Annotated in this window: 42 protein-coding genes and 5 tRNA genes (1 of these 47 running past the window's edge); 23 read left to right on the top strand and 24 right to left on the bottom strand. The window is 43.9% G+C overall.

Going from position 1 to position 57,671, the window contains the following annotated elements; genetic code table 11:
- On the bottom strand, positions 1-1,056 hold the 5' portion of the coding sequence (locus J5X92_RS14175; RefSeq protein ID WP_208806014.1) for a GntP family permease. 240 nt of this gene lie to the left of the window's left edge; only the first 1,056 of its 1,296 coding nucleotides appear in the window; its start codon is at positions 1,054-1,056; the stop codon falls past the left edge of the window.
- A 273-nt stretch (positions 1,057-1,329) separates the two neighbouring features.
- Here J5X92_RS14175 and J5X92_RS14170 point away from each other — a divergent pair, with 273 nt between their 5' ends.
- Positions 1,330-3,624 (top strand): TonB-dependent receptor, encoded by a 2,295-nt coding sequence (locus J5X92_RS14170; protein WP_208805980.1) that lies wholly within the window; start codon positions 1,330-1,332, stop codon positions 3,622-3,624.
- Between the two features lie 223 nt (positions 3,625-3,847).
- Positions 3,848-4,492, top strand: coding sequence for a response regulator transcription factor (locus J5X92_RS14165; RefSeq protein ID WP_126873922.1), 645 nt, complete (start codon positions 3,848-3,850; stop codon positions 4,490-4,492).
- Between the two features lie 151 nt (positions 4,493-4,643).
- Here J5X92_RS14165 and J5X92_RS14160 read toward each other — a convergent pair whose 3' ends face one another.
- Positions 4,644-8,123 (bottom strand): PAS-domain containing protein, encoded by a 3,480-nt coding sequence (locus J5X92_RS14160; RefSeq protein ID WP_208805979.1) that lies wholly within the window; start codon positions 8,121-8,123, stop codon positions 4,644-4,646.
- A 239-nt stretch (positions 8,124-8,362) separates the two neighbouring features.
- Between J5X92_RS14160 and grpE the strand changes: the two genes are divergently transcribed.
- From grpE to J5X92_RS14130, 6 genes are all read left to right on the top strand, one after another.
- A complete protein-coding gene (gene grpE, locus J5X92_RS14155) occupies positions 8,363-8,983 on the top strand; it encodes a nucleotide exchange factor GrpE (protein WP_061997514.1) in 621 nt (206 codons plus the stop codon).
- A gap of 117 nt (positions 8,984-9,100) precedes the next feature.
- The gene (gene dnaK, locus J5X92_RS14150; protein WP_013784755.1) at positions 9,101-11,035 is read left to right on the top strand and encodes a molecular chaperone DnaK; all 1,935 of its coding nucleotides are present in this window, start codon (positions 9,101-9,103) and stop codon (positions 11,033-11,035) included.
- A 177-nt stretch (positions 11,036-11,212) separates the two neighbouring features.
- Positions 11,213-12,349: a molecular chaperone DnaJ gene (gene dnaJ / locus J5X92_RS14145; protein WP_013784754.1), complete on the top strand. Its 1,137-nt coding sequence runs from the start codon at positions 11,213-11,215 to the stop codon at positions 12,347-12,349.
- A 154-nt stretch (positions 12,350-12,503) separates the two neighbouring features.
- Positions 12,504-13,004, top strand: coding sequence for a cytochrome c (locus J5X92_RS14140; protein WP_208805978.1), 501 nt, complete (start codon positions 12,504-12,506; stop codon positions 13,002-13,004).
- Positions 13,005-13,316: 312 nt separating this feature from the next.
- Positions 13,317-15,887: a GGDEF domain-containing phosphodiesterase gene (locus tag J5X92_RS14135; protein ID WP_208805977.1), complete on the top strand. Its 2,571-nt coding sequence runs from the start codon at positions 13,317-13,319 to the stop codon at positions 15,885-15,887.
- Positions 15,888-16,070: 183 nt separating this feature from the next.
- Positions 16,071-17,963 (top strand): propionyl-CoA synthetase, encoded by a 1,893-nt coding sequence (locus J5X92_RS14130; protein ID WP_208805976.1) that lies wholly within the window; start codon positions 16,071-16,073, stop codon positions 17,961-17,963.
- 27 nt (positions 17,964-17,990) lie between these two features.
- On the opposite strand, the gene J5X92_RS14125 is transcribed toward J5X92_RS14130, so the two are convergent.
- On the bottom strand, positions 17,991-18,671 hold the full coding sequence (locus J5X92_RS14125) for a cytochrome b/b6 domain-containing protein (protein WP_126873915.1): 681 nt from the start codon (positions 18,669-18,671) through the stop codon (positions 17,991-17,993).
- A gap of 243 nt (positions 18,672-18,914) precedes the next feature.
- Here J5X92_RS14125 and dapB point away from each other — a divergent pair, with 243 nt between their 5' ends.
- The 8 genes from dapB (at position 18,915) to J5X92_RS14085 (ending at position 30,879) form a co-directional block, all read left to right on the top strand.
- Positions 18,915-19,715, top strand: coding sequence for a 4-hydroxy-tetrahydrodipicolinate reductase (gene dapB, locus J5X92_RS14120; protein ID WP_126873914.1), 801 nt, complete (start codon positions 18,915-18,917; stop codon positions 19,713-19,715).
- A gap of 342 nt (positions 19,716-20,057) precedes the next feature.
- The gene (carA, locus tag J5X92_RS14115) at positions 20,058-21,188 is read left to right on the top strand and encodes a glutamine-hydrolyzing carbamoyl-phosphate synthase small subunit (protein WP_013784747.1); all 1,131 of its coding nucleotides are present in this window, start codon (positions 20,058-20,060) and stop codon (positions 21,186-21,188) included.
- A gap of 13 nt (positions 21,189-21,201) precedes the next feature.
- A complete protein-coding gene (gene carB, locus J5X92_RS14110) occupies positions 21,202-24,417 on the top strand; it encodes a carbamoyl-phosphate synthase large subunit (RefSeq protein WP_013784746.1) in 3,216 nt (1,071 codons plus the stop codon).
- A 126-nt stretch (positions 24,418-24,543) separates the two neighbouring features.
- Positions 24,544-25,020, top strand: coding sequence for a transcription elongation factor GreA (gene greA / locus J5X92_RS14105; RefSeq protein WP_013784745.1), 477 nt, complete (start codon positions 24,544-24,546; stop codon positions 25,018-25,020).
- Between the two features lie 300 nt (positions 25,021-25,320).
- Entirely contained in the window at positions 25,321-27,309 is a 1,989-nt protein-coding gene (locus tag J5X92_RS14100) for a methyl-accepting chemotaxis protein (RefSeq protein WP_208805975.1), read from the top strand.
- A 248-nt stretch (positions 27,310-27,557) separates the two neighbouring features.
- Positions 27,558-29,423 carry a hypothetical protein gene (locus tag J5X92_RS14095; protein WP_126873911.1) on the top strand — a complete coding sequence of 622 codons (1,866 nt, stop codon included), beginning with the start codon at positions 27,558-27,560 and terminating at the stop codon, positions 29,421-29,423.
- A 417-nt stretch (positions 29,424-29,840) separates the two neighbouring features.
- Entirely contained in the window at positions 29,841-30,386 is a 546-nt protein-coding gene (locus J5X92_RS14090; protein ID WP_208805974.1) for an NUDIX hydrolase, read from the top strand.
- A gap of 103 nt (positions 30,387-30,489) precedes the next feature.
- Positions 30,490-30,879 carry a DUF3224 domain-containing protein gene (locus J5X92_RS14085; RefSeq protein WP_013784740.1) on the top strand — a complete coding sequence of 130 codons (390 nt, stop codon included), beginning with the start codon at positions 30,490-30,492 and terminating at the stop codon, positions 30,877-30,879.
- Between the two features lie 99 nt (positions 30,880-30,978).
- Here J5X92_RS14085 and J5X92_RS14080 read toward each other — a convergent pair whose 3' ends face one another.
- On the bottom strand, positions 30,979-31,422 hold the full coding sequence (locus J5X92_RS14080) for an Hsp20 family protein (protein WP_013784739.1): 444 nt from the start codon (positions 31,420-31,422) through the stop codon (positions 30,979-30,981).
- A 520-nt stretch (positions 31,423-31,942) separates the two neighbouring features.
- Between J5X92_RS14080 and J5X92_RS14075 the strand changes: the two genes are divergently transcribed.
- Complete coding sequence (locus J5X92_RS14075) at positions 31,943-33,124, top strand: acetate kinase (RefSeq protein WP_013784738.1); 1,182 nt, start codon at positions 31,943-31,945, stop codon at positions 33,122-33,124.
- Positions 33,125-33,188: 64 nt separating this feature from the next.
- The gene (pta, locus tag J5X92_RS14070) at positions 33,189-35,324 is read left to right on the top strand and encodes a phosphate acetyltransferase (RefSeq protein WP_013784737.1); all 2,136 of its coding nucleotides are present in this window, start codon (positions 33,189-33,191) and stop codon (positions 35,322-35,324) included.
- A gap of 231 nt (positions 35,325-35,555) precedes the next feature.
- On the opposite strand, the gene lnt is transcribed toward pta, so the two are convergent.
- The 5 genes from lnt to miaB all read right to left on the bottom strand — a co-directional run bounded on the left by lnt (position 35,556) and on the right by miaB (position 41,091).
- A complete protein-coding gene (gene lnt / locus J5X92_RS14065) occupies positions 35,556-37,064 on the bottom strand; it encodes an apolipoprotein N-acyltransferase (RefSeq protein WP_244360822.1) in 1,509 nt (502 codons plus the stop codon).
- A 5-nt stretch (positions 37,065-37,069) separates the two neighbouring features.
- On the bottom strand, positions 37,070-37,927 hold the full coding sequence (locus tag J5X92_RS14060) for a transporter associated domain-containing protein (RefSeq protein WP_013784735.1): 858 nt from the start codon (positions 37,925-37,927) through the stop codon (positions 37,070-37,072).
- A 127-nt stretch (positions 37,928-38,054) separates the two neighbouring features.
- Entirely contained in the window at positions 38,055-38,522 is a 468-nt protein-coding gene (ybeY, locus tag J5X92_RS14055) for an rRNA maturation RNase YbeY (RefSeq protein ID WP_129737558.1), read from the bottom strand.
- A complete protein-coding gene (locus J5X92_RS14050) occupies positions 38,519-39,631 on the bottom strand; it encodes a PhoH family protein (RefSeq protein ID WP_208805973.1) in 1,113 nt (370 codons plus the stop codon). Before J5X92_RS14050 ends, ybeY begins: the two co-directional genes overlap by 4 nt.
- Positions 39,632-39,657: 26 nt before the next feature.
- Positions 39,658-41,091 carry a tRNA (N6-isopentenyl adenosine(37)-C2)-methylthiotransferase MiaB gene (gene miaB, locus J5X92_RS14045; RefSeq protein WP_208806012.1) on the bottom strand — a complete coding sequence of 478 codons (1,434 nt, stop codon included), beginning with the start codon at positions 41,089-41,091 and terminating at the stop codon, positions 39,658-39,660.
- Positions 41,092-41,443: 352 nt separating this feature from the next.
- Between miaB and J5X92_RS14040 the strand changes: the two genes are divergently transcribed.
- Both J5X92_RS14040 and J5X92_RS14035 read left to right on the top strand, forming a co-directional pair.
- A complete protein-coding gene (locus J5X92_RS14040; protein ID WP_126873905.1) occupies positions 41,444-42,700 on the top strand; it encodes an FAD-dependent monooxygenase in 1,257 nt (418 codons plus the stop codon).
- Entirely contained in the window at positions 42,688-42,864 is a 177-nt protein-coding gene (locus J5X92_RS14035; RefSeq protein ID WP_013784730.1) for a hypothetical protein, read from the top strand. Before J5X92_RS14040 ends, J5X92_RS14035 begins: the two co-directional genes overlap by 13 nt.
- On the opposite strand, the gene J5X92_RS14030 is transcribed toward J5X92_RS14035, so the two are convergent.
- Together J5X92_RS14030 and J5X92_RS14025 are read right to left on the bottom strand one after the other, a co-directional pair.
- Complete coding sequence (locus J5X92_RS14030; RefSeq protein WP_013784729.1) at positions 42,857-43,054, bottom strand: hypothetical protein; 198 nt, start codon at positions 43,052-43,054, stop codon at positions 42,857-42,859. The two genes, J5X92_RS14035 and J5X92_RS14030, sit on opposite strands and share 8 nt — an antisense overlap.
- 275 nt (positions 43,055-43,329) lie before the next feature.
- Positions 43,330-43,911: a TetR/AcrR family transcriptional regulator gene (locus tag J5X92_RS14025; RefSeq protein WP_013784728.1), complete on the bottom strand. Its 582-nt coding sequence runs from the start codon at positions 43,909-43,911 to the stop codon at positions 43,330-43,332.
- 155 nt (positions 43,912-44,066) lie between these two features.
- Here J5X92_RS14025 and J5X92_RS14020 point away from each other — a divergent pair, with 155 nt between their 5' ends.
- The 3 genes from J5X92_RS14020 (at position 44,067) to J5X92_RS14010 (ending at position 46,199) form a co-directional block, all read left to right on the top strand.
- Complete coding sequence (locus J5X92_RS14020) at positions 44,067-44,618, top strand: carboxymuconolactone decarboxylase family protein (protein WP_013784727.1); 552 nt, start codon at positions 44,067-44,069, stop codon at positions 44,616-44,618.
- 356 nt (positions 44,619-44,974) lie between these two features.
- Entirely contained in the window at positions 44,975-45,145 is a 171-nt protein-coding gene (locus J5X92_RS14015) for a hypothetical protein (protein ID WP_013784701.1), read from the top strand.
- Between the two features lie 436 nt (positions 45,146-45,581).
- Positions 45,582-46,199 carry a flavin reductase family protein gene (locus tag J5X92_RS14010; protein WP_129737568.1) on the top strand — a complete coding sequence of 206 codons (618 nt, stop codon included), beginning with the start codon at positions 45,582-45,584 and terminating at the stop codon, positions 46,197-46,199.
- A gap of 93 nt (positions 46,200-46,292) precedes the next feature.
- Here the strand turns inward: J5X92_RS14010 and J5X92_RS14005 are convergent, their stop codons facing one another.
- From J5X92_RS14005 to J5X92_RS13940, 13 genes are all read right to left on the bottom strand, one after another.
- On the bottom strand, positions 46,293-47,696 hold the full coding sequence (locus J5X92_RS14005; protein WP_013784698.1) for an alanine/glycine:cation symporter family protein: 1,404 nt from the start codon (positions 47,694-47,696) through the stop codon (positions 46,293-46,295).
- Between the two features lie 261 nt (positions 47,697-47,957).
- Positions 47,958-48,033: transfer RNA gene (locus J5X92_RS14000), tRNA-Gln, on the bottom strand.
- Positions 48,034-48,074: 41 nt separating this feature from the next.
- Positions 48,075-48,150: transfer RNA gene (locus tag J5X92_RS13995), tRNA-Gln, on the bottom strand.
- Between the two features lie 4 nt (positions 48,151-48,154).
- A tRNA-Leu gene (locus J5X92_RS13990) sits at positions 48,155-48,239 on the bottom strand.
- A 40-nt stretch (positions 48,240-48,279) separates the two neighbouring features.
- Positions 48,280-48,356: transfer RNA gene (locus J5X92_RS13985), tRNA-Met, on the bottom strand.
- Between the two features lie 172 nt (positions 48,357-48,528).
- Positions 48,529-49,509 carry a peptidylprolyl isomerase gene (locus J5X92_RS13980; RefSeq protein ID WP_244360819.1) on the bottom strand — a complete coding sequence of 327 codons (981 nt, stop codon included), beginning with the start codon at positions 49,507-49,509 and terminating at the stop codon, positions 48,529-48,531.
- A gap of 180 nt (positions 49,510-49,689) precedes the next feature.
- Positions 49,690-50,781 (bottom strand): redox-regulated ATPase YchF, encoded by a 1,092-nt coding sequence (ychF, locus tag J5X92_RS13975; RefSeq protein ID WP_013784696.1) that lies wholly within the window; start codon positions 50,779-50,781, stop codon positions 49,690-49,692.
- 38 nt (positions 50,782-50,819) lie between these two features.
- On the bottom strand, positions 50,820-51,401 hold the full coding sequence (pth, locus tag J5X92_RS13970; protein WP_208805972.1) for an aminoacyl-tRNA hydrolase: 582 nt from the start codon (positions 51,399-51,401) through the stop codon (positions 50,820-50,822).
- 5 nt (positions 51,402-51,406) lie between these two features.
- Entirely contained in the window at positions 51,407-52,039 is a 633-nt protein-coding gene (locus J5X92_RS13965) for a 50S ribosomal protein L25/general stress protein Ctc (protein WP_013784694.1), read from the bottom strand.
- A 223-nt stretch (positions 52,040-52,262) separates the two neighbouring features.
- Entirely contained in the window at positions 52,263-53,264 is a 1,002-nt protein-coding gene (locus J5X92_RS13960; protein WP_208805971.1) for an NAD(P)-dependent alcohol dehydrogenase, read from the bottom strand.
- 101 nt (positions 53,265-53,365) lie between these two features.
- Complete coding sequence (locus J5X92_RS13955) at positions 53,366-53,821, bottom strand: hypothetical protein (RefSeq protein WP_013784692.1); 456 nt, start codon at positions 53,819-53,821, stop codon at positions 53,366-53,368.
- Between the two features lie 89 nt (positions 53,822-53,910).
- Positions 53,911-56,304 carry an EAL domain-containing protein gene (locus J5X92_RS13950; protein ID WP_208805970.1) on the bottom strand — a complete coding sequence of 798 codons (2,394 nt, stop codon included), beginning with the start codon at positions 56,302-56,304 and terminating at the stop codon, positions 53,911-53,913.
- Positions 56,305-57,594: 1,290 nt separating this feature from the next.
- A tRNA-Gln gene (locus J5X92_RS13940) sits at positions 57,595-57,670 on the bottom strand.
- Position 57,671 lies beyond the last annotated feature (1 nt).

The following is a 57,671-nucleotide window of genomic DNA, read 5'->3' as shown; positions in this document are numbered from 1 at the left end:
CGCGATAGCTTGGCCTCCTGAAGCCGAGCCGGTTAAGCCCGCTATTACACTTATCGCAATAGCTGCGCCAATTAACTCGTTACCAGGGATTTGCGTCATTAAAGCTACCGTTTGCTGAAATGCCTCGGTGTTTTTTGCTATAGCGCCAAACCCTACGACTGCCGCGGTATTGCCAATAGCGACCAGTGCCCCTGTGGTGCCGGTGTTTATCGCCGCTTGTAAATTGTGAAAGTGGGCGCGGTTTATAATAAGCAAAGTAAGTACGCCTCCCCCTAAGGCTACAATAAGCGCAAGTTGCGCTAGTGCTTCGTGTAAAAAGAAGGAAATACACAGCACTACTAGCAATGGAATAATACCTGTGAGCGGGTGGGGGTAATCTCGTTCGCGTATTTCAGGGTCGGTAATACGCGCTTCAAACTCCTCGCCATTAGCTATCGCTTTGCGGATCATTTTCGCTAGCCACCAGTAACCAAGCACTGCCATGAAAATAGCAACCACTAAGCTTACTTCCCATGCAGCAAAAGGTGAGGTGCCCAAATACTTAATAGGGATCCAGTTTTGGATTTCTGGTGAGCCGGCAGAGGTCATCGTAAAGGTGACCGAACCAAATGCCATGGCTGCGGGAATAAAACGACGAGGTAAGTTCGCATCTTTGAACAAACTTACTGCCATAGGGTAAACCGAGAAGGCGACAACAAAAACGCTCACGCCCCCGTAAGTTAAAATAGCGCAAGCAAGCACCACTGCTAACACGGCCTGTTTGTAACCAATACGTTGTATTATCCAACGAGAGACCGAATCGGCAGCGCCACTGTCTTCCATGAATTTGCCAAACAAAGCACCAAGCAAAAACATAAAAAACCATGCGGCAATAAAGCCTGAAAACCCACTCATGTAGGTTTCCACAAAGTTTATATCTCCAATAAAAACAGACATACCGTTGGTTAACGCCACCACCAGCGCACACAAGGGGGCTGCAATGAAAAGATTCATTCCCCGAATGGTGAACACAATTAATAACACTAGTCCGCCTACCAGACCCATCATACTTAACATCATTGTTTTTCCTTAAAAATCTGTGACCGCAGATTCTCCGAAACAGTTAAGTTTATGTTTATATTGCGTTTATATAGATTTAAGTCATGGCTTTTCACTTCAATAAACAATTGGTGAAGTCATGTCCTAGGGCTAAAGTGTGGCGGTAGTGGCGCTAAATTCCCATAGTACGATGGTACTACATACGACGAGGGTAAAATTACCTAGAGTAAAGTTCGACCGCAGGCATTACATCCGACAGTAACGATAATTTAGAACTAAAAAGGACACATTATGTCACTCACTACACACATGCAGCGTTACCCTCGCTCTATCTGTGCAGCTGCTGTTGCGAGCGCACTGTTAGTTTCACCCGTTACGTTTGCTCAAGACGCAGATGCTGACGATAAAGGCAAACTAGAACGTATTGAAGTTACCGCACGAAAAACCGTTGAATCATTGCAGGAAACCCCTGTGGCCATCACCTCAATTGGTGCGGTTGAATTAGCCGAAAAGGGCATTAGCGTACTTACTGAAGTACAGCAGTTTTCGCCGAACACTACATTGCAAACCAGCCGTGGCACTAACTCTACGTTAACCGCTTTTATTCGTGGTTTAGGTCAACAAGACCCGCTTTGGGGATACGAGCCTGGCGTAGGTATTTACGTTGATGATGTGTACATTGCTCGCCCACAAGGTGCGGTGCTCGATTTGTTAGATGTACAGCGCATTGAAGTACTACGTGGGCCGCAGGGTACGCTTTATGGTAAGAACACTATTGGTGGGGCTGTAAAATATGTCACCAAAGAAATGTCAGGGGAAACCCAATTAAACGTGCAAGCTACCCTTGGTAGTTATAGCCAGCGGGATCTCAAGGTCACAGGGCAAATCCCATTAATAGAAGATACGGTGTATTTGGGAGTAGGTTACGCTAATTTAAACCGCGACGGCTTTGGCGAATACTTAGTCAGCGCATTAGACGGCCAAGATAAAGAAAACTATAACAAAGATTTATGGGCTGCCCGTCTTACCTTAGAAGTACACGCTAGTGATGATTTGTTTTTCCGTTTCGGCTGGGATAAAACCGAAGATACCTCAAACGCAAAAGGTGGCTATCGTCTTATCCCCAGTATTCTAACCGACGCGCCCGTGCCTGATTCAAAGTTCGATTCGTACACCAGCCTACCTACTTGGAATAAAGTAGAACTTGAAGGGTATAACTGGCTAGCCCGATACAACGTAAGCGATAATTTAGAGCTTAAATACATAGGCTCTCATCGCGAGAGCTATTCGCCTACAAATATTGATTTTGATAATACGGCATTGCCAATTTTCGATGTGCCTGCCGAGTATGACGACAGCAATGACACCCATGAATTGCAGCTAAATTATACGGGAAATAGCTACTCGCTCGTATCTGGCTTATATCTTTATGATGGTGAGTCATGCGGAAACTTCGATGCAGTATTAGGTGTGTTAGGTGTGGCGCTAGGCGCACCGGGTTTAACACGTGAAGTGAGCGGCTGTAACAACTCGGAAAGCTGGGCTGCTTATGCGCAATTTAATTACGACATCAACGACAAACTTTCTCTCTCACTCGGAGCCCGCTTCACTGACGAAGAAAAATCGGCAACGGTAAATAACGGCTTAATCTTCGCCAATGTATACCCTTCTACCGATTGGATTGATGGCTATGTTCGCCCTGATGGTGACTTAGTGCCTCAAGTGCTTGGCACAGACAGCGACGGTGATGGTGTTTTTGAAGGACCTGCGGTAGAAAGCTGGTCACGCTTTACGCCACGAGTAGGTGTGGAATACCAAATGAGCCGAGATACCCTATTTTTTGCGAGTTATTCGCAAGGCTTTAAATCGGGCACCTTTAATCCACGCGCTACGGTAAACGAGCCAGGGGTTGAACCTGAAGTCGTTGATAGCTACGAAGTGGGCATGAAAAGTGACGTAAACGATGCATTGCGATTAAATGTAACCTTGTTTTCGTATGACCATTCAGACCGACAATACATAGGAATCGAAGGTGATTTAAGCGACCCAACTGCACTTGATCAAAGGTTACGCAACGCGGCAGAAACGGCTGCAAAAGGTGCAGAAGTAGAAATGACATGGGTAGCCTCTGATAACTTACAATTTGACGTGGCTTACGGGTATATCGACTTTGAAATTAAGAAAAACAATGCGATACCCCCTCTCATTGGTTTGGCTAGCACACCTGAAAATACACTGAATATTGGTGCAAATTATCTGCTAGAAACAGGTTTTGGTGATATTTCATTTAATGCTAACTATTACTATCGTGGTGATTATTTATTGTTTGAAACCAGCGATCTAATTGAACAAGATGCCTATGGTATGGTGAATTTAAGTGCGCGTTGGGAGAGTGTAGAAGGCGATTGGTATGCAGGCCTTCATGTGAAAAACCTAACCGACGAAGAATACTTGGTGGGTGGATATGACTTTGTTACTCGAGACGAAGACGGTAACTTTGGACCAGGCTTAGGCGGTGATACTACGTTAATTGGCTATTATGGTGACCCACGTACAGTTCACGTTACGCTAGGGTATCGTTTTTAGACACGGTGAGTCGCACAATTGTTAGTGCAATAGCTAAATGTACAAATAATATAAAATAGCGATACAAAGAAAGCCGGAATGTGAGTTCCGGCTTTCTTGTTTTTAACTTCTTCTTGCAACTGTATTTATACACATCAAAAGTGACTATTAATACTGGGCATTTGTAATTATCATGTTATTATTGTATTAACAATTTTGTTACAATATTGCGGCAGATAATAAGATGAAAATACGCGTACTTATTGCAGATGATCACCCCTTATTTCGAGCGGCAATGTGCCAAGCCCTTGGCGACATTGTAGGGCCTCATATACTGCAAGCATCTACGCTGGATGAAACCCTAAGTCAGCTTGAAGCAAACCCAGATATCGATTTGGTATTTTTGGATGTGAAAATGCCGGGTAACGAGGGTTTGATAGGGTTGTCTGAAGTGCGGGCACGATTTCCTGACGTATTGGTGGTCATGGTGACAGCCTTAGAAGAGGCTAACCTTATTCGCAAGGCGCTTGCTTTAGGTGCGTGCGGTTTTATTCCTAAATCGGCATCTATAGAGTGTATAGCCGAGGCGGTTGAACGTGTGTTAGATGGCGAGCAGTGGCTTCCTGAATCGGTAGCGAATCTTACTGATGAAGCGTCTGAGACCGAAACTGACGATTTTAGCGTTAAACTAGCCATGTTAACGCCTCACCAATTGAAAGTACTTCGGATGGTGGCAGACGGGCTGTTAAATAAGCAAATAGCTTACGAACTGGATATTTCCGAATCTACAGTAAAGCAGCACGTTTCAGCAGTATTGAGAAAGTTGAAGGTTATTAATCGCACGAAAGCAGGTATTGCGTTTAAACATGCTATGGCTGTGCATGAGTAGGTCTACGCTATTATCTAAACAAGCCGATTTTAACTAACGCATTAAACAAAATGACCAATCGAGCAAACTGACGCATTAATAATGCTAACCCTGTTAACGACATATAACCACTTATATTGTTCATCTGCCAACCACTAATTTGAACACTAAGCTAGTCAGCAAGTTTCAATTCATTTTTGAGCAAGCGCTTAAGGGCTAAAGGTTTAACAGGTTTGGGTAAGTAGTACAGCCCTAAGTCACTAGCAGCGTCCCTAATACCCTCACTTCTGTTTGCCGTAATTAGCACCCCGGGTACCTTGCGTCCCCACTTTTCCTGTAATTGAGAGGCCGCTTGCGTTCCTGTTTCACTGGCATCTAAATGATAGTCAACAAGAAGCAAATCTGGAGGGGTAGGGCACGCTTGCATCGATTCAGCAATATTTGTGGCAACTAGCACTACCGCGCCCCAATCTGAGAGCAATACTTCCATGGCTTGGGCTATTTGTGCATCATTTTCTATCAGTAGTATTCGTCTGCCAGATAAAAATGGCTTACTTGGCATTGCGCGTGGTGTCTGTGCACTAGGCGCTATTGCGCCATTGGTTGTTTTAGTTCTAGTTTCTGCCGTTTCTGTATGTGCAAGGTCGGCGCTTTTTATGTTTGAGTTGCTGTTGCTATAGGAAGTTTCAACGCAAGGCACAGACACACTAAACTTGCTGCCCTTGTTTACTGTGGATACCAGTGAAATAGGGTGGTGTAGCAACCGGCCCATACGCTCTACAATGGTTAACCCTAACCCCAAACCTTGAGCGTTTTGTGTTTCATCTAATTGGTGAAATTCGTTAAAGATTTCACTTTGCTGGTGGTTGGGAATACCAGCCCCTGTATCGTAGACACAAATATCAATTAGCGGTGTGGTTGATTTTAATGGGCGCTGGTGGCCTGATTTTGAGTACTTGCGCCTTATACCAACCAGTACCTTGCCTACTGTGGTATAGCGTATCGCATTCGATAATAAGTTTTGCACGATACGGCGTAACAAATTTTTATCGGAATGAATAACAAGTTGGGTGGGGACATAACGCAAGGTTAAGCCTTTAGATGCTGCAATTACACTGAACTCTTGAACGAGTGGCGCTAACATATCATCTAATGCAAAACTGCTTGTTTGAGGAGCCAACTTGCCCGACTCCAACTTGGTCATATCTAGTAGCATGGTTAGCAGGCTTTCTGCACTATTAAGTGAGCTAACCACCCCTTCTGAAAGCGTGGCCAGTTCACCGCCTTTGGTTTTTTGGGCCAGCATGGCGGCAAATAAGGTAGCGGCATTAAAGGGTTGCATGAGATCGTGTCCCGCTGCAGCTAAAAACTTCGTTTTACTTTCGTTTGCCTTGTCGGCTTCAAGTTTTGCATGCTGCAGCTCTTCAGTGCGAGCAACTACGCGGCCTTCTAATTCAGATTTGGCGCGCTCAAGGGCTTCTTGAATGGCAATGTATTCAGTTATGTCACTGTAGGTCGTTACATATCCACCCCCAGGTAATGGCGAGCCATTTAGCTCAATCACTTTTCCATCGGGCTGTTTTCGTACATATTTGTACCGGCTGCCTTCTTTCATATAAACAATACGTTTATTAATTTCATCGTTGGTTAGCGTGGCGTTGCCGAATAGCCCTCTTTTGGCGTTGTAAGCAAGAATACTTTCAATCGACATACCGGTTTTAAGGAATGACCGTGGGTAGTTAAACATTTCAATATAGCGCTCATTCCACGCTAATAACTGCAGCTTTTCATCTAATACGCTAATACCTTGCTCAATATTTTGTACCGAGGATTGCAGTACTTCATGATTAAACTGAAAAGATTGCGACGCTTCTTCTACCCAATCTACCAATTCAGGCAAGGTATCATTTTTAGTTTCAGTAATAGCGCCTAGCAAAATGCGCGCACTTGGGGTGCCTACTTGAGCGCTGAGCAATTTTTCTGTGCGCTGCAAAAGTGTGTGGTTTGCGTAACCCGAATTAGCATCGGAAATATTAACTGATAACTGATTTACTAGGGCTTCATGAACTGCTGGGTCGAGAACTCGCTGTGTTAGTGCAGTTAAATCTTTAATACGAATGGCAAAGGTTGGTGAAGCTAGCGTTTCGCTTTCAATGCCATGAAGCGGGCGCTTAAACGTAATATAAGAAACCACAATGAAGGTGACGCAGTTCGCAAACAATGAATAAGCGAACCCTATTCCTAGCTCGGCATCAGAAGGTGGGCTATTAAAGTAGTAGCTCGACATTATGCTGGGGTACAGCAAGTACACTACCCAAAAACTAAAGCCGGCGAACAGCGCACATACGGCAGCCGCTTTGGTACTTCGTTGCCAATAAATGCCGAACATAAGCACAGGAAAGCACTGGCCTAGTAAGGCAATGGCAATAATACCGCTTTTTACTAGGGGAGCCGATTGGCTAACATTTAAGTGATACCAAAGGGCTACCGACAACACTACTAATACGGTAAGGCGACGGATAGTCAAAATTTTACTGGGCTGCATAGTGTGATTAGGTTCAGCGCGCAAACGTAGTTTCAACCACAACGGAGTAACTAAGTTGTTGGCTATCATGATGCCAAGGGCAAGTGTTGCCACAATCACCATGCTGGTGGTAGCCGATAGGCCACCAACAAAAGCAACGATAGAAACAGACATATTTTCTGCGTACAGAGGAAGGGCTAAAACATACGCATCAGAATTGACGCTTTGCGGCAGCAACACTTTACCTGCCAATGCCAAGGGAATAAGAAACACCGTCATACCCAAAAGATAAAGAGGAAACAACCAGCGAGCGGTGCGCAGCTCACCTTCGCCGTTTAGCTCAACGAAGTTCATGTGAAATTGGCGCGGTAATACAAACATAGAGCACACACCTAAAAGCACGTGGGATAAATACACCCATGGTGCCCTATCGGCATAAATGACACTGCGCGCAGCGTCGCTACTGGCGGCTTGCGTAACTAAATCAAGCACGCCATCAAACAAGTAAAAACAAACAAATATGCCCACCACCCAAAGTGCAACAAGCTTCACCACGGACTCAAAGGCAATACTAAGCAATAAACCTGGATGCTTGTCAGTAAGGTTGAGCGTACGTGTACCAAATACAATGGCAAAAATAGCCATTAGCCCCGCTACATATAAACTTACGTTTTGGGTTGAATGCTGGGTATCGGGCGTAATGAGATTAATGCTTTTTGTGATGGCATCAAGCTGCAAGGCAATGTAAGGAATTACACCAATAAAGCACAATATAGTGATTAATGCGGCGATAAGGTGAGAGTGCTGATATTTTAGGCCAATTAAATCAGCTAGTGAGCTGATATTGTGCTGCTGACACAATCGGCTTATGTGTAATACCACAGGAAAGGCGAGTGCCATGGTAAGAATAATACCCATATAGGTAGGTATCACCGCCCAGCCATATTCAGCGGCTTGCGATGTCGTGCCAAAGAACGCCCAGGAGGTGCAGTGAACCCCTAACCCCAAGCTATATAAAATTGGGTGTTGTTGATTATCACGTAGCCGTTTATCGCCCCAGAAGGCAATGGCAAATAATGCGAGCAAATAAAGGGCTACTACCGTTCCTACGGTCCAAATACTGAGCATCAAGATTCCCTTATACAATACCTGTCAAAGTTAACATGTTTTTTACAATGAGTGGGTGTGTAGCTCGCATTTATTGATCTATTAAAAAAAACTTAAAAACAAACCATAAAAATAGTGTGGTTACCCTTGAAGGCGGTTAAAGCAGCCCCATAATTAATTCCAACACAGACATTGCCCATGATTGAGTACGAGTCATTCATGGGTTTATGCAGTATAGACATTAACGTTTGGAGGAAAGCATGAGCGATAACCGCGACGTGCAGGCAGAGCAAGAAGTTTCTGGCGTAGACGAAACCGTACAAGATGCTGAAGTGATTCAAGAAGAGCAATCTTCACCAGAAGCTGAATCAGATGCGACACAGCGCATCTATGAGCTAGAGACCGCACTTTCAGAAGCACAGGCAACCATTAAAGAACAGCAAGATAGCGTATTACGTGCCCGTGCTGATGTGGAAAACGCCCGTCGCCGCGCTGAAATGGAAGTAGAAAAAGCACGTAAGTTCGCATTAGAGCGTTTTGCGGGTGAGCTTCTTCCTGTTGTTGACAACCTTGAGCGCGCTATCGAATTAACCGATGGCGAAAACGAAGCGGTTAAGCCGTTGCTTGAAGGTGTGGAAATGACGCATAAAAGTTTCTTAAGCACCATTGAGAAATTTGGATTAAGCCTTATTGATCCGCAGGGTGAAACCTTTAACCCTGACTTGCACCAAGCTATGTCTATGCAAGAAAGTGCAGACCACGCACCGAATACGGTAATGGCGGTTATGCAAAAAGGGTATCAAATTAACGGCCGTTTGTTGCGCCCAGCCATGGTTATGGTTTCGAGAGCGCCTAGCGGTGGTGTAGATACGCAAGCGTAAATACGCATTGCGGCTTAAATTACACAAAAATGTCAGTTTTTTTACTGACAACTATTGAAAATAGTGCGGAATAACCCCACTAAAACTGTAGATTAAATAAATTTTTGGAGACACGTAATGGGTAGAATCATTGGTATCGATTTAGGTACAACGAATTCATGTGTCGCAGTGCTAGACGGCGACAAACCTCGCGTACTTGAAAACGCGGAAGGCGATCGTACAACGCCATCAATCATTGCTTACACAAACGACGGCGAAACTTTAGTAGGTCAATCTGCTAAGCGCCAAGCGGTAACAAATCCTGAAAACACGCTTTTCGCGATTAAACGCTTAATTGGTCGTCGTTTTCAAGATAAAGAAGTACAACGCGACATCGACATTATGCCTTACAAAATTGTAGGTGCAGACAACGGTGATGCATGGGTAGAAGCGAAAGGCGAAAAAATGGCGCCTCCTCAAGTTTCTGCTGAAGTACTTAAGAAAATGAAGAAAACCGCTGAAGATTATCTTGGCGAAGAAGTAACGGGCGCGGTAATTACTGTTCCTGCTTACTTTAACGATTCACAGCGTCAAGCAACGAAAGATGCGGGTCGTATTGCTGGTCTAGAAGTTAAACGTATTATCAACGAGCCAACTGCGGCTGCGTTAGCGTACGGTATGGACAAAAAGCAAGGCGATAACGTTGTTGCGGTATACGACCTTGGTGGTGGTACGTTCGATATCTCTATCATCGAAATTGATGAAGTAGATGGCGAGCACACGTTTGAAGTACTAGCAACTAATGGTGATACTCACCTTGGTGGTGAAGATTTCGATAACCGTGTAATTAACTACCTTGTTGACGAATTTAAGAAAGATCAAGGCATCGACTTACGTAAAGATCCGCTTGCTATGCAGCGTCTTAAAGAAGCCGGTGAGAAAGCCAAAATTGAGCTTTCTTCTTCACAGCAAACTGAAGTTAACTTGCCGTACATCACAGCAGACGGTTCAGGTCCTAAGCACTTAGCGATTAAACTAACGCGTGCAAAACTTGAGTCATTGGTTGAAGAGCTTGTTAAAAACACGCTTAACCCGCTTAAGCAAGCATTGGCAGACTCTGACCTATCAGTAGGTGATATCCAAGATATTATCTTAGTAGGTGGTCAAACACGTATGCCATTGGTACAGAAGCTAGTGACTGAATTCTTCGGTAAAGAGCCACGTAAAGACGTTAACCCTGATGAAGCCGTAGCAGTAGGTGCAGCAATTCAAGGTGGTGTACTTTCTGGTGACGTTAAAGACGTACTACTTCTTGACGTAACGCCTTTGTCGCTTGGTATTGAAACCATGGGCGGCGTGATGACAGCACTTATCGAGAAGAACACGACTATTCCAACGAAGAAGTCGCAAACTTTCTCTACTGCTGAAGACAACCAGTCTGCGGTAACTGTACACGTACTACAGGGTGAGCGTAAGCAATCTAGTGGTAACAAATCACTAGGTCAGTTCAACCTTGAAGGTATTCGTCCAGCTTCTCGTGGTACCCCTCAAATCGAAGTAACTTTCGATTTGGATGCGGATGGTATTTTACATGTGTCTGCGAAAGATAAAGACACAGGTAAAGAGCAGAAGATCACAATCAAAGCATCTTCAGGCTTGAGCGATGAAGAAGTCGAGAAAATGGTTGCTGATGCAGAAGCGAATAAAGAATCTGATGCGAAGTTTGAAGAACTCATTCAAGCACGTAACCAAGCTGATGGTATGATTCACGCTACTCGCAAGCAACTTGAAGAAGTTGGTGATGCACTAAGTGCAGAAGATAAAGCACCAATCGAAGAAGCTGTTAGCGCGCTAGAAACAGCGGTTAAAGGCGAAGACAAAGCAGACATCGAAGCGAAAACGCAAGAACTTATTCAAGCGTCTAGCAAGTTGATGGAAGCGGCTCAAGCACAGCAAGCAGGCGCAGCCGGTGAAGCGGGTGCTGAAGGCGCTGAGCAACAAGCATCTGGCCAAGCCGATGAAGACGTTGTTGACGCTGAGTTTGAAGAAGTCAAAGACGAAGACAAAAAGTAAGCAAACTGTTGCGATATGCCCGGTAAGCCGGGCAAACTTTAGCAGTTAAGGCGCATCAGGTTCACTTGTTGCGCCTTTGTCGTGTAATAAAACACGATAATAAATGTAGTTTCACAAGGGCGATAATGTGCTCGAACAACGTGCTTGTGATAATAATAGGTAGGATAAGTAAACACTATGTCGAAACGTGACTACTACGAAGTGCTTGGGGTAGATAAAGGCGCTGGCGAACGCGAAATTAAAAAGGCGTATAAAAAGCTAGCGATGAAATATCACCCAGACCGCACGCAGGGCGACAAAGCCCTTGAAGTTAAATTCAAGGAAATCCAGGAAGCCTACGAAGTATTAAACGACGCGCAAAAGCGTGCCGCTTACGATCAATATGGCCACGCTGGTGTAGATCCTAATCGCGGTGGCGCTGGCTTTGGTGGTGGTGGCGACTTCGGTGATATCTTTGGCGATGTATTCGGTGATATTTTTGGTGGCGGCGGTGCTCGCGGCGGTCGTCAATCTCGAGCCCGTCAAGGCTCTGACCTTCGCTACAACCTAGAGCTATCGCTTGAAGAAGCGGTACGTGGCAAAAGCGTTGATATTCGCGTGCCTACATTGGTGGAATGTGAAGTGTGTGACGGTTCTGGTGCGAAGAAAGGCTCTACGCCTAAAACGTGTCCAACCTGTCATGGAAACGGTCAGGTGCAAATGCGCCAAGGCTTCTTTGCGGTTCAACAAACTTGCCCAACCTGCTCGGGTAAAGGCAAGATTATTGAAGATCCATGTAACAGCTGTCATGGCCATGGTCGTAAAGAAAAAACCAAAACCCTTAATGTCAAGATTCCATCTGGTGTCGACACTGGCGATCGTATTCGTTTATCTGGCGAAGGCGAAGCAGGAGAGAACGGCGCACCGGCAGGTGACTTGTATGTTCAAGTACATGTTCGTGACCATAAAATCTTCCAGCGTGACGGTAACAACTTGTACTGTGAAGTACCATTAAGTTTTACTACAGCAGCCCTAGGTGGCGAGCTAGAAGTACCTACGCTCGACGGTAAAGTGAAACTTAAGATTAGCCCTGAAACCCAAACAGGACGCATGTTCCGTTTACGTGGTAAAGGCGTTAAGTCGGTTCGAAGCGGCGCGGTGGGTGATTTGATGTGTAAAGTTGTGGTGGAAACGCCCGTTAGCTTGTCATCACGTCAAAAAGAACTGCTGCAAGAGTTAGAAGAGTCGATGGGTAAAGCATCAAGTAAACACAGTCCAAAAGCACAAGGCTTCTTTGACGGTGTGAAAAAGTTTTTCGATGATTTAACTAACTAAATTATATCAAGTTAATAAAGCCCTCACATGAGGGCTTTTTTTTGCCTAAATATTGGAAAAATACAAAATTTACGTGCTAAAAACTTGCGCAAAAGCTGGGTATTCGTCAGGATAGAAAACAGACCAACACAAACGAACAGGCATGGCGATAACTATGAGCAAGAATCTAGGAAAGATAATCAAAACCACATTAGCTACCGCAGCTTTAGCAACGTGTTTAGCGGGTGGCGCATTTGCGGCGACCGAAACGTCAGAAGCTTCGTCAGAGAAGCATGCAAAAGCGGCTACCCAATACCGTCAAGCGATATTCCAATTGGTACGCAGCAATATGGGACCATTGGGCGGCATGGCGAAAGGAGCGCTACCTTTTGATGAGTCTGTGATGATGACCAATGGTGTACGATTAGAGCAACTTGCAGATATGATGAGTGATTACTTATCTGTTGATACCCGTAAGTTTGATGTAGACACAGGCGCGAAAGACGCAATGTGGGAAAACTTCTCAGATGTAGAATCTAAAATTGCTGCTTTGAAAGAAGCGTCAATGGGTTTACAAGCTGCGGTTAAAGCCGGTGATGAAAGTGCTTATCGCAACGCGATTGGCAAAGTGGGAGCAAGCTGTAAATCTTGCCACGACGACTACAAAAAAGACTAACCATTTTAATCATTCGCAGCGCATGTAGTTCGTGCGCTGTTATTTCCTTACCTCCTTACCTCCTTACCTCCTTACCTCCATGCCTCTAGCTGCATACATACATATCATTCATGCTCGCTCATAAATCCTCTTTATATACTAAACGATTGCTCACTTCTTAGTGCAAATGTGCTGGAAAAAAGAGTAAAAATTCTCTATTGTTGACTAAATAATGATCATGATTTTTGCTTGAGCAGTGAAGTTGATAAGCAAATAATTAACGACAAATGATCGCACTATAACCATCTTAAGATGGATTGGAGTTCACCTAAAATGCAGCTTCACGACGGATTGTTGGGCTCTTTACAAGATAGTAGTTTGCCAGAGGTTACCTCGCGGTTGAGTGAAGCCAGGGTAAATACAGAAGCTACCGCTGTCTTGCTTGTTTCGTTATCTCCTACTGCCACTTACGTGGATATACTGTGCTGCGATGACAATAATTCCGATTCTGAGAAACAGTCACTGGTCATGCCCAAACATGCTCAGCTTCTGTTATCGATGACAGAAATGAGTGCCACATTACCAGGCTGTGATTTTGAATGGCCAGAGGCGCTAACCATTTGTAGCAGCCAAAACGTGATTGTAGGTGGAATAAAAGATTTTCAAGGTAATATTATCGGGGCCGTTCTGATTGTGTTGCGTTGTCATCAATTAACGAGTCATCAAAAGCACTACGCTAGTATAGCCCGTCAGCAAATAGAACTCAGTCTTCAATATAAACTTATTCAACATCCTTTTACCGACAAACTCGCCGAAAAAATTCAGTTGCTTAATGAAATTGGGCGCATCTCTCATGTTGGTGGCTGGGAATTAGATATACATGCAGGCCTTGTCTCGTGGACACGAGAAACCTACTTATTGTTTGGTGTTACGCCGGGAAGAGATATCACGGTAGAGCGAGCTTTAGCCAACTTCCCACAAGTGAGCCGCGAAAAAATTACCAAAGCAATGAAAGCAGCAATAAAGTCACTGTCCACGTTTGCATTAGAAGTAGAATACATTAATGCAGAAGGTTATCGGCGCTGGCTGAAAATGACAGGTACGCCACAAACAGACACTACACATTCGCATCAAGAAAAAGTGTATAGGATTTATGGTTCTGTACAGGACATCACCGAACATAAACGTTTGTCAGATACACAACACAACTACACGGAGTACCTTTCTACTATTTTGGATAGTATGGCTGATGCTTTAGTGACCATTGATGTCGATGGCACTGTGATCACAGCCAACAATACGGTAGAGCACGTGCTGGGTTACGACGCTGATGAACTAATAGGGCAAGATATCGGTATTTTGGTCCCTAAAGTTGAATCACAAAATACCAAAGAACATTTGGAAACGTTCATGAAAGGGGACAGGAAAACCACTAAAGCATCCTTAGAGCATCATTTTGTTAGCCACAAGAATGGTGGCCTTATACCTGTTGATATTTCACTATCATCATTTTATTTCGATATGCAAAAACGGATAGTGGTGGTATTTCGTGACATGAGTGTTCGAAAACAATTGGCAGACCAAGTTTATCAAGCCGCTTATTATGACTCCATTACCCAATTACCAAACACTAAGTTGTTCGATAAGGCGTTGAAGGGAGTTATTCGAAAAGCGGGGGTGACGTATGCTGATATTTATTGCGCGCAAATTGCTATCGATAATATCAGTCAGTACAAGCAGGCGTTTGGCCAGCCTACCGCCGACTATGTTATGCGTATTCTTGCCTCTAGGCTCACTCGAACATTTTCTAAGCCATTCGCTATTTTCAGAGGTGCAGAAGACAACTTCTATTTATTATACGAAGACATCATCACTGAAGAAGATAAAGATGCGCAAAAGACTATAGATGCAGTTCGCCGACAATTTACCGATGAAGTGTGTAGCGACATTACCTTGCACAACAGCCCCCATAAGATTTATGCCGTGGTAACCATTTGCCAGCTAAAAGGTATGAAGGCAAATGTGTCGAAAGTAAGGCATATGCTTGAGGAAGGGTATAAACAACTCAGTAGAGATAATGTGAATACACCAGTGGTTTTTCATAGTGCTTCTAGTGTGGGTTATGATAGGTACAATTTCATTCGACAATCCCTTGGTGCTGCGGTCAGTAATCATGAACTATTCATACAGTTACAACCCCAATATGAAAGTGATGGCAGTATGGTGTGTGCCGAGGCATTAGTTCGTTGGCAGCACCCCCAATTAGGCTTAATTACCCCCGCTGAGTTTATTCCCATTGCCGAAGAGAGTGATGCAATAGTAGAAATTGGCCAATGGGTGATGAATGAATGTGGAAAGCTATTATACGATTGTAACAAAAGTGGTTTGAGAACACGGCTTTCAATTAATATTAGTGCCAAACATATGGCTAGAGCCGACTTTACCGAGAAAATGCTAGCTGTGATTGCTCATTGGAATGTTCCTAAAGGGAGCCTTACCATTGAACTTAGAGAAGCCGTACTCATTGGAAGTTTTGCCTTGGTGCGTAATTCAATGAAAGAGCTAGCAGATAAAGGGATATCATTCTCTATAGACCATTTTGGCAGTGGTAATTTGAATTTAAGTTACCTTCGCGATCTGTGTATAAAAGAAGTGAAACTTGATAGGCACTTTATCGATGAAGAAGATAAAATTGGGGCCCAGAGCCCACTGCTGAATAGTATTTTCGATATCGCAAAAATCTTTGAATTAAGAACAGTAGCGGAAGGAATAGAAAATACTACGCAATTTAACGACGCTATAAAGCGTGGTTGCCATGTGTTTCAAGGGTACTTTTTAGACAAGCCCCTGAATGTCACAGATTGGCGCGCAAAATTACCCGTAAAACAGCATGCTGGTGGTTAAAGTGAAGCAGATTAAGTCTCACGTTTTTAGTGACGAAGCCCCAATTTTTGATGCGGGTAGTGCTAACGATAAAGAAATAATCTCCATTTATACAATGGGTTAAGCAACATAAGCCTGAAGTCTTATACGATAAAATCATGTTTATGCAGTAGGGTAAAGTAATACTCTATTGCGGAAACGGTCATGAATTATCATCAAGAATATCAGGCGTCAATTGATAACCCAGAAGCATTTTGGCAAGATAAAGCACTGCATCTCGACTGGTTTACACCCCCTAAAAAAGCACTAAGCGAAAACACAAACGGCTATCCTCAGTGGTTTAAAGGAGGAAAGCTCAATACCAGTTATTTGGCATTAGATCACCATGTTAATGCAGGGCGGGGCGAAAACGCGGCGCTAATTTACGATTCTCCTGTTACGAATACGCAAGAAACCTGGACCTATAATACCCTGCTTAATGAAGTGGCTACGTTAGCAGGTGCGCTCACAAGCCTTGGCGTCACAAAGGGCGATACGGTTATTATCTACATGCCCATGATCCCTCAAGCTGCGGTAGCAATGTTAGCGGTGGCAAGAATAGGGGCTATTCACTCTGTGGTATTCGGTGGTTTCGCAGCCAGTGAATTAGCGGTCAGAATAGATGATGCTGAACCTGCACTTATCATTACGGCATCGTGCGGTATAGAAGGTAAAAAATTATTGCCTTACAAACCCATGGTTGATGATGCTATCGGCCTTGCTCACCATAAACCTGCGGGTTGTATTGTTTATCAACGCAAGCAGCTTAATGCGAACTTGGTAGATGACTTTGACCATGATTGGCAAGCATTATGTCAAGCTAGTGAACCAGTAGAATGCACACCCGTGGATGCTACCGATCCCCTTTATATTTTGTATACCTCCGGCACGACGGGCAAACCCAAAGGGGTTGTTCGTGACAATGGTGGTCATGCGGTAGCACTTAATTATTCTATGCAAGCCATTTACGACATAGATCAAGGCGATGTTTTTTGGGCTGCATCAGATGTGGGCTGGGTAGTAGGGCACTCGTACATTGTTTATGGGCCACTAATAAAGGGCGCTACTACTGTTATGTTCGAAGGCAAGCCGGTAGGTACACCTGACGCTGGCGCATTCTGGCGTATGGTAGAACAGCATAGAATTAATGTATTGTTTGCCGCGCCAACAGCATTCAGAGCGATTAGGAAAGAAGATCCTGAAGCTAATTGCATCGCGCGATATGACCTAAGTAGTTTACGAACCATATTTATGGCCGGTGAACGATTAGATCCGCCCACATATCATTGGACGGTAGAAAAAACCGGTAAGCCGGTGGTTGATCACTGGTGGCAAACTGAAACCGGTTGGCCTATTTGTTCAAACCCTATTGGCATTGAACCGCTTAGCACTAAACCGGGTTCATCAAGCGTTCCTACCCCAGGTTTTAACGTGAGAGTATTGGGCGCTAACGGTGAGCCGGTTGCTACTGGTGAAAAGGGGGCTATTGCCATATCTTTGCCGTTACCTCCAGGGTGTTTAACCACTATCTGGCGAGACCATAAGCGTTTCACTCAAGGATATTTACAGGAATTCGAGGGTTATTACAGCACGGGTGACAACGGATACATAGATGAAGAAGGTTTCGTGTTCATTATGGGTAGAACCGACGATGTCATCAATGTGGCGGGGCATCGGTTATCAACGGGTGAAATGGAAGAAGTGTTGGCTTCACACAATGCCGTGGCCGAGTGCAGTGTTATTGGAGTGGCTGACGCGCTAAAAGGGCAGATTCCAGTAGGCTTAGTGCTACTTAAAGATGGCGTTAAAGTAGAAGAGGCAGCTTTTGAGCAAGAGCTCATTGCTAAAGTACGAAACACCATAGGGCCGGTGGCTAGTTTTAAGCGTGCCGTGATTGTGAACCGCTTGCCAAAAACACGATCAGGAAAAATATTGCGTAAGCTGCTAAGACAAATCGCAGCAGATGAGCCAATTAATATCCCCTCTACCATTGACGATCCAGGCAGTGTGACAGAGATTGCCGATTTAATGAAAAACAAAGGCTTAGTTGAACGCTAAGCCTTATCTTTTCTGCTGCACAAGAAGTTAAAAGTACTCTTCGACTTCAGGTGCGGGCGGGGCAATTTCTATCGCGTAGTAAAGCGCAGCCGCTGTTACTAGCGCAACTGCAAGTGCAAGCCAAAGACGAGACGAGGGAATAGGCTTGTCTTCAGTGTCCTTTTGACCATGAAACATAGGGGGTACAAGTTTTTGCTTTTTATACACGGCATAAAACCCAATAGCAGCAACATGTAAGCCTATTACCCACAGTAAAATGTCGAAGGCAAGGTGGTGCAAAGTGTTCATAAGATCTAACGTGCTATTGCTAACAAGGTGGCGATAGGGGCCATCAAGAAAAATATCGTCAGTCATGAACAGCCCGCTTACCGCTTGAACTAACAAAAGTAGAAGCATTACCACCACAAACCAGCCACCAAGAGGATTGTGGCCTGCCACGGCGGCACTGTTTTTATCGAACAATGTACGTAAATAACCTATTACCGCACTTGGTCCTTTCACAAATTGACTAAAGCGGGCGTAGGTTGGGCCTATGACTCCCCAAATTAACCTAAAGACCAAAAGCCCTAAAGTAAAATAACCAATATAGAAATGCCATTGGGTCGCATCGTCCATCCACTCAGCGGTAACATATTGTGCAGCAATACTGGCAACCAAAAGCCAGTGAAAAAGCCGGGTGGGAAGATCCCATATAAGCTGTTTACGCATATTATTCTGCCTATGTGTTTTGAAGTAATTCAATAACCATTAATTTAAACGTTATTTAGGTCTTGAGGTAAACCCACTTACTTTCATGCTAGCTATTTTTACCGTTAAAAACGATAGGTTGCCCACCTTTTTTGTATTAATGCTGCAATTTTTCAATTATCAGTAATATTTAAGCTTATCTCGTTGCAATAGTAACTGCATTTGGCAAAATGTGTTTACTGTTGAAGGAAAAGAATAACGTAAATGAAAGTAGGTTTATTTGGCGCCAATGGGCGCATGGGTCGGGTGCTTATTGAAGCACTAGATCAAAACGACAATGCAGAGCTGAGTGTTGCTACCGTGCGTGATGATTCTCCTTGGATTGGCATGAATGTGGGCGAGTTGGCTGGCATTGGTAAAAAGCCAATTGATTGTTTAGGCATGTCTGCACTAACTCAACAACACGCTGATGTGATGATTGATTTTACCTTACCTGTGGTGTTTGAAAATAACATTGCATGGTGCGTGGCCAATAAAATGCCAGTCGTCATCGGTACTACTGGGTTAAGTGAAAGCCAATTGGCTGCGTTAGATGAAGCGGCTAAAACCATTCCCATCGTTTTTGCGGCTAACTACAGCGTGGGCGTTAACCTGATGTTGTCATTGGTTCGACAAGCTGCGAAGGCGTTAGGTAATACGGCTGATATAGAAATTACTGAAGCCCACCACAGATTTAAACAAGATGCGCCTTCTGGCACCGCCATGGCCATTGGTGAAGCCATTGCCGATGAGCTAGGTCGTGACCTTAAGACCTGTGCTGTTTATGGTCGTGAAGGCAAAGAGCCTGAGCGTGACCAAGGCACTATTGGGTTTGCTACCGTTCGCGCAGGCGATATTGTCGGTGAACACACTGCATTGTTTGCCGATATTGGTGAGCGTTTGGAAATAACCCATAAAGCATCAAGCCGCTTAACGTTTGCAAAAGGCGCGGTGCATGCGGCCCAATGGCTTCACGGCAAGCCAGCAGGATTATATTCAATGGTTGATGTGCTAGACCTGAAATAATAACTAAAGACCGTGAAGATAGTTTTCATTTTAACAGCGGCTTTAGTCGCATTACTTTGCACTAATAAGTAGTGGTTTTGGCGGTTATACAAGACAAATGAGTTTAAGTGGTTATTTTAATGATTTTTAATATTTAAATTAGACATTTTTAGTCAGTCATGTATACTCGCCGGAATTTGCCCGAATTTCGTATTCTAAAGCTATAAAACTGGCTGTAGAACACGGTTTTATTAGCTGCAAAGATCGTAAAATGAGCGCTGTTAAATCAGTACTCTCATTTTTTGTGGGGTTTGGACAGAAATTCTGTTCAAACACATAGTTATCCTTAATCTGGAGGTTGACTTGGCTAATTCTGCCCTTTTGGTGTTAGAGGATGGTTCTGTCTTTAAAGGAACGGCGATAGGTGCGCAAGGCACTGCCGTTGGTGAAGTTGTTTTTAATACTTCAATGACAGGCTATCAAGAAATCATCACTGACCCATCCTACGCTGAACAAATCATTACCCTTACTTATCCACATATTGGCAATACCGGTATTAACGAAGAAGACGTTGAAGCAGATAAAATCTGGTCTAAAGGTCTTATTATTCGTGACTTACCTCTTGTTGCTAGTAATTTCCGTCAACAACAAACGTTATCAGAGTACCTCAAAGCCAAAGGCGTTGTAGGTATAGCCGATATCGATACTCGTCGTTTAACACGTATTCTACGTGATAAAGGCGCGCAAAACGGCTGCATCGTTTGTACTGATGAGTTAGATGAAGCGAGCGCGTTAGCACAAGCAAAAGATTATCCTGGCTTGAAAGGCATGGATTTGGCAAAAGTAGTAAGCATTACTGAGCCAAAGACGTGGACTGAAGGCAGCTGGAAATTGGGCGAAGGGTATATCACTCCAGCCGATAGTAAATATCATGTAGTCGCTTACGATTACGGGGTTAAGAGCAACATTTTACGTTTGCTTGCAGACCGTGGTTGTCGCGTTACCTTGGTACCCGCGCAAACACCTGCTGAAGAAGTGTTAGCTATGCAACCTGATGGTGTGTTCTTGTCTAACGGCCCTGGTGACCCTGAGCCGTGTGATTATGCCATTACAGCGATTAAAACTATCGTTGAAACAGGTTTGCCAGTGTTTGGTATCTGTTTAGGTCATCAACTACTTGCGCTTGCCAGTGGTGCTACTACGGTGAAAATGAAGTTTGGTCACCATGGTGCTAACCATCCAGTGAAAGACTTAAAACGCAATGTGGTGATGATCACCAGTCAGAACCATGGCTTCGCTGTAGATGAATCAAGCCTACCTTCTAATTTAGAAGTAACGCATGTTTCGTTGTTCGATAAGTCGTTACAAGGTATTCATCGTACCGATAAGCCAGCGTTTAGTTTCCAAGGGCACCCAGAAGCAAGCCCTGGACCGCACGAAGCTGCGCCGCTATTCGACCACTTCATTGAATTAATCGAACAACACAAGCAGTAGGAACGAGCCCGCTATGCCAAAACGTACCGACATAAAAAGTATTCTCATCATAGGTGCTGGCCCTATTGTTATTGGCCAGGCCTGCGAGTTTGACTATTCAGGCGCTCAAGCATGTAAAGCGCTACGCGAAGAAGGTTATCGCGTTATTCTGGTTAACTCGAACCCCGCTACTATCATGACCGATCCTGAAATGGCCGATGCAACATACATCGAGCCAATTCACTGGGAAGTGGTACGCAAAATTATCGAAAAAGAGCGTCCAGATGCCATCTTGCCCACAATGGGCGGACAAACTGCGCTTAACTGCGCGCTAGATTTAGATCATCACGGTGTATTGAAAGAGTTCAATGTTGAACTTATCGGTGCAACGGCTGATGCTATCGATAAAGCTGAAAACCGTGAGCGCTTCGACAAGGCAATGAAAAACATTGGTCTTGAATGCCCACGCGCCGAAATTGCACAAAGCATGGATCAAGCCCACGACGTACTAACGCGTATTGGCTTTCCATGTATTATTCGTCCGTCATTCACCATGGGTGGAAGCGGCGGCGGTATTGCATACAATATTGACGAATTTAACGAAATTTGTGGCCGGGGTCTCGACCTTTCGCCTACCAAAGAACTCCTTATTGATGAGTCGTTAATTGGTTGGAAAGAATACGAAATGGAAGTAGTTCGCGACCGTGCAGATAACTGTATCATCGTGTGTACTATTGAAAACTTCGATGCCATGGGTGTACATACTGGTGACTCAATCACAGTCGCGCCAGCGCAAACCCTTACTGACAAAGAATTCCAGCTAATGCGTAATGCCGCCATGGCAGTATTACGTGAAATCGGTGTTGAAACCGGTGGCTCTAACGTACAGTTCGGTGTAGATCCAAACACAGGCCGTATGGTGATCATCGAGATGAACCCGCGGGTATCGCGTTCATCTGCATTAGCATCAAAAGCGACAGGTTTCCCAATTGCTAAAGTGGCTGCCAAGTTAGCCATTGGTTACACCCTTGATGAGCTTGCTAACGATATTACCGGTGGTTTAACACCAGCATCTTTTGAGCCTTCAATCGATTACGTAGTCACAAAAATTCCTCGCTTTAACTTTGAAAAATTTGCTGGCGCGAACGATCGCTTAACCACGCAAATGAAATCAGTGGGCGAAGTGATGGCGATTGGTCGTAACCAACAAGAGTCACTACAAAAAGCACTTCGCGGCCTTGAAGTTGGCGCGAACGGCTTGAACTCAATGGTCGATTTAGAAGACCCAGAAGCACGCAACAAAGTGATTTACGAACTACGTGAGCCTGGTGCTGAGCGTATTTGGTACATTGGCGATGCGTTCCGCATGGGCATGACCGTTGATGAAGTATTTACGCTCACTAACGTTGACCGTTGGTACCTCGTTCAGCTTGAAGAACTTATTCAGCTTGAAGCTCAAGTAGCTGAATGTGGATTACACGGCATTGATGAAGACCTTATGCGTAAACTTAAGCGCAAAGGTTTCTCTGACTCTCGCTTAGCCGAGCTTACGAAAGTAGGTGAAGGTGACATTCGTGAAACTCGTCGCGGCTTTGGTGTAACGCCAGTTTATAAGCGTGTTGATACCTGTGCGGCAGAATTTTCTACCAGCACGGCTTACATGTATTCAACCTACGATGAAGAGTGTGAAGCTGACCCCACTGACAACGATAAGATTATGGTGTTAGGTGGTGGTCCAAACCGTATTGGTCAAGGTATCGAGTTTGATTATTGTTGTGTTCACGCGGCGCTTTCAATGCGTGAAGACGGTTACGAAACCATTATGGTTAACTGTAACCCTGAAACGGTTTCTACCGACTATGACACATCTGATCGCTTGTACTTCGAACCGGTAACGCTAGAAGACGTACTTGAGATTGTGGCTAAAGAAAAGCCAAAAGGCGTAATAGTGCAATACGGTGGCCAAACGCCGCTTAAGTTAGCACGTGCCCTTGAAGCTGCTGGCGTACCTATTATTGGCACGTCGCCTGAAGCTATCGATAGAGCAGAAGATCGTGAACGCTTCCAGCAAATGGTGAATAAGCTAGGCCTTAAACAGCCAGCAAATGCTACGGTAACTAACATCGAGCAAGCCCTTGCAATGGCTGACGGTATTGGCTTTCCGCTTGTAGTACGTCCTTCGTACGTACTAGGTGGCCGCGCAATGGAAATTGTTTACGACCTTAAAGACTTAAAACGCTACCTAACGGAAGCGGTGAAGGTTTCTAATGATTCTCCTGTACTGCTAGACCGCTTCTTAGATGATGCCATTGAAGTCGATATCGATGCAATCTGCGACGGTAAAGAAGTCGTTATTGGCGGAATCATGGAGCATATTGAGCAGGCCGGTGTTCACTCTGGTGACTCAGCCTGTTCATTGCCACCTCACTCTCTAAGTAAAGAGATTCAAGATGTTATGCGCGAACAAGTGAAAGCCATGGCGCTTGAACTTGGTGTTGTTGGCCTAATGAATACACAATTTGCGGTAAAAGATGGCGAAGTGTATTTAATCGAGGTTAACCCGCGTGCAGCACGTACAGTACCATTTGTATCGAAAGCCACAGGTGTTCCACTTGCTAAAGTTGCCGCACGTGCAATGGCGGGTGTTAGCTTGGCAGAGCAGGGTGTTACGACAGAAATTATTCCTCCGTTTTACTCTGTGAAAGAAGTGGTATTACCGTTTGCTAAATTCCAAGGTGTTGATCCACTATTAGGCCCAGAAATGCGCTCTACTGGCGAAGTGATGGGTGTAGGTGACACGTTTGAAGAAGCGTATGCTAAAGCTAACTTAGGTGCAGGAGCGCCATTACCTAAATCAGGTAAAGCGTTAATCTCTGTGCGTAATAACGATAAGAATAAAATTATCGAATTAGCCAAAGCATTGAACGGCGCTGGATTTAGCATTGAAGCGACGCGAGGCACGGCAACCACACTTTATGATGCAGGTATTGCCTGTTCTGTAGTGAATAAGCTGTCTGAAGGTCGCCCTAACATTGTGGACTCCATCAAAAATGGAGAGTACGCCTATATCATCAATACTACGGAAGGTCGCCAAGCGATTACCGACTCGGTTTATATTCGCCGTGAAGCGTTGCTGAATAAGGTGACTTACACCACCACAATGAATGCTGCTTTTGCTACTATTCGTGCGAAGTCGGCAGACGATCGTGACAAGGTGGCTTCAGTTCAAGAGCTTCACGCAAGACTCTAACACTGATGACATTACATGGGATACGCGGTATCCTGTGTATATGACACTTATGTGAACCAATCAAAAGTGCGCCGGAAGGCGCACTTTTTTCTGTTTAAAATCAACTAGCTAGTCGAGACTGTATTCATGAGTCAGTATCCAATGACCGCGCACGGCGCACAGCTTCTGCGCGACGAACTAAACGAACTTAAAACAAAAACTCGCCCGCGTATTATTCAGTCTATTGCTGAAGCTCGCGAGCACGGCGACTTAAAAGAAAATGCTGAATATCACGCCGCCCGTGAACAGCAAAGTTTCTGCGAAGGCCGTATTCAAGATATTGAAGGTAAATTGTCAAACGCACAAATTATCGATGTCACCAAAATGGAAAACAAAGGTAAGGTTATTTTCGGCACTACCGTTACCATTTTGAATGTTGATACGGATGAAGAAACCACATATCGCATCGTGGGCGACGACGAAGCAGATATTAAGCAAAACCGTATTTCGGTAAATTCACCTATTGCTCGCGGCCTTATCGGCAAAGAGCTTGATGATATGGTGACTATTCAAACGCCAGCAGGTAGTGTTGAAGTAGAAATTATTGAAGTTCAATATATCTGATACACCGTAAACCAGTGGCTCTGGCCACTGGTTTCAATCAGCGCAAAGCCCCTCTATTTCACCCATTACCATCCCACCATTCTTTAATTCTCAACCTTTCTTTTTTAGGATTGAGCTAGCATACCCTGCAATTCCCAGCACTTTACACTAATTGATAGATACCAAAATCACAGATAATAGCCTACGTTTTAATAGCGCATACATTTTTTGGCAAAAGCTTACTTAAACTTTTTTGTTGCTGACACAACGCTTATTTAATCGTAAACCACCTTATCTATCTAATAGAGGCTGTCATTCGTTATGATGTTGAAAAAACTCTCGGTATTGCAGCTTACTATTTTAGGTACGGCATGCTTGTTTATATCAATCATGTTTCTGGCTTATAAAGATATAAGTACCTCTAGAGAGGTATTATCTTCCGCCGAAAGGGACATTAAGTTGGTGACATTGATAGCAGCCGTAGAGCGCGTGGCTCATCATCATGCGGTCGAAAGGGGGCTAACGGCAGGTTTTTTAGGTAATCCAAGTGATACCTCCAGAAGCAAAGTACTAAACCAAAGAAAGAAAGCCGATGCGGCCATGGACAAGATAACTAGCATAGTGGCTGAAGACTGGAAAGAGGCATCGTCAGTTGAAAAAATTCTGTCTCCTGTTTTTTCTTTAGTGAAAAACAAAAGTGAAATAAGAAAAGAGGTAGACGATTTAAATGGGAAAAATGCTTTTTCCTTCTACAGCAACCTTAATAAACGTGCGTTAAATACCACTAATGCGTTGACCATGCTGGTTAACGCTCCCGAGGCTAAACAGGTATTGTCACAAGCCTTGCTATTTGCACAAGCTAAAGAAAAAATGGGGCAGCGTAGAGGTAAAGTGAATGCTGTTTTAGCGGCAAGCGCAATTTTAGATCCCGTTAGGCAGCAAGTTTTAGCGTATACCAACGAAACCAAGTACATAGAAGAAAAGCTTAAGCTGAATTTAGACGGCGATGCATTAATTGGGTTTCAGGCGTTAATGAAAAGCGTCACTAGCAATCAAGTTAACCAAATTGTGCGTGAAATCACTTCTGATAACCCGGCATTCTCTTCACTACCCACCAATTCAGAATGGTTTTCATTAGCTTCAGAGCAAATAGGCGGAATTGCTGCGTTGTTAAGTGAGCGGTTTGATTACGTGGTTAGTATTGTTAATACAAAAGCGAGTAGCGCGAATACAAACTTAGTGGTTACATTCGTCGTTATTGCGTTGCTAACGTTATTTATTGTTGTCATATATCGCACATTGCTCGGTATCATTACGCAACAGTTAAATAAATTGGTGGCGAACCTAGATAAAATTGCGAAAGAGGGTGACCTCACTATTGATTTATCAATGAGCACTAAGAACGAACTAGGTGATATATCTCGTTCAGTTAATACCACCATTTTAGCATTGCGGGATCTCGTGCGTGGGTTAGGACAATCTATTCTCACAAGTTCCAGGCTTTCCCGTCAGTTAGAAGATTCCAGTGGTGAAATGTTGGATGATGCGGGGAAAACTCAGCAACTTACCGCCAATATCGCGTCAGCAATTGAACAAGTTGCTGCGACGAGCAGAGAAATTGCCAAGGCTGGTGTAGATACGTTACGTGCGAGTAAGCAGTTAGATGGCCTTGCTGAGGCGTCACTACTGGCGAACGACAACATTCGTCATAGTATGGAAGTACTCGCTGATGATATTAAAGGGGTGCAACAAAATGCTGCCGACATGGAACAGCAAGTAACAGAAATTGGCTCTATTTTGGACACCATTAACTCGCTTTCGGATCAAACCAATTTATTGGCGTTAAATGCCGCTATTGAAGCAGCTCGCGCAGGTGAGCATGGCAGAGGTTTTGCTGTTGTTGCTGATGAAGTAAGAAAGCTGGCGCAAAGTAGTCGCGCTTCTTCTGACAAAATATCTAGCTTACTGTCTAACTTAAAAGATGCCAGTGTGGTCGTGGTGACAGATATCAACAAAAACGTAGCCTCAATTACAAGTTCTATGGATGTGACCAATGAAGGCCGCTCCACAGCACAAAAAGTAAAAGAAGCAGCCACTAATGTAGAAGGCATGGCTCACACCATGTCTTCTTCGGCAGAACAACAGTCTGCCACCACCTTAGTCATAGCTCAAGATGTGGTGAATGTTGAAGAGGCTGCGCGGCATGAAGTAAATATAGCTAAACATTTATCCAAATTATCGGGCGACATGAAAGAAAACAACCTGCTTCTTCAGCGCACAATAGATGGATTTAAAGTGGATAAAGATTAACTTTTGAAGCTTATCTCGATGAAAAAGGATAAAAGACAGCTACCACCTGAAAATGGGCTTCAAATAGAGAAGCTCCGTTAGTAATTGGACACACACTTATTTTGCTTTTCTTATATTGAGTGTCTATTTTAAGTTGCTGGCTCACGCCTAACTGCCAACCCTTTACAATCTTACTGAGACTTTTCATTGCCTAACCCCTAGGCAAAGTTTATTCTGCATAAGCTTTTTATTTAACAGGGATTTTTTCAATGGCATATGATTTTGGTTCACAGACGTTAGGCATAGCCAACCCTTTCAAAAAAGAGGGGCTTTTCCGCGCAGTGGGCGGTGGTTTGGTACTCGCTTTAGCCATTTATGCAGTAGCGGGCGTGCCCGATTTGTTTGCCGAGAACAAAGTGCGAGGTTACACGCTACTAGGCGTAGCTTTTGTCCTGATCGTGTCTGGTATTAAACATTGCGCAGTGGGTATTTTGCAGCTCATGCGCTTTTTTGTAGGACGTACTGTGCCTACCTCTCTTGCGTATAACCACTCGGTTTCCGAACAGGATGCAGCGCAAGCAGAGAAAAAATCCCTGCTGTATTCGAAAGAAAGTTTACACGCTATGTTAATGGGGCGTCGTAACACCACGTTTGAAGAGCCTCGAGGTTGGCTAGCCCGACTAGTGCATAGCGTGTTGCCGAAACTTACTTTCCTACCTTTTCCTTTGCGCCATTTATCTCAAGAAATTATTGCCATGGCGGTAACCTTCCTTGTGGCGCTACTTGCATTCGCTATTGTCTACTTTTTAGTAAGTAACGGATTAGCGGGTGAAGTCGCTAAAGTATTAGTAATGCCTTTACTCTCAATATTGCTTCTTGTTTACTTAATCGCGAATTGGGGCTCTACGGCAAAAGGCATTCACAATGAAGGCAACTCTCAACTTGCGAAAGCGAGCAGTTTATCGCTAGGAGTGATTATTGGCTTGGCGATAGTCGTGCCGTTAGGCGCGGGTGTATTCCTAGATGAGTTAGTAGGTCGCGATATCGATAAAGTACAAGCATGGGCAAATACGTTCCCACTATTTAGCGCTTGGGCAAACTTAGCCTTGTTACTAGTTTGCGTAATTGCTGTGATGGCGTTAATCATGCCGTTACTTTACAAACGAATGGGGCAGGTTACCCCTAAAACTGAAGTCAGTGAGTTTCGCGCTAATATGCAAGAGTCGGTTCACCCGAATGAAATCTTCATTAATATTGAAAATATCGTGCTTGCCAACCGAAGATACCGCGAAGTACCGAATCGCATCTATGCCGATTTCGATCCTAGATTAAAAGAGCAAGCAGAAGGTAAAGGCAGTTTTGAGGGGGAGTTATTGATAGAAACTCAGCCTACATTAACTGACGGTGTTACCTTGCCAGAGAAAAAGAAAATGGCCCTAACTGCCGTAGCGCAAGTCGCCTTGGTGGCTGCCGCCATTTTATTTTATGTGGGTGGTTTACAGCTAGCTGAGGTTCTCGATTTAGTTATTCGCCAAGGTGTAAATACCGACGCGCAAGTTAATACCGCAATTACCATGGGTAACAACCTCATATGGTTAATCTTTGCCTGGTTAACGGTTCGTGGTGCTGCCAATGTGATGAATAAAGCGTCCCACATGTTTTGGGGCGAAATGACATTCTCATCGTTACTTATGTTTATGAAAACGGAAGGTACCTATACAGAGTCTCGTGTATCTACAGGCATGGCCATTCACGATTCTACTCGTTCCGAAAACGTTGTGGTGCGTAGCAGTATTACTCCTTGGATTATAACCAGTAGAATCAACACCTCTATTTTTGCTACAAGCGGTATGAACAATTTAGAGTCGCCACGGTTCATTATGGGAATGAATAAGAACGATGCCGAGCTTGGCGAGATTGTCACTGAAATAAAGGCATTCCTGCGCGGGCGTGAAACCATCGCATCTATTACCAACGAGGCCGACTTAGCGAACGCTGGAACCATTCATCAGGTAAATCAGCAAACCCGAAGCCACAATGACGCGCCTCAAAGCAAAATTACCCTTGAGCAGGAAGAAGATGCAGCCGGCTTCTTGCGTAATAATGCCGATAAAGAAGACGAGAATAAAAGCTAAAAGCTAGGCTTTGGTACCATTTACTTTATTTAGATATCGAATGTATTTATAGAAAACGTTTATTGGACACACACTTAAATTTTGATACATATGAGTGTGTGTCCAATTTTTTGCTACAATTTTTTGCATCTCGTCTTCCAGCCTCACTCACTACTTTATTTGCTTCGTTAAAGCGGCTTAGTCAGCTTAAAATCACGCATGTTTGTGTGACTGTCCTATCTGCTATTTGTGTGACTGTCCTATCTGCTACTATCCGCTAACTATCTGTTTGTACTCGTTCTGCCATCTGAACACCTCATCTCTTAAGTCTATTTTGAGTGACTGTCCAACATATAGTTGATTCGTGGGTGGACGGAGTTGCTCCTTGCTATATGCACTTGTACACTAACTTTTTAAGGCTTACTGAAAGGCGCTGTTATGTCGGATAAGGATATTGAAACGCTCTCGTCGAAAGTGGTTTATGAAAATAAGTGGCTTAAAGTACGTGAAGATAAAATTCGTCGTGCTAGTGGGAACGAAGGACTTTATGGTGTTGTTGAAAAACCAGACTTTGCGATTATTCTTCCCATCGACGGTGATATTGTCTATCTGGTCGAGCAATACCGATACACGGTACAGCAGCGATTGCTAGAGTTTCCGCAAGGTGCTTGGGAAGATAACCCAGATGCCGATCCGAAAGTGTTAGCTGCCGGCGAATTGAAAGAAGAAACGGGGTTTACAGCCACAGAAATGCATTTTGTTGGTTTTCAATATCTTGCTTATGGCTTTTGTAATCAGGGTTATCATATATTCGTTGCGAAAGGGCTAACGCAGGGCGAGCAAAAGTTAGATGTAGAGGAAGAGGATTTAAAAATTGTACCTGTGCATATTAAAGAATTGGAATCTATGATAACTGAAGGCACGATTAAAGATGCTTCTACCTGCAATGCTTACGGACTTGCCCGTTTAAAAGGATTTATTTAGTTAACAGTCTGACTATTGACTGTAACAGAGTGTAACAATTTTATGTTGAACGGTATCGCACTCACTTGTATTGTGTGACCACACTTTTTCTTTGGAGCAAACAATGGACTGCAATGGGCAATTTTCCATTACGGGGTGGGATGAAAATATACTAAGTGAAAAACGAGAAGGTGTTAAGCAAACCCATGCTAGCATAACGCAAGCTTATGAAGGCAGCATGGCGGGGCAAAGCGACGTTGAATTTCTCATGTCATATCAGACATCAATGTTGGCGCTATTCGTTGGATTCGAGAGTTTTGTAGGAGTTATAGACGGACGTCGTGGCACAGTTTCATTTAAGCACGATGGAAAATTTGTAAATGGCATTGCCAGTAGCAACTTTTCATCGATTGATGGCAGCGCTACGGGTGAACTCTCTAATTGCACTATTTCAGGAACATTCGAGTCTGCTGAAGGCGGTAAAGCAAACTACACAATAAATCTTACCGAATAAATCTTACCGATTACCTGTTTAAACACATTATGTGTAAACGAAAAAACGGCGCTTCTCAGCGCCGTCCAAAACCAGGGAAACGATTTTTAAAAACTTTGTTTAACTCTCTATTAATCGAGAACCAATCTCAATTTGACGAGGTTTTTTAGCTTCGGGTATGACACGCTCCATATCGATGTGTAATAACCCATTTTCCATATCAGCAGCTAACACCTTCACATGGTCGCCAAGCTGAAATTTTCTTTCGAAATTCCGCTCAGATATCCCTTTGTGAAGAAACTTACGCTCAGCGGTTTCTTTTTCTTCCGGCTTGCGTGTACCCGTTATTACTAGGGTGTTTTCTTGAACTTCTATGGATACGTCATCTTTACTGAAACCCGCTATTGCCATAGTCACGCGATATTTATCATCGCCAAGCAATTCAATATTGTAAGGGGGGTAAGTACTTTGTTTTTCAGCACGAGATGCAGCATCAACAAGTGAAGCTAAGTGGTCAGAACCAATGAATGAACGGTAAAGTGGAGATAGATCGATAGTACGCATAGTCATATCCTATTAATTTAGCAATATGTTAAAAATAATTCGCCCCGACTATTCGGCGGCGGTGTTGTCAACCTGAGCTTTCAGCGTCGACATAATAGATATAGGGTGGCTCAAAATCTTTTCAAGGGCTTTTTTTCAAAAAATTTTAAATTTTATTTTGAAACGTAAAACACCTTAATTTTTTCCGGCTTCTAACATGTCACCGTTGTCGTTACCGGAAATATTAAGGTGCGACCGAATTTTTATTATTCAAGTCTATTATTTTAGGTTTCGATATTTACTTTTGTCACCTTAATTTGCCTCTTATATGCAGCGCTCTATCAAATCAAACTCAAGCATTTATATGCAAACAAAAAGGGGCGAGTAAAATAAGCACTGAACTAAATGATAATTAATTGTATTTGGGTTTTGTGGGATAGTACTATAACAATCTACTTGAAAGAGTATTAAGTAAGCATTTATGTACATAAATGCTACACTTAGCGTTCTTTTTGTTAATTAATCAAACTCAAGAAATCGAATGAAAAAAGAAGTTATTGTATTAAATTGCGGCAGTTCGTCAGTTAAATTCGCTATTATCGATGCTGACACTGGTGAGGCCGGTCTAAGTGGCATTGCAGAAAGCTTAGGTAATGATGACGCAAGCATATCGTTTAAATTAAACGGTCAAAAAGAACAGCAAACCCTACCTGCTAACGCCTCTCATGCAGAAGCTTTAGCAGCAATTCAAAACATAATTGCCAGTACAGGTGTTGAGCCAATAGCCTTGGGACATCGAGTTGTTCACGGTGGTGAACGCTTCAAAGAAGCAGCGTTAGTCGACGATAGCGTATTAGCCTCGGTAGAAGAATATGCGAGCATGGCACCGCTGCATAACTTAGCTAACCTGAAAGGAATTACCACTGCCCAAGCCGCCTATCCAGATTTACCGCATGTCATCGTGTTCGATACTTCTTTTTTCCAACAAATGCCAAAACGTGCCTATATGTATGCACTACCCAAGGCCTTGTACGAGCAGCACGGCGTGCGTAAATATGGTTTCCATGGCACTAGCCACAAGTTTATTTTAGATAGCACTGCACAATTGCTTAATAAGCCTGTTGAACAAACCAGTATTATTAGTGCTCACTTAGGCAATGGTTGTAGTGTTACCGCTATTGAAAAAGGTGTAGCGGTAGATACCAGCATGGGGTTTACGCCCCTTGAAGGGTTAATGATGGGAACGCGTTGCGGCGATATCGACCCCAGCTTGCCAGGCACTTTGCAAGAAAAACTAGGCAAGTCAGCGGCTGAAATTAATTCACTGATTAACAAAGAATCTGGCCTTGCGGGTATTTCCGGGTTAAGCAACGATTGTCGTACGCTAGAAGAAGCGGCAGAAGCGGGGCACGAAGGCGCACTGTTAGCCCTTGAAATGTTCTGTTATCGCTTAGCTAAATATATATCTAGCTACATGATAGCGGTGCCGTCATTAGATGCCGTGGTGTTTACCGGTGGTATTGGTGAAAATTCATCGTATATTCGTGCAACTACCATGGGGTATTTTTCCCATCTTGGGTTTACCATTGATGAGCAAAACAACCAAGCTATGCGCTTTGGTGCGAAAGGAAACATTGCGTCTTCCTCATCCACCAAACCTGTTTTAATCGTACCCACAAATGAAGAGTGGGTTATCGCCGCTGAAGCTGCGAAATTCGCTTAGCTTTTTTGGATAAATTTTCGCGAAAAATGTCTTCGCTCAGATTGTTTTTGCTTTAGGAGCATCTATGTCACGCCGTATTATGCTGATCCCTGTTGGCACTAGCGTAGGGTTAACTACTGTCAGCATTGGGCTAGTTCGAGCATTAGAAGAACAAGCCATTAAACTGAATTTTTTTAAACCTGTAGCACAGCCTCGTAGGGGCGATACCGGTGAAGAGCGCTCAACCGCTATTATTAGTCACCACTGTAGCGTTAAACCCATAGCGCCATTCGATTTGAACGTAGTAGAGCAAATGATCAGTAGCGATAATACTGATGAATTACTTGAAGAGATTATAGAGCGCTTTGAAGCGCATCAAGAACCTGATGCAGTGGCAGTTATCGAAGGTCTGGTGACAACCCGCCACCATCCCTATGCAGAGCGCTTAAATCTTGAAATTAGTCGGGCGTTAGATGCCGACATTGTGTTTGTTTGTGTGCCAGGAAATGATGATCCTGTTGATATTAATCATCGCCTTGAAATTGTGGTAGACGCTTACGGCGGCCACAAAAGTAAAAAGGTAATAGGGTGCATATTTAACAAAGTTAACGCGCCTTATGATGAACACGGTCAACTACGTACCGATTTAAGTGTGCTTGAAGCGCCAGAGCACGATGAAACACGCAGCAAAGCGTTGCGTGAACTGCCTATATTTGCAAAGGGCTTGAACCTGCTTGGGAATATTGATTGGAATGCGGAGCTAATGTCTCCTCGTGCTATCGATATTGCTAAGCACTTAAATGCCACATTAATAAATGAAGGCAATATTGCTTCACGTCGATTAAGCAGCGTTACGTTTGCGGCCCGTGAAATTCATAACATGACACACACCTTAAAGCCTGGCGCACTGCAAGTAATGTCTGGTGACAGAGGTGATGTGTTTGTTTCGTGTTGCTTAGCAGCGTTAAATGGCACCAAGTTAGGCGCATTATTATTAACTGGCGGCTACCAGCCAGATGAAAATATAAAGCAGCTTTGTAACCAAGCATTAGAAACCGGCTTGCCTGTTATGTTGGTCAATACGAATACGTGGCAAACCGCACAGAACCTTCATGCGTTTAATCAAGAAGTGCCGGTAGATGATAGTCAGCGTATAGAAAAAGTGATGGTACATGCGGCTGAAAGTTTAGATGCTAAATGGGTCTCTTCGCTTACTGAAAAAGTATCGCGTCAAAAGAAACTTTCTCCGTCTGCATTTCGCTATTATCTAACCAATCGTGCGCGCCAAGTTAACAAGCGCGTGGTATTACCTGAAGGTAATGAACCGCGCACTGTAGCCGCAGCTGCCATTTGTGCTAAACGAGGGTTAGCGCGGCCTGTGCTGATTGGTGATGAAAATGAAATTCAACGTGTGGCACAGCAACAAGGCGTGGTGCTGGGCGATGGGGTTGAAATTGTTTCACCTGCTGCCATACAAGAAGATTATGTGGCAGGGTTAGTGAAGCTTCGCGGTCACAAGGGGGTTACCGATGTGGTTGCTCGTGAGTTGCTACAAGACAACGTTACCCTAGGTACTATGATGTTGCAGCAAGGTGATGTTGATGGCTTGGTATCTGGCGCCGTTCACACTACAGCAAATACCATTCGCCCCGCATTGCAGTTAATTAAAACAGCAGAAAATGCATCGTTAGTTTCGTCGGTATTTTTCATGTTATTGCCAGACCAAGTCTTGGTTTATGGTGACTGTGCCATTAATCCAGACCCTAATGCCCAACAGCTGGCAGATATTGCGATTCAGTCTGCTACGTCGGCGCAGATGTTTGGTATCGAGCCAAGAGTCGCTATGATCAGTTACTCTACTGGTACATCGGGTGCTGGAAGCGATGTTGAAAAAGTGCGTGAGGCTACCGAAATTGCACAAAAACTTCGCCCGGACTTACTCATTGATGGGCCGCTTCAATACGATGCCGCTGCCATTGAAAGTGTAGGGCGCAGTAAAGCGCCAAACAGCCGTGTTGCGGGTAAAGCTAATGTATTTGTGTTCCCAGATTTAAACACCGGAAATACCACTTACAAAGCGGTTCAGCGTAGTTTTGATTTGGTGTGTATTGGGCCAATGCTGCAAGGCATGCGCAAGCCTGTCAATGACTTAAGCCGTGGAGCGTTAGTAGATGATATTGTGTTTACTATTGCGTTAACTGCTATTCAAGCCGCCAATTAGTTAAGTGCGTTTAAGCTAGCTTAAGGCTATTAAAATTAGCTCAAGGCTATTTACCTAGCTCAAGGCTGTTTACCTAGCTCAAGCTGTATTAGTTTTTGACTATGGAAATTCGATAGTGACACGAACAAAAACGGCGCATAATGCGCCGTTTTTTTATGTTTACATTTTAGTTAGTTCATTAAACCTAACTCGTCGACTAAATAAAAATTTTGCGACTAAGGCGCCACGTTTTTAATAAGCTTTAGCGCGCTTTCTCAACCAAATCGCAATGCCGAAAAACACCAGTACCAGCACCCATACGCCTATATCTTGAATCAGGTAATAGGGCGTGAAACCAGAGGTTGCCAACACAGGGGCAGTTAAACTTGCCGCTTCAAATTGAGGTAACCGTGCAGTTATATTGCCTTTGTGGTCAATAAAGGCAGTAACGCCATTATTGGTAGCTCGCACCACTGGGCGGCCAAATTCTACCGCACGCATTCGAGCAATGTCTAAATGCTGCGCTGGGCCGTGAGAATGGCCAAACCACGCATCGTTACTTACCGTAATAATCATGTCAGTAGTTTTGTAGATATTCGCGGCAACTTGCCTTGGAAAGGCAATTTCAAAGCAGATTGCTGGTGCTAAGTGAATACCGTTAGCAACAAGATTAGCTTGCTGAAAATCACCTCTGGCAAAAGAAGACATGGGTAAATCAAACAAAGGCGCTAAGGGGCGCAACCAATCTTCAAAAGGCACGAATTCACCAATGGGTAACAAATGGTGTTTAGCGAAACGATTGTTGTGGAAGTACTGATAATCTGGCGTTTTAGAATTGGGTGTTCTTTTGCCCAGCACTATCAAATTGTTCCAGGCCTCATCGGTTTCCCAATTATAATTCACAATGCCTGTGATAAGTGCGGTGTTCTCAGTAAAGGCGCGCGCATTGACTTGAGTCAAATAATCTAGCGCCAGTGGCTCTAGTTTTGGTACGGCTGCTTCGGGCCAAATTATCAAGTCGTTATCCCACAGCGGTTCCGTAAGGCTTAAATAACGGTTCATGGTAGGGGCGTCTTGTTCAGGTACCCATCGCAAAGACTGCGCAATATTACCCTGAGCCATCGCGACGTTATACTGCTGTTTAGGCGCAACCCATGTATGCTGACTGGCAATAAAACCGCTAATATACAAAGCTAAGCTAACCAAAACTGCGCCGGTGAAATGCCGTTTAGTACGGGACACGGCAAACAAGCTTGCACCGATAACTAGCAAGGCTGTTATGCCGGTTTCACCTATTATGGGTGCCCAACCCACTAGGGAACTATCGATTTGGCTATAGCCTAACGACAACCACGGAAAACCGCTTAACAACCAACTGCGTAACCATTCTGCGAATACCCAGAAAAAAGGTAAAGCCAGTGGCCAAAGACGATGTGGGAAATAGCGAGCGGTAAGCTTAAACGCAACTGCTGGAAACAACGCAAGGTAACTACATAATAAAACCATGAGGCCTATAGATGCAATTAGGGGTAAGCCACCGAAATCGGCAATGCTTACGTGTACCCAACTAATGCCCGAACCAAACCAGCCTAGCCCAAATACCCAGCCGGCTAAAAAAGGGCGATGTGGAAGTTTAATAACTTGCCTAATTCCTAACGCAAAAGCGGGGATAACAAGTGGCCAGATACCAAAGGGCGCAAACGCCAGCGTTAAGCTAGCGCCGCTTAGCAAAAGCAGTAAATAAGGAATGAACCGTTTCAACGGAGTTACTCCAGAGAGGCCACCGACACTTTAAGGTGTATAAGACGGCGTTTATCAGAGTTGGTTACCTTAAAGTGAATATCACCAATGGTAACTTCATCGTTCGTTTCAGGCATGTGCCCGAACGCTTTAAGCACTATACCGCCAATGGTATCGGCTTCTTCTTCGCTGAATTTGGTTTCAAAGAAGGCGTTAAATTCGTCAACAGGCGTTAACGCTTTAACTGAATAGGTCGATTTGTTCAGTGGGCGAATATCATCGGTACCGTCTTCTTCGGTATCGTATTCGTCTTCAATTTCACCAACAATAATCTCTAGTATATCTTCAATGGTAACAAGCCCAGACACACCGCCGTATTCATCCACAACAATGGCCATGTGATAGCGTTGTTGGCGAAACTCTTTCAGCAGTACATCTACACGCTTACTTTCCGGCACAATAACAGCAGGACGTAAAATATCACGTAAGTTTAGACTTTTTTCTGGATTAAACGCATAGCTTAGCAAGTCTTTTGCAAGCAGAATGCCTTCAATATGATCTTTATCTTCACTAATAACGGGGAAGCGGGAGTGGGCTGATTCCAACACGACAGGTAGGAATTCATCTACGTTTTTTTCAACGTCTATGGTGGTCATCTGCGCGCGTGGGATCATAATATCCCTAACTCGCATTTCGTTGACACCTATAACGCCTTCAATCATCTCCCGGGTTTGGGGATCGATGATTTCGTTCTGCTCGGCTTCAGTAATAACTTCAACCAGTTCTTGTTTGCTTCTCGGCTCGCCAGAGATAGAAAGTTTAAGTTTGTCTAACCAACTTTTTCCTTGGGAGCCGTTGGTAGAGTGAGGATTATCGTCGCTCATAATGTCCGCTAATTTATTGATACAACGTCAACGTTAAATGTCTTGGGGAGGGGCGTCAATGCTTTATTGTTTATTTGCACGTAAAATACGCAACTGCCCAAGTGTAACTTGTTGGCGCTATTGGGTTTTATTGATAAGGATTACCAATATTTAAAGATGCCAATATACGAATTTCTTTTGCTTCCATTATGTCAGCATCTGCATCGTCTATGTGATCGTACCCCAGAAGATGTAATATTCCGTGAACGACCATATGGGCATAGTGATTGGTGGGGGTTTTGTCTTGCTCTTCAGCTTCACGCATGATCACAGGTACACAAATAACTAAATCACCAAGTAAGTTCATTTCTATGCCTGGCGGCACTTCAAAAGGAAAAGACAGCACATTGGTAGGCTTATCTTTACCTCTGTATTCATGGTTTAGCGTTTGCGACTCTTCGTCATCGGTGAAGCGTACGGTAATTTCTTGCTCACCGGTATTTTCGGCAACCAGTACAGCATTCGCCCATGCTTCAATTTGCTCTAAAGAGGGAATGGCCTTAGCCATCACCTCGTCAGCTTCATAAGCTTGCTGGTAATCTACAATGGCTATCACTGGTTATCGCTATTTTGTTGTGCAGATGAGCTTTTTGATGAACTATTAGATGAAGCGTTAGCGTCAGCTTGTTCACGTTGAAGGCGAAGGGCTTCCTCTTTCTTCTCTTTGCGAACACGCTCTTGCTGGGCGTCATAATGTTCATATGCGCGAACGATTCTGGCCACAACAGGGTGTCTTACCACATCTTCAGCGTTGAAGAAGTTAAACGAAATATCGTCAACATTATCTAATACTTCAATAGCGTGACGTAAACCAGAGCGGGCGCCGCGAGGTAAATCAACTTGAGTAATATCACCGGTAATAACCGCTTTCGAATTAAAGCCAATACGGGTTAAGAACATTTTCATTTGTTCAACCGTGGTATTTTGACTCTCATCCAAAATAATAAAAGCATCGTTTAACGTACGGCCACGCATATAGGCTAATGGCGCTACTTCTATTACGTTACGTTCCATTAATTTTTCTACTTTTTCGAAACCTAGCATTTCAAATAAAGCATCGTAAAGCGGGCGTAAGTAAGGGTCTACTTTCTGTGAAAGGTCGCCTGGCAAAAAGCCTAACTTCTCACCCGCTTCGACAGCAGGGCGAGTAAGTAGAATTCTACGTATTTCTTGGCGTTCTAACGCATCAACTGCTGCAGCTACTGCTAAATACGTTTTACCTGTACCAGCAGGGCCTACACCAAAAGTGATATCGTAATTTAGAACGTTAGCCACGTATTGAGCTTGATTCGGGTTACGGGGCTTAATAACGCCGCGTTTCGTGCGAATGTGTACTTCTTTACCGAAATCGCCAGTGCCTGACTCTGTATCTTGCTCTAAAGCCGCGGCCTGTTGAATGGCTAAGTGTACTTGCTCAGGTTCAAGTTCAGGTAAGCGGCCTTTTACTGGCTGAGTTTCTACGTACAGTTGCTTGAGTAATTCAGTAGCACTTTGAATTTGGCGTGGTTCGCCTAACACCTTGAACGCATTGTTTCGGTAAGTAATTTCTACCCCTAACCTACGCTCTATTTGCTTAATGTTGTCGTTAAACGGCCCACACAAGTTAGACAAACGTTTTGTGTCTGCCGGCTCTAAATCAAATTCGTTACTTACCAATGTACTCAAACTACTGTATTCCTCACTTTTACTATTTATGCTGGGTTGAACTGGCCTACGCCTATCGCGTCAGGTAAATCAGCCTCGTGCTTGGCCATAATAGATTGGGGCGAAACAGCAACACGCAAGCCCATTTCATCTTCACGGCGAATAACATCACCACGTAATGAATTAGAGAATACATCTGTCACTTTCACATCTACGAATTCACCAATCATATCCGGCGTACCTTCGAAGTTAACCACGCGGTTATTTTCAGTACGGCCAGAAAGCTCCATAGGATTTTTCTTTGACGGGCCTTCTACCAAAATACGTTGTTCAGTACCTACCATATTACGCGCAATACGCAACGCTTGTTGATTAATGCGTTGCTGTAAAAGGTACAAACGCTGCTTCTTAGCGTCTTCGCTAACATCATCTACTGCGTCTGCTGCTGGTGTACCAGGGCGAGCACTGTAAATGAAGCTAAAGCTGAGGTCGTAATCAATGGCTTTTATAAGATCCATTGTGGCTTCAAAATCAGCATCGGTTTCACCTGGGAAACCAATAATGAAGTCGCTCGACATACTAATGTTCGGTCGAACTTTACGAAGCTTACGAATCTTAGATTTATACTCAATGGCGGTATGACCACGCTTCATTAAGTTAAGAATACGATCTGAACCACTTTGCACTGGCAAGTGAAGGTGATCTACAAGCTCAGGAATAGTGGCGTATACGTCGATAATATCGTCGGTAAATTCAACCGGATGCGACGTGGTATAACGAATTCTATCAATGCCATCAATGGCAGCAACAAGTTCTAATAACTCGGCAAAGCGACATACGGTTCCATCGTGGTTCTCACCGCGAAACGCGTTTACGTTCTGGCCTAACAAGTTAACTTCGCGTACACCTTGACCGGCTAGCTGGGCAATTTCAAGTAATACGTCGTCTACCGGACGGCTTACTTCTTCACCACGGGTATAAGGTACTACGCAGAATGTGCAGTACTTAGAGCAGCCTTCCATAATAGAAACAAACGCCGTTGGGCCTTCAGCACGGGGTTCAGGTAAACGGTCGAATTTTTCAATTTCAGGGAAGCTTACGTCGATAACCGACTTTTCACCGCCTTTAAGTTGGTTAATCATTTCGGGCAAACGATGCAAGGTTTGCGGGCCGAAAACTAAATCAACATAAGGGGCGCGCTGACGAATAACGCTACCTTCTTGAGAAGCTACGCAACCGCCCACGCCAATAATAAGCTCGGGTTTATCTTGCTTAAGGTTCTTCCAACGACCAAGCTGGTGGAACACTTTTTCCTGCGCCTTCTCACGAATAGAGCACGTATTAAGCAAGATAACATCGGCTTCTTCCGCAGTTTCTGCTGCAGAGTAGCCATGAGTAGAGTCGAGTAAGTCTGCCATTTTCTCCGAGTCGTACTCGTTCATTTGGCAGCCCCAGGTTTTGATATACAGCTTTTTAGTCATAACAACTAGTCGATAACCTGATAGAGTTCCCGTAAGCAATTGACTGGCGGTTGAAAATGCCACACGCTAACTAGGTTAGGTGTAATTTCTGGCAAAGCCTGCCACTGCAGTTTTGGGAAGATGTTCAAAATAGCCGCGTATTTTACCTGTTATAACGTCGAATGCCCAGTGTATTCACGCACATTCGCCGGAATTTAATGCACTGCCATCTTGCAAGGGCGGTGTGGCTGATATAAAGCATGAAGCAGAAAATATTAGTAAATTAAAATGGCGAACGTATTTGGGCTCACATTCGTATTATTTATTAGTGCAAAGCGAGTAAGCCATTGGGTAAGTAGAAGAGATTTGTAGTATGTATGATTTTTGTATAAATGGTGGTGGCATGGTTGGGGCTGCGCTTGCATTGGGCTTAGCGAAGCAGCAATACCGGGTAGCTATAATTGAGCCCCACTTGCCCAAAGCTTTTGACGAGGCCAGTAAGCCAGACTTAAGAGTATCTGCCATTAGTGATGCGTCTGTATCCTTGTTAACGTCGCTAGGCGCGTGGGAATACATTGAAACAATGCGCGTTAAACCCTATACGGGGCTAAGTGTGTGGGACGATCCCGCGCATCGAACAGACTTTACTGCAAAAAGCATTGATGTGCCTCAGCTAGGCTTTTTTGTTGAAAACCGTTTATTGCAATTAGGGTGTCATCAAGCACTAAAGGCGTTTGACAACGTAACATGGTTTACTGGCTGTAAGGTGACTGGTATCACACTTGGCAATAGCTCAGTTAGTAACTCAGTTGATAGCTCAGTCAATAGCTCGGCTGATTCTTCAGCGTCGTTGGCCCACGTCGCTACCCTCAGTCTTGATAGCGGCGAAACTATTCACGCTAAGTGGTTGATAGGTGCCGATGGTGCGGCCTCGCAAGTTAGGCAATCTGCAAATATTGGTGTATCGGGTTGGCAATACAGCCAACAAGCCATGGGTATAACCATTGAAATGGCAAACCCGGTTGACGCCATTACATGGCAAGAATTTACCCCTGAAGGCCCTAAAGCCTTTTTGCCAATGTTCGACAATTACGCCTCGTTAGTATGGTACGACTCGCCCGATGAACTTAAGCGGTTATCAACCCTCAATGCCGCACAATTAAAGCAAGCCATTATAGAAGCCTTTCCCAGTGAGCTAATTAAAGACGGCAACGACTTTACAGTACTAGATAAAGCTACATTCCCGTTAACCCGTGCACATGCTAGCCGCTATGTTACCGATAGGGTTATTTTGGTGGGCGATGCGGCCCATACCATTAATCCATTGGCAGGGCAGGGAGTTAACTTAGGGTTTAGAGATGTTGAAACCTTATTAGCGGTGACCGGCGATGGTATCGATTTAACGTCGCTAGCGTTTAAAAGCAGCTTAATAACAAGCTACGAAAAGCCACGCCAGCGTGATAATGCGTTGATGATGTCTGCCATGGATGGTTTCTATGGCTTGTTTAGTAACGATATCGGCCCCATTAAATGGTTCAGAAACCAATTACTTTCTGTGGCACAACACTTTGAGCCAGCTAAACGGGAAGTACTTAAATATGCGATAGGGATGCGAGAATGGAAGTTTTAATCATACTTGCCGTACTGTTCGGCGCACTTTTTATAGTAATACCACTTATCGAGCGCTCGAAAATGCGCATCAGTGACGAAGACACTGCCAAATGGGCGAAGTGGATTTGGCCGCTAATGGGCATCTTACTTGTTGCACAACTTCTGCGAATGCTGTTTAGTTAGTCTTTACTTGGCCCTTGGGAAAGCTTGCATTAGAAACGCGCGGTAAACCCATCCATGGGCGCTCTGCCACAGCATCCATGCTGTGGAAGGTTTCTAATGCAAGCTCTCCCAATGCCCCAGATACACCGAGTGAAAAGCTAACATTGAGAAGTACGTGGTAAGCCCACCCAAAAGTACTCTGCTTTAGCATCCATGCTATGGAAGGTTTTTAATGCCCACTGTCCCAATGCCCTAGATGCACTGAGTGAACAGCTACCACTTAAAAACCCCGCATTAACTCATCCATGGGCGCTCTGCCACAGCATCCATGCTGTGGAAGGTTTCTAATGCAAGCTCTCACAATGCCCCAGATACATCGAGTGAAAAGCTAACATTCAGAAGTACGTGGTAAGCCCACCCAAAAGTACTCTGCTTTAGCATCCATGCTATGGAAGGTTTTTAATGCACACTGTCCATATACCTCTATCACTCAGGCCAAGAAGTTTTAAGGTCGATGAGTACTTTATCTATCATGGTTTCAATGGCGTGATCGTCGCTTTGCATTAACGCAAAAGTGCGAAGGCCTACAAATTGGTTTTGTAACCAATCTGCAGCTTTATCAACCGGTGTGCTGGTGGGAAGTGAATTGGTTTGCACGGCTTTTTCTACAATAGATTTGAAACATGCTTTCAAAGTGCTCATACCATCAAGCACAGACTGTTTTCCATTTTCACCCAACATCTCTAGTTCGGTAATAGACTTAATTAATAAGCATTGGCGCTGAAAGCGCATTTCTTCTGGGTTAATCAATTCGCTAACAAAAAATGCACGCAAAGCGTCAAGTGGGCAATCGGCATTAATAACAATGCTGAGTTTTTCTTGGCTGTTCGTAACATACTTTTCCACTACTAATTGGAATAAGCCCTCTTTACTTTTGAAGCGAGCGTAAATACTGCCGGGTCGCATATCTAGCGCTTGTTGAATGTCGCGCATACCAGCGGCCTGAAAGCCTTTTTGCCAAAAAAGCGTGGTGGCCTTCTCAATCACTTCAGACTCTGCATATTTCATTCTGGTATACCTTATATTCGAATGTTTTGAACACTTGTTCAATTATGACTTGAACACTTGTTCAAGTAAACCTATATTGTATTACATCAAAACGTAATCAGTATTTATTATCTTTTTAGTTACTGGTTTTCAGTTCACATCAATAGGAGAGTGACATGAGCGATTTTACATTACACACAGCAGATAGCGCACCAGAAGCAGCTAAACCACTTCTTGAGAATTCTCAAAAAGCTTTCGGTATGATCCCTAACTTGCATGCAGTAATGGCGGAAGCGCCAACGTTGCTTGAAGGTTATCAAGTACTTCACGGTTTGGCACAAGATACGTCATTTAATGCAGAAGAGCTTACTGTAGTATGGCAAGCGGTTAACGTAGAGCATGCGTGTCATTACTGTGTACCAGCGCATACTGGCATTGCTAAAAGCATGAAAGTAAGTGATGAGCTAATTGAAGAGTTACGTAACGATGAAACCCTTTCTGATGCCAAGCTAAATACCTTGAAAGATACCGTACTAGCAGTAACGCGTGGTCGTGGCCACATCGATGATGCACAGCTTAAAGCATTTTACGATGCGGGTTATGCGCACAAGCAACTATTAGAAATCATTCTAATTTTGGCGCAAAAAGTGATGAGTAACTACACAAACCACCTAGCTGAAACCCCTGTAGACGATGCATTCAAATCGTTTGCTTGGGAACCGAAGTAAGGTAGAGAGAACCCAAGTAAGGTAGAGAAAACCGAAGTAAGGTATAGAGAAGGTAGAGAAAACTAACTTTTCTATCCGTAGTGAAATAGCTATGGCTTTACGAAAGTTCTTATAAATTATACGTATACAAAAACGGCCTTTGTTTATCAAAGGCCTTTTTTTTACCTTTAATTTCCTCATATATTGCTATCTCGTTTACGTGCCGGTTACGTGCGACAGTCACAAAGTAACACTATAAACGAACGAAAAAACCTTGAAAGCGTATATACAAATGCTATATGCTGTATAGCCATAAATCGCATGAATCGGTATGTGCTGGCTTTTGTAGATAATACCGTTCTTGATGAGGACTTACGTTGGATAAGAAGAAGAAAAAAAAGAATAGTCAGCTGATCATTCGTATTAACGATCAGGAGCGTGCTGACTTCATTCATCTCTGCGAAGAGTTAGATACTACAGCGGCCAGAGAAATCAGGCGATTTATTAAAGAATTCACTGAAGAGCAAAAAGCCAAGTCTTCGGATTAGCGCTTCTGCTTTATCAAAAATGCACTGCTCTTAAACCAGTGATTACATCGAGTGGGCGCATATTGCCTTGCGTTCTTCACTCAATAAAAAATAGCACAAAAAGGATATTCATAATGGCTAAAGCTAAAAAAGTTAAACAAGAAATCAAAGTAACAAAAGCTAAAATTTCTAAGCAAGAAGGTAAACTTAAAAAGCTTAAGAAAGAGCTTAAAAAAGCGAAGAAGTAAGTAATTCGCAAGATTGATTTATTGTGACGAAACGGCGTATAAGCATGGCTTTACGCCGTTTTTTTGTTCCCTTCGATATGTAAGTCAATGACGAATACTCATCACCTAATTAATAAAACCGGTACTGCTATTTAAACGCCTTAGCCGCTATACTCGTATTGGTAAAATAACGTTAGTAAATTGACGATAGTAGCTGCTAAGGAAAACTCTTGTCCGATATTCATTTTTACGAACCCAAGTTAGGTCACAACCTCGCACACGATCCATTCAACGCCATTATCGCTCCCAGGCCAATTGGTTGGATTTCGTCAAAAAGTAAAGACGGTAAGCTAAACCTCGCGCCTTACAGTTTTTTTAATGCACTAAATTACACGCCACCTATTATCGGTTTTTCTAGCGTGGGTGATAAAGATTCGCTGAAAAATATTAAAGCAACCGGTGAGTTTTGTTGGAATCTTGTCGGCAAACCATTATTAGAGGCTATGAATCAAACCAGTGCGGCTTTAGCTTTCGATGAAGATGAATTCGCGTTTGCAGGTTTAGATACAGTAGCATCACACATTGTCGATGTGCCACGGGTGAAATCAAGCCCCGTTAGTATGGAGTGTAAGCTTACCGATATCGTGCAACTTAAAAATGCAGAAGGCGGCTTGTGTGAAAGTTGGTTTGTGATGGGAGAGGTCGTGGGTGTGCATATTCAAAAGGACATGATTGAAGCGGGTGTGTATAAAACGTTGAAAGCAGAACCTGTCATGCGCGGTGGTGGAGCAGGGGATTATTTCAGTGTAGACAGTAGCAACATGTTTGAGTTGTTAAGGCCCAAATAAACGTACTAGGCCAGATATAAAAAACAGTGGTACAAAATACATTGTTCCACGGCTTTTTAATGCTGAACCTGGCGTTAAAAGTAGGTCTTTCGCTTACCAAATACCGTCTTCAGATTTACCCTGAATTTCACAGTCTCCAGTTTTATATTCTACCTTTTCACCCCTATCGCGTTTAGCAAAGTAATCTTTGCTGATAGATACGATAGTAGGTGTCATCCACACGATAGCGATGATATTGATAACAGTCATTAACCCTAATGCCATATCCGCCATGGCCCATACTTGTGGCATGGCCGCTTGGGCGCCCCAGTAAATCATTCCCAAATAACCTATCGTGTAGGCAGCTCGGCCTGCACGGTTATCGAGTTTGAACATATGTAAGTTACTTTCGCCGTAGGCATAGTTGGCTACAACCGAAGTAAACGCAAACAAGCTAATGGCTGCGGCGACAAAGTCGGTTCCGCCTTCGCCTAAATGGCTGCTCATTGCGTCTTGGGTTAATCTAATGCCTTCCATTTGCTCGGAGCTAGAGCCGCCTGCAAGCAGAATAATGAAGGCGGTAGAGGTACACAGCACCATAGTATCTAAAAACACGCCCAGCATTTGAATGTAACCTTGTGACACTGGGTGGTTAGGATTAGGCACTGCACTGGCCGCAGCATGTGGCACAGAGCCACTTCCGGCTTCGTTTGAGTATAGGCCGCGCTGAATACCGTTTTTAATCGCTGCACCTAATGCGCCCGCGCCGGCTTCTTGTAATCCAAATGCAGACTTAATGATATCCATCAACATAGCAGGAAGTTCTGAGATGTTGATAAAGGTAATCCCCAATGCCACTAAGACATAACCAATACCCATAAAAGGCACAACAAATTCAGCAAATCTAGCAATGCCCCGTAAGCCACCTATTACGATTAAAGAGGCTAGGGCAATAATCGCTATGCCCGTGTATTCGCTGGGGAATTGATACGCGTTGTTTAACGCATCAGTGATGGTGTTGGCTTGCACCGCACTAAATACAAAGCCGTAACCGAAGAAAAGACATAAAGAAAAGGCTACCGCTAACCAGGTTTTATTCAAACCTTGTTTAATGTAATACGCAGGGCCGCCACGAAACTCACCGTTTTCATCTCGTACTTTATACAATTGCCCTAAAACGCTCTCAGCGAAGCCTGTGGCCATGCCTAGTATGGCAATCATCCACATCCAAAAGATAGCACCAGAGCCACCAAGCGAGATGGCTACCGCTACCCCTGCTAGGTTACCGGTGCCTACCCGGGCAGATAAACTAGTACACAATGCCTGAAATGAACTAATGCCGTCTTTGGTCGACTTATTGCTTCCTTTTAACAAGGTAAACATGTGACCAAAATGACGTAATTGAACACCACCTAATTTAACAGTAAACCAAATACCACATGCTAGTAGCATGATGATTAATACTTGGCCGTTACCCCATAAAACGTTATTTACCGCCGAGACAAAGTTTTCTATCACGCGTTTTCCTTTGCTTTTGTTGTTGTGAGACCCGTAGAAAACCTCAAGAGGCTGTTTATCGCTTAAAAGGCTACTATCTAAAATTGATGAACCTTAAAAGAGCGTACTTAAAAAGAGTACCTTGCTGGAGAGCTCAAAAGACACAGTAAGCAAATATAGTAGCATGTGGAAAAAAAGAGTGAAGAGGGAATAAGTAGTTAGATTACAACTTTATGTATGCCAGAAAACAAAAAACCGGTCGAAGGACCGGTTTCTTATGTATGGCTGGGGTAGCAGGACTCGAACCTACGAATGGCGGGATCAAAACCCGCTGCCTTACCAACTTGGCTATACCCCAAGTGATAACCACGCAGCAAAAGCGCAATTACTAGGAAAAAATGGCTGGGGTAGCAGGACTCGAACCTACGAATGGCGGGATCAAAACCCGCTGCCTTACCAACTTGGCTATACCCCAACTGTGGTGCGGAAGGAGAGACTTGAACTCTCACGCCGTGAAGCACTGGAACCTAAATCCAGCGTGTCTACCAATTCCACCACTCCCGCACAGTCAGAACCTCAAGAGAAGTTAGATAAAAAGAAAAATTGGTGGCTATGGCGAGATTCGAACTTGCGACCCCATCATTATGAGTGATGTGCTCTAACCAACTGAGCTACATAGCCTCCGGCTTTTTCTTTTCCCTCTCAGGAAGTGGCGCGTATTATGCGGATATGACTGGCGACCGTCAACCCCTTTTTTACTAACTTTTTCTAAGTGGCTAATATCTGTGCATTCAGGTTTAAAATCTAGCCAAAGTGCAGTGAATTTAATCAAATATCGCCAATAAACCCAAACTTAATTCCATGGCGTTGATGAAGTTTTAGTCTGGTAATAGCAAACATCTATAGGTCTAGGACTATAAATTTTGTCATGAAAGAAAGAATTATCGAGTGTTTGCCCAGTTTTCATACGTTTTTGGTATTCGGGATGCGAAGGATGCTGAATATAATACTGTTTACCCGACGTATCTTTGTTACCTGCGTAACTATTTCTAATTTGGCTCTTATCCGAAGGCACTTCAATAACGCCACTATTTTCTATTGGGCCCCTTGGTAATTGCTGCAATACTTCCATTCCTTCGAGTACACGCCCAATAACTGACATATTTCTATCTAAGTGCCGCGGCGCTTGTCCAATCACAATATAAAACTCGGTGCTGGCAGTGTCCTTTTCACTATTACGGGCAAAAGCGACCGTGCCAGGGCAGTGAAGTGCCCACATTTCATTTCTCGTGCTGTCTATTCCTACAGGAAACCCATTTAGAAAACCTGTCGCGGGGGCAAACATGTCGTTTTCTTCTATAACAACCGCAGAAGATGAAAGGGGGGTAACAAACTCAGCTTTCAAATTACCGGTTTCTGGCGAGGGTTCATGGCTTTCATTACTCCCTCCTTGTGCAACAAAACCATCGACCACACGGTAGAAGTACTGCTGCTGATAAAAATCACTTTTTATTAGCTTACGAAAGCGTTTTACATGATGAGGCGCTAAAGCGGGGTTCAGCGCGATGACCACATCACCATAGTGTGTTTCAAGAGTAACGATATGTTTATTAGGCACTTTGTACCATTTGTTGGTGATGTCGTTATCCATCAATAGTTTTTCTTTTACCTGAGTGGCCTCAGGGCTTTTTTCATGATTGTTTGCGTGCGCGGTAGACACAACGCTGCTTACGCCCAAAAAGGCCACACAGAGCGATACTGCCAATACTGATATCTGTGGACGTGCTGATATCTGAGTAAGCGAAGAAAGTGAATGGACGAGTCTTTTAATCATTTTATTGTAAGCTCTGATGTAAATCATATTATTAACACTGGTATAAGTGTCTCTTTATGTGTTTAAAGTACCGAGTCATTGCCCGTTAAATCAACAACTAATTCTACAGGCAATAAAAAACCACCCCTAAGGGTGGTTTTTTGTAACGTAAATAGAAACGCTAGTAGGCTACATTTCTTTTTACACGTTAAATCTAAAGTGAATTACATCGCCATCTTTAACAATGTATTCTTTACCTTCTAAGCGCCACTTACCGGCGTCTTTCGCGCCTTGTTCACCGTTGAATTCAACAAAGTGATCGTAGCTAACGATTTCGGCACGAATAAAGCCTTTCTCGAAGTCGGTGTGAATCTTACCAGCTGCTTGAGGTGCGGTAGAGCCTTCAGGAAAGGTCCAAGCACGTACTTCTTTAACACCTGCCGTAAAGTAGGTTTGAAGGGTAAGCAAGTTATAGCCTGCACGAATAACACGATTAAGACCTGGCTCTTCAAGCCCCATGTCTTGCATAAATTCTTCACGCTCGTCGTCTTCAAGCTCAGCAATGTCAGACTCGATAGCCGCACATACTGCAACTACTACGGCATTTTCGCCTTCAGCGATAGCGCGTACTTTGTCTAGGTATGGGTTATTTTCGAAACCGTCTTCGTCAACGTTTGCAATGTACATGGTTGGCTTAAGGGTAAGCATGTTCATGTAGCTGATTGCAGCGTGCTCTTCTTTAGTCAGTTCTAAAGAGCGAAGTAATAAACCTTCATCTAAGTGAGGCTTAATTTTTTCCAATACTTTAAGTTCGTACTTAGCATCAGAATCGCCACCTTTAGCGCGTTTAGCAACACGGTGTAGGGCTTTTTCTGTGGTTTCTAAGTCTGAAAGTGCAAGCTCGGTATTGATAATATCAATATCGTCTTGTGGGTTAACCTTGCCTGCAACGTGAACAATGTTTTCGTCGTCGAAACAGCGAACCACGTGGCCAATTGCATCGGTTTCACGGATGTTAGCTAGGAATTTATTTCCTAAACCTTCACCTTTTGAAGCGCCTTCAACCAAACCTGCAATATCAACGAATTCCATTGTGGTTGGAATAACACGCTGGGGGTTTACAATTTCAGCCAGTTTGTCCAAGCGAAGATCCGGTACAGGTACAACACCTGTGTTGGGCTCTATGGTACAAAAAGGGAAGTTTGCCGCTTCAATACCTGCTTTTGTCAGTGCATTAAAGAGTGTTGATTTACCTACGTTTGGTAGTCCAACAATACCGCATTTAAAACCCATGGTAGGGATCCTTGTCTGGAATTAGTGCTAGCTTAGGCTCACGCCTTAAAGGAGTGTAGCCGATTTTGCGCTTGCTTCAGGTCGTTTTTAAGGAGTATTTCAGTACAACGCACAGCTTCGTCAATGACACTTTCTATAGCCATTTTTTCGTCAGCGGGGGGCCTACCTAATACATGTCCGGTAACACGGCTTTTGTGACCCGGATGTCCAATACCAATACGCAAGCGTAAGAAGTCTTTATTGTTACCCAATTTTGCCACAATGTCTCTAATACCGTTTTGACTAGAGCTACCGCCTATTTTGTATTTCGCTACACCGGGAGGTAAGTCGAGTTCGTCAAAGGCCACCAAAATTTGTTCGGGTTCAATACGGTAGAAATTGGCTAATGCCGCTACAGCCTGACCACTCTTATTCATAAAAGTTGTAGGATAAAGTAAACGTACATCATGCCCAGCAATAGTTACGCGAGCAGTTTTACCGAAGAATTTGGATTCTGGTTTTAGCGGGGTATTGAAGGTGTCGGCAAGTTGGTTTAGAAACCATTCACCGGCATTGTGTCGGGTATTATCATATTCGGGGCCTGGATTTCCCAGGCCCACGATAAGTCGGATATCAGCCAAGCTGATTATTCCTCAGAAGCTGCTTCTTCGTCGCCTTCTTCTGCATCAGCTGCTTTAGGAGCAGGCTTAACAGTGACTACTGCAAGGTCGTGAGTCTCGTCGTCTTTTCCAAGCTCAACAGACGTGATACCAGCAGGTAGTGTAAGGTCAGACAAGTGAAGAGTAGAATCCATTTCAACGTTAGCAATATCTACTTCGATGAATTCTGGAAGATCTTTAGGCAGACACGTAATTTCGATTTCGTTTACGTGGTGCTCAGCGATACCGCCAGCTTTGATAGCTGCAGACTTGTCTTCGTTGATGAAGTGAAGAGGTACGTTAGTGTGTAACTCTTGACCTGCGATTACGCGCTGGAAGTCAACGTGAAGAATACGAGGCTTGAAAGCGTGACGTTGCATGTCTTTAACGAGTACTTCAACAGCTTTTCCGTCTACGTTCAAAGTAAGAACGTGAGAGTAGAACGCTTCAAAGTCAGCAGCGTTGTTTACTTTGTTGTGATCAAGAGTGATCGACACTGGCGCTTCTTCACCACCGTAGATGATACCAGGAAGCTTGTCTTCACGACGTAGGCGGCGGCTCGCACCTTTCCCTAGGTCTGTACGTACAGTAGCGTCCAGAGTAAAAATTGCTTTAGACATTATATGTCTCCAATAAAAAATTAAGAATGTAAGTTCTTGCGACCAGAACCTACTGTTATAGGGCGTTGTAGCTACAAATTGTATACAACAATCGCCGCCTCAAATTTTGAGGGCGGCGAATTCTAACACCGAGGCCTATAACATACAAATTTTACTTGGCGGGTGTGCTTATGTTAGCGAGGCTTCATAATATTAGAAGCCTTACTAACCACTAACCTAAAGCTTATTTAGTTAACACTACGCGATAGTGGGCTTTACCATCTCGAAGTCGTTGTACTGCTTCATTAACGTCATCGAACTTGAAGGTTTCGGTTACTGGCGCAATATCATGCAGCGCAGCAAAATCCAGCATGGTTTTGATAGTAGCCGGGCTACCTACCGGCGAACCTGAAACTGAACGTTGGCCACCAATAAGGTTAAACGCGCCTATGTCTAAAGGCTCTAACGTTGCACCCACAAAGTGTAAACGGCCTTTAGGCGCTAACGTCGAGAGGTACAAGTTCCAATCAAGCTTCACATTCACGGTAGAAATAATAAGGTCAAACTTACCCGCGGCGGCTTTAAGTTCGTCTTTATCACGGCTATTTAAGGTTTCGTGAGCGCCTAGCTCTAACGCTTCTTTTTTCTTCGATTCACTTGAAGTGAAAGCAACAACCTTACATCCCCATGCATTTAAGAACTGCAATGCTAAGTGACCTAGGCCGCCAATACCTACCACGCCAACCACTGAGGTGGGTTTAATATCAAATTGTACTAATGGGTTAAACACGGTGATACCACCACAAAAAAGTGGCCCTGCTGTTTTAGGATCTACACCGTCAGGAAGAGGAACTACCGCAGTAGCTTGCGCACGTACTTTATCGGCAAATCCACCGTGGCGACCGCCAATTGTCATTGTGGCATTAGAACATAAATTTTGATCGCCAGACTCACAGGTGCCACAGCTATTACAATAGCCGGCGTGCCAGCCTAAGCCAACTCGCTGACCTACTTTCAATGACGTAACGTGTTCGCCTACCGCATTTATTGTTCCTACCACTTCATGGCCTGGTACGAATGGGTATTCACTTATACCCCATTCATTATCCAACATGCTTAAATCACTATGACAAATGCCGCAGCTCTCCACGTCTATCTCTACATCGTGAGAGGCTAATTCGCCGGGATCATATTCAAACCTTTCCAGTTTTCCACCTGGCTCTTTTGCTGCATATGCATTAATCATTTGTTACTCCTAGTATTAACAGTGACGTTTGTACGGCGTAGCTAGCCGTAATCGATCACCGTTTCCCTTTTCTTGCCAAGCAATACGTAGTCGAGGCATGCTTAGTGAGAAGATGCGTTTCCTATCACTCTGCTAGCGTCGAGTATTTCTACACTATCGACTTTTAACACGGTGCCGTATTGGGTGATAGTCATAAGATCTGGCATAGGCATGCCGGTTATCTTAACGATTAAGCCATTTCTATGAAATTTCTTATCCAGTTTTTGAAGCGTGTAGCGGTCCCCATTTTCAGCAATAAAAGCGTAAAAACCGCCTTCCATTTCTTTGTACACAATGGTGCCGGTTAGGGTAACTTCACTGGCTTCACCAGATGCGCTAAGACGTTTTTGTTCGGCAGTTTTAGGGACAAAGGCTTGCTGAGGCTTTTCATCTGCTTTTTCAGTCATAAGGGGCTCTTCTTTAACATCAACTGTGGTGTCGTCTTCATTAGAGCAGCCAGCAAGGACAAATAATAATGTGACGGCTGACAGCGTAGATAATGTACGAGTGAATTTCATAAATGCCTCTTTTATAGTTTTTTATTAGATACCAACCGTAAACCGAAAGTGGCCATATGGCTATAAAGAAAGACTACTTTAAAGCAGATTTAGTTCTCTTTATTTTGAATGTCAGGCCATTGGCTGATGAAATTTTCAGCGTGTTCGGCGGTCATCGGGCGACCATAGAAAAAGCCCTGTGCATTAGTAAAACCTAGCTTTTGTAGCAAAGTGGAAACGTCTTGTGTCTCTACACCTTCGGCAGTGGTTTGCAAGTGTAATGCATTAGCCAATTGTAGTATTGCTGACAAGATAGATTCCGCATTTGCACTGTTTACGTTTTGAGTGTGTTCTGACGCGGCAATAACGAAACTTCGGTCTACCTTTAGCTTGTCAAAAGGGAAACGTTGAAGGTAAGACAGTGAAGAGTACCCTGTACCGAAATCGTCTAATGCGATCCGAACGCCTTGCTCTCTTAAGCTATTCAAAAGCACAATCGTGCTGTCGCCATCACACATTAATGATGATTCAGTTAACTCAAGTTCTAATCGAGAGGCTGGTAACCCTGTTGCTTTAAGCGCCTTCATTACGGTAGTGAGTAAATTGGTTCGCTCAATTTGAACGGGAGAAACATTCACAGCAACTTGAAGCGGTGCAGGCCAGTTCATGGCATCACTACAGGCCTGTCTTAAGACCCATTCCCCTAACTGGACTATCATGCCATTTTCTTCAATCAGATGAATAAAATCGGTAGGCGATACGACGCCTCGCTCGGGGTGGTGCCAACGAACCAATGCTTCAAAACCGATTAGCGTATTATCGCTAAACCGAATTTGAGGCTGGTAGAGCACAACAAAGTCGTGGTCTGCAAAGCTTTGACGAAAATCACTTAGCAGCGCTAATCTCAACATGGCATACTCATCGAGTTTAGGATCGTAGAAGCAAAGTTTGTTTTTACCGCTCGTCTTGGCTGCATATAGCGCCATGTCGCTGGCACGTTGAAGAGACACTGGGGACACACCATCCATTGGCGCGCTTGCTACCCCAATGCTGGCGCCTAAATCAAACGAGTGCTCTTGATGTAGCCATGGTTCAGCCAATAAGTCGTGGATTTGCTGCCCGAAACGTGTCGCTTCTAGCGGCGTAAGGCTATTTTTGAAAACCCAAGCAAATTCATCGCCACCCAGTCTTGAAAGTAAAACACCCTTTGGCGTGATTTCTTTAAATCGACATGAAATGTCTTTTAATAGCTCATCACCAGCTAAGTGGCCTAACGTATCGTTAATCACTTTAAAATTATCAAGGTCTAACGTAATTAAGGTTATACCCTTAACTATTTCAGGGGCCTTCGTTTCATCTTCATCGACAAAGCATTGTTGTAATGTTTTGGCGAATAAATGGCGGTTAGCCAACCCAGTTAAAGCGTCGACATTAGCTAAAAATGTCATCTCTTTTTCGCGAAGTAGCGCATCTGTCACATCAGTGCTGACACCGCGCCAGCCTGATAAGTTACCTGTACTATTTATAAGAGGTTGGGCTGTCAGCGACCACCATTTAGTATCGCCATTGACTTCAATAGGAATGTTATCTTGCGTGAAGGGCTCATTCTGCTGAAAATTAGTTGCTAATTCCCTCAACACGTTCTGGTTCGCCGCAGATGCGCTGTCTGAAAGTAAGTTTACAAAATGGCTGCCAGAGAGTTGTTGAATAGGTTTCCCTAAAACATGTTGCATACGCAACGAGACATGCATCAAACATCCGTGACTATCAATTTCCCATAGCCAATCACTGGCGTTTTCTTCAAAATCTTTTAATAGCAAGCCTACAACCTGACGTTGATGTTCAATGGCGGTTTCAGCCATTAATCCGCGAACAAAACGTTTCGATGTAACCAGCACCACACAGCTTAGATATATCCAATAGATCAACAGCAATGCAGATATAAATAAATACTCGCCAAAGTAACTTATGTGGATACCTACTGATACCCCCAGGGTTAAGAACAAAACCCAAAATAACGCGGCTGCGGGTAAGGACGCAAACTGCCAAGCGCCAGTTGCAATAAATGCTGCAATAATAGCAACTAAGATAATCTTACCTTGGGTATCCAAAACACCAAGTAATACGGTCGTCATTTGCGCATATAAAACAGCCGCCAATCCCAACATGAGTGCCAAGATAAATTGAACCCGCTTAGAGCCAGTATTCTCAATTTTTCGCTTAACCAATAAGTACCAAGCGATAACATCACCGGCTGCGATAATAAGTAAAGACAACGACCATGCAATCATAAAATCACTATTAATAAGGTCATTAGCAAAAACGGAACACAAAATAACGATGAGAACAGTTGCACTGCTGGCAAGGGGAAGTTGTCGAGATAGAGAGTCAATTTGCCGGGCACGATAGTAGTTAGCCAACTCCGGCTTAGCATCGGGGTCGGTCCAAAATCGACTTAACCAATACCCAAATGCCGTTAACGAGCGTGTTTTTCTTACATTCACTAACCGCTCCTTTTTTATTCTTTGTATATTGATAACGCTGATAAGAAAGCTTACGCGCAATAAATCGCATTAACCCGTTAAATCGTGGTTCGGTTATCGACCGATAGTTTAAGAGCTTTAAGGATAGTAAAAGCGTGGCTACTTTTTGAAAATTTTTAAACGTTTTGGATGTAGGAAGTAAAGAGTAAACATGCGGGCAATAAAAAAGGGCCTGTAGGCCCTTTTTCGAGAAGTGAAGTTCGAATGGTAATCGCGTTATATGCTCGCAGCGACTATTCGAGTTGAGTACTCACGTCTAGTGCTAGAAACTAGTACTCAAACATCGCTGAAATAGACTCTTCATTGCTGATACGACGAATCGTTTCAGCAAGCATTTCAGATAATGTTAGTTGTTTCACTTTTCCAATCTTCTGCATATCTGCACTAAGCGGAATAGAATCGGTAATGATAATTTCATCAATGACAGATTCTTTTAGGTTCTGTGCTGCGTTACCAGAGAAAATCGCATGGGTGGCGTAAGCATAAACATTACGTGCACCATGGCTTTTCAATGCTTCAGCTGCTTTCGCTAACGTGCCGCCAGTATCAATCATGTCATCCACAATAATACAGTCACGGTCATTAACGTCACCAATGATGTTCATTACCTGAGCAACGTTCGCCTTAGGACGGCGTTTGTCGATAATAGCAAGATCAGCATCGTTAAGTAGCTTAGCGGTAGCACGTGCTCGAACAACACCGCCAATATCTGGCGATACTACAACCGGATCGGCGAAATCACGTTGAACCATATCGGCCAACAGAATAGGCGTTCCGAATGCATTATCTACAGGTACATCGAAGAAACCTTGAATCTGCTCGGCGTGCAAGTCGATAGTAAGTACTCTATCTACACCAACGTTAGAAAGAAAGTCTGCGACAACCTTTGCAGTAATTGGCACCCGGGCTGAACGAACGCGACGGTCTTGACGCGCATAACCAAAGTATGGAATTACCGCAGTAATACGACCTGCTGATGCGCGGCGCAAAGCGTCGATCATCACGATCAATTCCATTAGGTTGTCATTTGTGGGTGCACAGGTTGATTGGATAATAAAAACGTCCGAACCACGGACGTTTTCATGAATTTCTACGCTAATTTCACCATCACTGAAACGGCCTACTTTGGCGTTCCCGAGTTTGGTATAAAGGCGATCGGCGACTTTCTGGGCAAGTTCTGGTACGGCATTACCTGCAAAGAGCTTCATATCTGGCACAAGTGGGTTCCTCAGTGCGTTGATAAAAGAGGTTTGGCTGGGGTAGCAGGACTCGAACCTACGAATGGCGGGATCAAAACCCGCTGCCTTACCAACTTGGCTATACCCCAA

It is taken from the genome of Alteromonas sp. K632G (assembly GCF_017653625.1).
Taxonomy (GTDB): Bacteria; Pseudomonadota; Gammaproteobacteria; order Enterobacterales; family Alteromonadaceae; genus Alteromonas; species Alteromonas naphthalenivorans.
This window is presented reverse-complemented; position numbering and strand designations above follow the sequence as displayed.

Excerpts from the sequence above, each read along its gene's own strand:
- J5X92_RS14035 (WP_013784730.1), top strand. The coding sequence starts at position 42,688 with ATGGAAGTTTTAATCATACTTGCCGTACTGTTCGGCGCACTTTTTATA.
- J5X92_RS13965 (WP_013784694.1), bottom strand. The coding sequence starts at position 52,039 with ATGTCTAAAGCAATTTTTACTCTGGACGCTACTGTACGTACAGACCTA.
- J5X92_RS14030 (WP_013784729.1), bottom strand. The coding sequence starts at position 43,054 with ATGCTAAAGCAGAGTACTTTTGGGTGGGCTTACCACGTACTTCTCAAT.
- grpE (WP_061997514.1), top strand. The coding sequence starts at position 8,363 with ATGAGCGATAACCGCGACGTGCAGGCAGAGCAAGAAGTTTCTGGCGTA.
- J5X92_RS14095 (WP_126873911.1), top strand. The coding sequence starts at position 27,558 with ATGGCATATGATTTTGGTTCACAGACGTTAGGCATAGCCAACCCTTTC.
- J5X92_RS14075 (WP_013784738.1), top strand. The coding sequence starts at position 31,943 with ATGAAAAAAGAAGTTATTGTATTAAATTGCGGCAGTTCGTCAGTTAAA.
- J5X92_RS14025 (WP_013784728.1), bottom strand. The coding sequence starts at position 43,911 with ATGAAATATGCAGAGTCTGAAGTGATTGAGAAGGCCACCACGCTTTTT.
- greA (WP_013784745.1), top strand. The coding sequence starts at position 24,544 with ATGAGTCAGTATCCAATGACCGCGCACGGCGCACAGCTTCTGCGCGAC.
- J5X92_RS14040 (WP_126873905.1), top strand. The coding sequence starts at position 41,444 with ATGTATGATTTTTGTATAAATGGTGGTGGCATGGTTGGGGCTGCGCTT.
- ychF (WP_013784696.1), bottom strand. The coding sequence starts at position 50,781 with ATGGGTTTTAAATGCGGTATTGTTGGACTACCAAACGTAGGTAAATCA.
- J5X92_RS14060 (WP_013784735.1), bottom strand. The coding sequence starts at position 37,927 with ATGAGCGACGATAATCCTCACTCTACCAACGGCTCCCAAGGAAAAAGT.
- dapB (WP_126873914.1), top strand. The coding sequence starts at position 18,915 with ATGAAAGTAGGTTTATTTGGCGCCAATGGGCGCATGGGTCGGGTGCTT.
- J5X92_RS14125 (WP_126873915.1), bottom strand. The coding sequence starts at position 18,671 with ATGCGTAAACAGCTTATATGGGATCTTCCCACCCGGCTTTTTCACTGG.
- carB (WP_013784746.1), top strand. The coding sequence starts at position 21,202 with ATGCCAAAACGTACCGACATAAAAAGTATTCTCATCATAGGTGCTGGC.
- J5X92_RS13960 (WP_208805971.1), bottom strand. The coding sequence starts at position 53,264 with ATGATTAATGCATATGCAGCAAAAGAGCCAGGTGGAAAACTGGAAAGG.
- dnaK (WP_013784755.1), top strand. The coding sequence starts at position 9,101 with ATGGGTAGAATCATTGGTATCGATTTAGGTACAACGAATTCATGTGTC.
- J5X92_RS14090 (WP_208805974.1), top strand. The coding sequence starts at position 29,841 with ATGTCGGATAAGGATATTGAAACGCTCTCGTCGAAAGTGGTTTATGAA.
- miaB (WP_208806012.1), bottom strand. The coding sequence starts at position 41,091 with ATGACTAAAAAGCTGTATATCAAAACCTGGGGCTGCCAAATGAACGAG.
- J5X92_RS13955 (WP_013784692.1), bottom strand. The coding sequence starts at position 53,821 with ATGAAATTCACTCGTACATTATCTACGCTGTCAGCCGTCACATTATTA.
- J5X92_RS14165 (WP_126873922.1), top strand. The coding sequence starts at position 3,848 with ATGAAAATACGCGTACTTATTGCAGATGATCACCCCTTATTTCGAGCG.
- J5X92_RS14140 (WP_208805978.1), top strand. The coding sequence starts at position 12,504 with ATGAGCAAGAATCTAGGAAAGATAATCAAAACCACATTAGCTACCGCA.
- dnaJ (WP_013784754.1), top strand. The coding sequence starts at position 11,213 with ATGTCGAAACGTGACTACTACGAAGTGCTTGGGGTAGATAAAGGCGCT.
- J5X92_RS14135 (WP_208805977.1), top strand. The coding sequence starts at position 13,317 with ATGCAGCTTCACGACGGATTGTTGGGCTCTTTACAAGATAGTAGTTTG.
- J5X92_RS14160 (WP_208805979.1), bottom strand. The coding sequence starts at position 8,123 with ATGCTCAGTATTTGGACCGTAGGAACGGTAGTAGCCCTTTATTTGCTC.
- J5X92_RS14100 (WP_208805975.1), top strand. The coding sequence starts at position 25,321 with ATGATGTTGAAAAAACTCTCGGTATTGCAGCTTACTATTTTAGGTACG.
- J5X92_RS14085 (WP_013784740.1), top strand. The coding sequence starts at position 30,490 with ATGGACTGCAATGGGCAATTTTCCATTACGGGGTGGGATGAAAATATA.
- J5X92_RS14020 (WP_013784727.1), top strand. The coding sequence starts at position 44,067 with ATGAGCGATTTTACATTACACACAGCAGATAGCGCACCAGAAGCAGCT.
- J5X92_RS14080 (WP_013784739.1), bottom strand. The coding sequence starts at position 31,422 with ATGCGTACTATCGATCTATCTCCACTTTACCGTTCATTCATTGGTTCT.
- pta (WP_013784737.1), top strand. The coding sequence starts at position 33,189 with ATGTCACGCCGTATTATGCTGATCCCTGTTGGCACTAGCGTAGGGTTA.
- J5X92_RS13980 (WP_244360819.1), bottom strand. The coding sequence starts at position 49,509 with ATGATTAAAAGACTCGTCCATTCACTTTCTTCGCTTACTCAGATATCA.
- J5X92_RS14130 (WP_208805976.1), top strand. The coding sequence starts at position 16,071 with ATGAATTATCATCAAGAATATCAGGCGTCAATTGATAACCCAGAAGCA.
- J5X92_RS14170 (WP_208805980.1), top strand. The coding sequence starts at position 1,330 with ATGTCACTCACTACACACATGCAGCGTTACCCTCGCTCTATCTGTGCA.